The sequence below is a fragment of the Nisaea nitritireducens genome (assembly GCF_014904795.1).
Classification (GTDB): Bacteria; Pseudomonadota; Alphaproteobacteria; order Thalassobaculales; family Thalassobaculaceae; genus Nisaea; species Nisaea nitritireducens.
In genome coordinates, this window is sequence record NZ_JACZFS010000031.1 from 1 (window position 1) to 57,671 (window position 57,671).

50 protein-coding genes, 1 tRNA gene and 1 riboswitch are annotated in these 57,671 nt (G+C 60.3%); of the genes, 28 read left to right on the plus strand and 23 right to left on the minus strand.

Annotated elements, in window-relative coordinates; all coding sequences use genetic code 11:
• Positions 1–60: 60 nt before the first annotated feature.
• From IG629_RS10770 to IG629_RS10795, 6 genes are all read right to left on the minus strand, one after another.
• Positions 61–345, minus strand: coding sequence for a hypothetical protein (locus IG629_RS10770; RefSeq protein ID WP_193171955.1), 285 nt, complete (start codon positions 343–345; stop codon positions 61–63).
• 71 nt (positions 346–416) lie between these two features.
• Entirely contained in the window at positions 417–1,679 is a 1,263-nt protein-coding gene (locus IG629_RS10775) for an HlyD family type I secretion periplasmic adaptor subunit (protein WP_193171956.1), read from the minus strand.
• Between the two features lie 153 nt (positions 1,680–1,832).
• A complete protein-coding gene (locus IG629_RS10780; RefSeq protein WP_193171957.1) occupies positions 1,833–3,542 on the minus strand; it encodes a type I secretion system permease/ATPase in 1,710 nt (569 codons plus the stop codon).
• A gap of 172 nt (positions 3,543–3,714) precedes the next feature.
• Positions 3,715–5,355, minus strand: coding sequence for a hypothetical protein (locus tag IG629_RS10785; RefSeq protein WP_193171958.1), 1,641 nt, complete (start codon positions 5,353–5,355; stop codon positions 3,715–3,717).
• A 39-nt stretch (positions 5,356–5,394) separates the two neighbouring features.
• Complete coding sequence (locus IG629_RS10790) at positions 5,395–5,715, minus strand: helix-turn-helix domain-containing protein (protein ID WP_193171959.1); 321 nt, start codon at positions 5,713–5,715, stop codon at positions 5,395–5,397.
• Positions 5,716–5,913: 198 nt separating this feature from the next.
• A complete protein-coding gene (locus IG629_RS10795) occupies positions 5,914–7,569 on the minus strand; it encodes a sensor domain-containing diguanylate cyclase (protein WP_193171960.1) in 1,656 nt (551 codons plus the stop codon).
• Between the two features lie 229 nt (positions 7,570–7,798).
• On the opposite strand from IG629_RS10795, the gene IG629_RS10800 reads away from it, so the two are divergent.
• Positions 7,799–8,719, plus strand: coding sequence for a pirin family protein (locus tag IG629_RS10800; protein WP_193171961.1), 921 nt, complete (start codon positions 7,799–7,801; stop codon positions 8,717–8,719).
• Positions 8,720–8,845: 126 nt separating this feature from the next.
• Here the strand turns inward: IG629_RS10800 and IG629_RS10805 are convergent, their stop codons facing one another.
• Entirely contained in the window at positions 8,846–9,712 is an 867-nt protein-coding gene (locus IG629_RS10805; RefSeq protein ID WP_028466582.1) for a phytanoyl-CoA dioxygenase family protein, read from the minus strand.
• A 54-nt stretch (positions 9,713–9,766) separates the two neighbouring features.
• Between IG629_RS10805 and IG629_RS10810 the strand changes: the two genes are divergently transcribed.
• Positions 9,767–11,110, plus strand: a complete 1,344-nt coding sequence (locus IG629_RS10810) for a nucleotide sugar dehydrogenase (RefSeq protein ID WP_193171962.1) — start codon at positions 9,767–9,769, stop codon at positions 11,108–11,110.
• 164 nt (positions 11,111–11,274) lie between these two features.
• Positions 11,275–12,291, plus strand: coding sequence for a GDP-mannose 4,6-dehydratase (locus IG629_RS10815; RefSeq protein ID WP_193171963.1), 1,017 nt, complete (start codon positions 11,275–11,277; stop codon positions 12,289–12,291).
• Here IG629_RS10815 and IG629_RS10820 read toward each other — a convergent pair.
• Positions 12,288–13,346, minus strand: a complete 1,059-nt coding sequence (locus IG629_RS10820; RefSeq protein ID WP_193171964.1) for a matrixin family metalloprotease — start codon at positions 13,344–13,346, stop codon at positions 12,288–12,290. The genes IG629_RS10815 and IG629_RS10820 overlap by 4 nt on opposite strands.
• 489 nt (positions 13,347–13,835) lie before the next feature.
• Between IG629_RS10820 and IG629_RS10825 the strand changes: the two genes are divergently transcribed.
• Positions 13,836–14,471 carry a putative 2OG-Fe(II) oxygenase gene (locus IG629_RS10825; protein ID WP_193171965.1) on the plus strand — a complete coding sequence of 212 codons (636 nt, stop codon included), beginning with the start codon at positions 13,836–13,838 and terminating at the stop codon, positions 14,469–14,471.
• Between the two features lie 3 nt (positions 14,472–14,474).
• Here IG629_RS10825 and IG629_RS10830 read toward each other — a convergent pair whose 3' ends face one another.
• Entirely contained in the window at positions 14,475–14,852 is a 378-nt protein-coding gene (locus IG629_RS10830; RefSeq protein ID WP_193171966.1) for a hypothetical protein, read from the minus strand.
• A gap of 117 nt (positions 14,853–14,969) precedes the next feature.
• Positions 14,970–15,198, plus strand: a riboswitch (cobalamin riboswitch).
• A 101-nt stretch (positions 15,199–15,299) separates the two neighbouring features.
• On the opposite strand from IG629_RS10830, the gene cobW reads away from it, so the two are divergent.
• The 3 genes from cobW to cobO are packed head-to-tail and all read left to right on the plus strand — an operon-like array spanning position 15,300 to position 20,818.
• Positions 15,300–16,328 (plus strand): cobalamin biosynthesis protein CobW, encoded by a 1,029-nt coding sequence (gene cobW / locus IG629_RS10835; RefSeq protein ID WP_193171967.1) that lies wholly within the window; start codon positions 15,300–15,302, stop codon positions 16,326–16,328.
• Positions 16,329–16,358: 30 nt separating this feature from the next.
• Complete coding sequence (cobN, locus tag IG629_RS10840) at positions 16,359–20,117, plus strand: cobaltochelatase subunit CobN (RefSeq protein ID WP_193171968.1); 3,759 nt, start codon at positions 16,359–16,361, stop codon at positions 20,115–20,117.
• A 50-nt stretch (positions 20,118–20,167) separates the two neighbouring features.
• Positions 20,168–20,818 carry a cob(I)yrinic acid a,c-diamide adenosyltransferase gene (gene cobO / locus IG629_RS10845; RefSeq protein WP_051284933.1) on the plus strand — a complete coding sequence of 217 codons (651 nt, stop codon included), beginning with the start codon at positions 20,168–20,170 and terminating at the stop codon, positions 20,816–20,818.
• On the opposite strand, the gene IG629_RS10850 is transcribed toward cobO, so the two are convergent.
• The 4 genes from IG629_RS10850 to IG629_RS10865 form a co-directional block, all read right to left on the minus strand.
• Complete coding sequence (locus IG629_RS10850; RefSeq protein WP_193171969.1) at positions 20,815–21,651, minus strand: hypothetical protein; 837 nt, start codon at positions 21,649–21,651, stop codon at positions 20,815–20,817. The genes cobO and IG629_RS10850 overlap by 4 nt on opposite strands.
• Before the next feature lie 353 nt (positions 21,652–22,004).
• Positions 22,005–23,288, minus strand: a complete 1,284-nt coding sequence (locus IG629_RS10855) for an FAD-dependent oxidoreductase (protein WP_193172118.1) — start codon at positions 23,286–23,288, stop codon at positions 22,005–22,007.
• A 193-nt stretch (positions 23,289–23,481) separates the two neighbouring features.
• Entirely contained in the window at positions 23,482–24,699 is a 1,218-nt protein-coding gene (locus IG629_RS10860) for an adenylate/guanylate cyclase domain-containing protein (RefSeq protein ID WP_193171970.1), read from the minus strand.
• Positions 24,700–24,782: 83 nt separating this feature from the next.
• Positions 24,783–25,676: an SDR family oxidoreductase gene (locus IG629_RS10865; protein ID WP_193171971.1), complete on the minus strand. Its 894-nt coding sequence runs from the start codon at positions 25,674–25,676 to the stop codon at positions 24,783–24,785.
• Positions 25,677–25,881: 205 nt separating this feature from the next.
• Here IG629_RS10865 and IG629_RS10870 point away from each other — a divergent pair, with 205 nt between their 5' ends.
• Both IG629_RS10870 and IG629_RS10875 read left to right on the plus strand, forming a co-directional pair.
• Positions 25,882–26,781 (plus strand): NAD-dependent epimerase/dehydratase family protein, encoded by a 900-nt coding sequence (locus tag IG629_RS10870; RefSeq protein ID WP_193171972.1) that lies wholly within the window; start codon positions 25,882–25,884, stop codon positions 26,779–26,781.
• 124 nt (positions 26,782–26,905) lie between these two features.
• Positions 26,906–27,688, plus strand: coding sequence for a phytanoyl-CoA dioxygenase family protein (locus tag IG629_RS10875; RefSeq protein ID WP_193171973.1), 783 nt, complete (start codon positions 26,906–26,908; stop codon positions 27,686–27,688).
• Between the two features lie 62 nt (positions 27,689–27,750).
• Here IG629_RS10875 and IG629_RS10880 read toward each other — a convergent pair whose 3' ends face one another.
• Positions 27,751–29,382 (minus strand): carbamoyltransferase family protein, encoded by a 1,632-nt coding sequence (locus IG629_RS10880; RefSeq protein ID WP_193171974.1) that lies wholly within the window; start codon positions 29,380–29,382, stop codon positions 27,751–27,753.
• A 217-nt stretch (positions 29,383–29,599) separates the two neighbouring features.
• On the opposite strand from IG629_RS10880, the gene IG629_RS10885 reads away from it, so the two are divergent.
• The 6 genes from IG629_RS10885 to IG629_RS10910 all read left to right on the plus strand — a co-directional run bounded on the left by IG629_RS10885 (position 29,600) and on the right by IG629_RS10910 (position 35,142).
• On the plus strand, positions 29,600–30,184 hold the full coding sequence (locus IG629_RS10885; protein ID WP_193171975.1) for an SIS domain-containing protein: 585 nt from the start codon (positions 29,600–29,602) through the stop codon (positions 30,182–30,184).
• Positions 30,184–30,936, plus strand: a complete 753-nt coding sequence (locus IG629_RS10890) for a transaldolase (protein WP_193171976.1) — start codon at positions 30,184–30,186, stop codon at positions 30,934–30,936. Before IG629_RS10885 ends, IG629_RS10890 begins: the two co-directional genes overlap by 1 nt.
• A gap of 45 nt (positions 30,937–30,981) precedes the next feature.
• Positions 30,982–31,995: an NAD-dependent epimerase/dehydratase family protein gene (locus tag IG629_RS10895; RefSeq protein ID WP_193171977.1), complete on the plus strand. Its 1,014-nt coding sequence runs from the start codon at positions 30,982–30,984 to the stop codon at positions 31,993–31,995.
• 81 nt (positions 31,996–32,076) lie between these two features.
• Positions 32,077–33,069 (plus strand): GDP-mannose 4,6-dehydratase, encoded by a 993-nt coding sequence (locus IG629_RS10900; protein ID WP_193171978.1) that lies wholly within the window; start codon positions 32,077–32,079, stop codon positions 33,067–33,069.
• 2 nt (positions 33,070–33,071) lie between these two features.
• Positions 33,072–34,076, plus strand: coding sequence for a thiamine pyrophosphate-dependent dehydrogenase E1 component subunit alpha (locus IG629_RS10905; protein WP_193171979.1), 1,005 nt, complete (start codon positions 33,072–33,074; stop codon positions 34,074–34,076).
• Between the two features lie 13 nt (positions 34,077–34,089).
• Positions 34,090–35,142 (plus strand): alpha-ketoacid dehydrogenase subunit beta, encoded by a 1,053-nt coding sequence (locus tag IG629_RS10910; RefSeq protein ID WP_193171980.1) that lies wholly within the window; start codon positions 34,090–34,092, stop codon positions 35,140–35,142.
• 3 nt (positions 35,143–35,145) lie between these two features.
• Here the strand turns inward: IG629_RS10910 and IG629_RS10915 are convergent, their stop codons facing one another.
• From IG629_RS10915 to IG629_RS10935, 5 genes are read right to left on the minus strand one after another with little or no spacing between them, the layout of a single operon-like run.
• Entirely contained in the window at positions 35,146–35,802 is a 657-nt protein-coding gene (locus IG629_RS10915; RefSeq protein WP_193171981.1) for a class I SAM-dependent methyltransferase, read from the minus strand.
• The gene (locus IG629_RS10920) at positions 35,795–36,682 is read right to left on the minus strand and encodes an NAD-dependent epimerase/dehydratase family protein (RefSeq protein ID WP_193171982.1); all 888 of its coding nucleotides are present in this window, start codon (positions 36,680–36,682) and stop codon (positions 35,795–35,797) included. The genes IG629_RS10915 and IG629_RS10920 overlap by 8 nt, the downstream gene beginning before the upstream one ends.
• 1 nt (position 36,683) lies before the next feature.
• Positions 36,684–37,976 (minus strand): UDP-glucose/GDP-mannose dehydrogenase family protein, encoded by a 1,293-nt coding sequence (locus tag IG629_RS10925; protein ID WP_193171983.1) that lies wholly within the window; start codon positions 37,974–37,976, stop codon positions 36,684–36,686.
• Positions 37,977–37,980: 4 nt separating this feature from the next.
• Positions 37,981–38,907: a Gfo/Idh/MocA family protein gene (locus IG629_RS10930; RefSeq protein WP_193171984.1), complete on the minus strand. Its 927-nt coding sequence runs from the start codon at positions 38,905–38,907 to the stop codon at positions 37,981–37,983.
• Positions 38,908–38,922: 15 nt separating this feature from the next.
• Positions 38,923–40,476 (minus strand): PfkB family carbohydrate kinase, encoded by a 1,554-nt coding sequence (locus tag IG629_RS10935; protein ID WP_193171985.1) that lies wholly within the window; start codon positions 40,474–40,476, stop codon positions 38,923–38,925.
• A 321-nt stretch (positions 40,477–40,797) separates the two neighbouring features.
• Between IG629_RS10935 and IG629_RS10940 the strand changes: the two genes are divergently transcribed.
• The 7 genes from IG629_RS10940 to IG629_RS10970 are packed head-to-tail and all read left to right on the plus strand — an operon-like array spanning position 40,798 to position 48,072.
• Positions 40,798–41,892, plus strand: coding sequence for a sirohydrochlorin chelatase (locus IG629_RS10940; protein WP_193171986.1), 1,095 nt, complete (start codon positions 40,798–40,800; stop codon positions 41,890–41,892).
• 14 nt (positions 41,893–41,906) lie between these two features.
• Positions 41,907–42,560, plus strand: coding sequence for a precorrin-8X methylmutase (locus tag IG629_RS10945; protein WP_193171987.1), 654 nt, complete (start codon positions 41,907–41,909; stop codon positions 42,558–42,560).
• Positions 42,557–43,789, plus strand: a complete 1,233-nt coding sequence (gene cbiE, locus IG629_RS10950; protein WP_193171988.1) for a precorrin-6y C5,15-methyltransferase (decarboxylating) subunit CbiE — start codon at positions 42,557–42,559, stop codon at positions 43,787–43,789. The genes IG629_RS10945 and cbiE overlap by 4 nt, the downstream gene beginning before the upstream one ends.
• Positions 43,790–43,793: 4 nt before the next feature.
• Positions 43,794–44,513 carry a precorrin-2 C(20)-methyltransferase gene (gene cobI, locus IG629_RS10955; RefSeq protein ID WP_193171989.1) on the plus strand — a complete coding sequence of 240 codons (720 nt, stop codon included), beginning with the start codon at positions 43,794–43,796 and terminating at the stop codon, positions 44,511–44,513.
• Entirely contained in the window at positions 44,510–46,306 is a 1,797-nt protein-coding gene (gene cobJ / locus IG629_RS10960) for a precorrin-3B C(17)-methyltransferase (RefSeq protein WP_193171990.1), read from the plus strand. The genes cobI and cobJ overlap by 4 nt, the downstream gene beginning before the upstream one ends.
• Positions 46,303–47,067 (plus strand): precorrin-4 C(11)-methyltransferase, encoded by a 765-nt coding sequence (gene cobM / locus IG629_RS10965; protein WP_193171991.1) that lies wholly within the window; start codon positions 46,303–46,305, stop codon positions 47,065–47,067. Before cobJ ends, cobM begins: the two co-directional genes overlap by 4 nt.
• Positions 47,068–47,106: 39 nt before the next feature.
• On the plus strand, positions 47,107–48,072 hold the full coding sequence (locus tag IG629_RS10970) for a DMT family transporter (protein WP_193171992.1): 966 nt from the start codon (positions 47,107–47,109) through the stop codon (positions 48,070–48,072).
• 52 nt (positions 48,073–48,124) lie between these two features.
• Here IG629_RS10970 and IG629_RS10975 read toward each other — a convergent pair whose 3' ends face one another.
• Both IG629_RS10975 and IG629_RS10980 read right to left on the minus strand, forming a co-directional pair.
• Positions 48,125–48,880: a cobalt-precorrin-6A reductase gene (locus tag IG629_RS10975; RefSeq protein WP_193171993.1), complete on the minus strand. Its 756-nt coding sequence runs from the start codon at positions 48,878–48,880 to the stop codon at positions 48,125–48,127.
• A gap of 3 nt (positions 48,881–48,883) precedes the next feature.
• A complete protein-coding gene (locus tag IG629_RS10980) occupies positions 48,884–49,975 on the minus strand; it encodes a cobalt-precorrin-5B (C(1))-methyltransferase (protein WP_193171994.1) in 1,092 nt (363 codons plus the stop codon).
• A gap of 162 nt (positions 49,976–50,137) precedes the next feature.
• Between IG629_RS10980 and cobA the strand changes: the two genes are divergently transcribed.
• Positions 50,138–50,980 carry a uroporphyrinogen-III C-methyltransferase gene (gene cobA / locus IG629_RS10985; protein WP_193171995.1) on the plus strand — a complete coding sequence of 281 codons (843 nt, stop codon included), beginning with the start codon at positions 50,138–50,140 and terminating at the stop codon, positions 50,978–50,980.
• A gap of 4 nt (positions 50,981–50,984) precedes the next feature.
• Positions 50,985–52,310, plus strand: coding sequence for a cobyrinate a,c-diamide synthase (locus IG629_RS10990; RefSeq protein WP_193171996.1), 1,326 nt, complete (start codon positions 50,985–50,987; stop codon positions 52,308–52,310).
• A gap of 59 nt (positions 52,311–52,369) precedes the next feature.
• On the opposite strand, the gene IG629_RS10995 is transcribed toward IG629_RS10990, so the two are convergent.
• A complete protein-coding gene (locus IG629_RS10995; protein ID WP_193172119.1) occupies positions 52,370–52,858 on the minus strand; it encodes a Fur family transcriptional regulator in 489 nt (162 codons plus the stop codon).
• Positions 52,859–53,092: 234 nt separating this feature from the next.
• Here IG629_RS10995 and IG629_RS11000 point away from each other — a divergent pair, with 234 nt between their 5' ends.
• From IG629_RS11000 to IG629_RS11015, 4 genes are all read left to right on the plus strand, one after another.
• On the plus strand, positions 53,093–53,626 hold the full coding sequence (locus IG629_RS11000) for a PAS domain-containing protein (RefSeq protein WP_193171997.1): 534 nt from the start codon (positions 53,093–53,095) through the stop codon (positions 53,624–53,626).
• Positions 53,627–53,808: 182 nt separating this feature from the next.
• Positions 53,809–54,876 (plus strand): hypothetical protein, encoded by a 1,068-nt coding sequence (locus IG629_RS11005; protein WP_193171998.1) that lies wholly within the window; start codon positions 53,809–53,811, stop codon positions 54,874–54,876.
• A gap of 233 nt (positions 54,877–55,109) precedes the next feature.
• On the plus strand, positions 55,110–56,555 hold the full coding sequence (locus tag IG629_RS11010; protein ID WP_193171999.1) for a methyl-accepting chemotaxis protein: 1,446 nt from the start codon (positions 55,110–55,112) through the stop codon (positions 56,553–56,555).
• A gap of 118 nt (positions 56,556–56,673) precedes the next feature.
• Positions 56,674–56,749 (plus strand) — tRNA-Thr (locus tag IG629_RS11015).
• 37 nt (positions 56,750–56,786) lie between these two features.
• On the opposite strand, the gene IG629_RS11020 is transcribed toward IG629_RS11015, so the two are convergent.
• Positions 56,787–57,641, minus strand: coding sequence for a hypothetical protein (locus IG629_RS11020; RefSeq protein ID WP_193172000.1), 855 nt, complete (start codon positions 57,639–57,641; stop codon positions 56,787–56,789).
• Positions 57,642–57,671 lie beyond the last annotated feature (30 nt).

Below are 57,671 nucleotides of genomic sequence, written 5' to 3' on the forward strand. Positions count from 1 at the left end.
CAGTAATTACTATACCGGGTGGAGCGGTGCAAGAGCGTAAATTCCGGAATAGGAAAATATTTAGGCTTTTCCGGCCGTTGCCAATTTCTCTTCAAGCGACTCGATATGATCCGCATGCGCCCGCATGAAGCCGGACGCGGCTTTTGCGCCCATTGTTTCGATCAGGAGAGCGGCATAGGCATTCGCGACCGCGCTGATGACTTCCATATCGGGCGCTTCGGTCATGGCTTCCGCGACCGCTTTTCGAAATGCCGGTTCCATGATGTCCGCTGTGATCCGGCTGACCCGCTCCTTGTCCTCGGGTGGCAAGGTGCCGGGATTGGACGAATTTTCAGAATCGCTCATTTTATCTTCCTTGAATGATTTCAGGGCACAGATTGCCCTGGGATTGTTTCAGGACACAGACTGCCCGTGCCTCATTCCTCGTTCAGGCCGCGCGCATAAGCGTCGATCAGGGGTTTCATCAGGTATTCCAGCGCCGTGCGTTCGCCCGCCTGGATCAGGACCTCGGCGGGCATCCCCGCCGACAGTTTGACGGCCCCCAGCTTCCGGAGCTCGTCCTCCGGAATTTCCACACGGGCGCGAAAATACTGTTCCCCGGTTTCCCTGACGGTCAGCGCATCACCGGATATTGTTTTCACAATACCGAAAATGGTGGGTGTGTTACGCAGATTGAGGGCGGTAAGCCGGACTTCCGCGTCTTGACCGATGCTCACACTGTCGACATCCGTCGGCGATACCCTTGCGTCGACGACAAGACTTTTGTCCTGGGGCGCGATTTCCATCAATGCCTGGCCGGGATTTACCACGCCGCCGATTGTATGGACCTGCAGGTTCTGGATGATTCCGGACTGGGGCGCGCGGATTTCGATCCGCTTGTAGATATCGTTGGCGACAACGACTCGCTCTTTCAAGTCCGCGATTTCAGCCTGCACCTCGTGCAATTCGGCGACAACCTGTTCCCGGAAGCGCTGTTTCATATTGATGATCTGGCTTTTCGATTCGCCGGCCCCGCTCTGGGCGCGGGCGATGTCGGCATCGTCGCTGCCAACCGCCCCCTTGAGCTGCACCAGGGCACGCTCCATCGCAAGGACCTGTGAGCGCGGATAGAATCCCTTTTTGTAAAGGTCGCGCAGACCAACGATTTCGTCTTCGAAGATGGCGATCTGATCGAGTCGCGATTGCCGCTGGATATTCAGCCCGGAAATCTGCGCGTTATACTGCTCGATCCGTTGCTCCAGGATTGTGATGTTGCCGTTGAAACTCTCCCGGCGCGCGTCAAGCTGATCCTGCTCGTCCGCCACCATTTCCGTGATCGCCGGGACGGCGGATACGCGCTGCTGAATTTCCCCGCTCACCGTTATGGAGTCGTCGCCCCTCAGTTCGGCCTCCAGCCGGGCCGCACGGATCAGGGCCTGATCAAGCTGGTACCGGTATCGGGAAACGGTGGCGCCGGCCTGTATCGGGTTCAAGCGAACAAGCAGCTGATCTTTTGTGACGTGCTCGCCTTCTTCGACATAGACCTCGGCAACAATCCCGCCTTCCAGATGCTGAACGACCTTAAGCTCGCCCTTTACCGAGAGGACCGCCGGCGCCAGAACGGCACGCGCCAAGGGCGCGACGGCAGACCATACGCCGATCCCGCCAAAAATGGCCAGGACGACAATCATACCGAACATAACCACCCCGGAAATGCTCGAGGATGGTCGCTGCATGGAGGGCTTTATGGCTAGGAATTCCGGGGCGGCTCGGGGCGTCGCTTCCTGAATGGACATCACGATATTCCTCTGGTCTTCAGCAACTGTGTCTAGAGCAGCTGGGTCTGGCGGTAATCACGAGCGGGTCCCGTCAGCGGTGGCCAATGCCTTGACTTGCGTTGGCGCGCTCAGCTCATTCATGATCCGGTCTCTTGGCCCGTATTTCACCAGCACGCCGTCCTTCAAGACGGCGATCTGGTCCACGTTGGCCAGCAGTGAGGGGCGATGGCTGATCACGACAACTGTGCAGCCGGCTGCCTTGGCCTGCTGCAAGGCAGCTGACAAAGCCTGCTCGCCGTCCGTATCCAGGTTTGCGTTCGGCTCGTCGAGGATGAGAATGCGCGGCTCGCCATAGAGCGCGCGCGCCAGGGCGACGCGCTGGCGCTGGCCGCCGGAAAGCGCCTGTCCGCCGGCCCCGATGCTCGTATCGTAGCCATCGGGCAACTCGAGAATCATGGTGTGAACGCCCGCCTTCTGGGCAGCCATGACCACGTCGCTCGGCTCAAAGTCCTGGAAGCGCGCAATATTCTCGGCGACCGTGCCATCGAACAATTCGACATCTTGCGGCATATATCCAAGGTGCGGGCCGAGAATTTCCGGATCCCACTGGGCCAGCTCGGCCCCGTCATACCGGATTGATCCAGCCACGACGGGCCAGACCCCGACGAGCGCACGGGCCAGGGAGGATTTTCCGGAGCCGCTGGGCCCGACAAGCCCGACCGAAGTTCCCGGAGCCAGATCCAGTGTCAGCCCCTTTACGACGGGGACACGCCCGCCTGGAGGCACCACCGTGATACCCTGGACGCTGATATGGCCTTTGGGGGCAGGCAGCTCCATCGGAGCCGCCGTTTCAGGCATAGCTTCGAACATTCCGTTCAGGCGTTGGTAGGCGCTTCGGCTGTTCGAGAAATTCTTCCACTGGCCAACGGCCATTTCAACCGGTGCCAGAGCACGCCCCATGATAATTGACGCGGCTATCATCACACCGGGAGATATTTCGTTCTCGATAGCGAGGAAGGCACCGGTCCCAAGGATGGCGACCTGAAGCCCCATGCGGATAAACCGTGAGGCCGCCATGATGCCGCCGGCTCGGTCACTCGCGCGCGACTGATGTGTCAGCGTGTCACCGTGACTGCGCGCCCAGCGGTCCTTGATTGCCGAGATCATCCCCATTGCATGCACAACTTCGGAATTTCTCAGGCTGGCCGTCGCTGTATTCGTCGCCTGTATGCTGACAGCGCCGCCCTTCGACAAAAGATCCTTGGTCATCAACTCGTTGGCCAGGGCCAGGGCAAAAATTATGATCGCCCCCCCAAGGGAGATGAAACCCAGCACCGGATGCAGCAGAAAACCGGCGGCGATGAAAATCGGAACCCAGGGCGCGTCACAAAGCGCAATGATGGCCCCACCGGAAATGAACTCCCGAACCATATCCATATCGCGCAGAGACTGGCCGGACCCCATAGCGGGGTTTCGCACCGAACCGCGGAAAACGGTTCTGAACAGCCGGTCATTCAGGATTTCATCGAATTTCAGACCCGTCCGGACCAGAATGCGTGAGCGAACACCTTCCAGAAGGCCGTAAATCGCAAGCAGCCCCAACGCCAACACCGTCAGCACCAGCAGCGTTACCTCACTGCGGCTCACCAAAACACGATCGTAGATCTGCAGCATGTGCAACGGCGCAACAAACATCAGTAGATTGATGAAAAAGCTGAATAATATCGTAACGCCCAGATTTGCCTTGCAGGCTCCTACAGCCTCTTGAAGGGCGGTCGTGCTCATTTTTTTCATAATCTACAGGAACCGTGATTAGCGTTACGTCATGCCATTTCAGAGACAGCCCGGGCGGAAAACCGGGGCGATAATATACTCCGCCCCTCCATAAGCCCTCGACACTCGATAAGCAATGACTCTATCGCACCGCGGACGGCCATTCTGGGGTCAAGACCAGCCATCAAATCAGCTCTGCAGCCGCAGACCCGCTGAGCACATCAACGAACGTCAACGTTCCCACGCCCCCGAAGGAGATCATCAGATCGTCCCCATTGACGATCTCACTCTGCGAGGCCGAAATCTGATCCGGCGTCAGGAAGAACCACAACAGATCCTTACCGAGCTCAAACCCACTGACAGTGAAGTCTCCGCCGTCATAGAACAGAACGTCAATGGCACTGGAGAGAGACACCCCCTCTCTTCCCAGATAATGCCCTACAATCGGATCAGCCGGGGGTTCCTGGACGACAATCTTCTCTTCCCGATATGAAGGAGGCGAAGCGGCCTCTTTCTCGACATCGCCCGGCACCGCTGTTTCTGATGCGTCGCCATCGTCCATTGAGATTTCCGTCGCGCTGCGAAGGATCGTCCCAACGACAACGTCCCCCGACAACACACCTACCGTGAACAGTTCGCCTCGGCTGTCCATGGAGATCCCGATGTTGCCCAGGCCAAGGCTGCCAGAATCCTCTTTCCACAGCGATACCACCTCGAAAGCTTCACGGGCTATCGCCGAGAGCGACGTAAGATCGCCACCCTCGGGATGAACGGTCTCGACGGCATCTGCGCTCGGCTCTTTGTCAAACCCCTCTTGCGGGATGTCTTGAAGCCTGTCTTCCGCAGCTTCCCCTCTGAGGACAATGAAGTCGGCAAGCTTCTCTTGAAGAGTAGCTGTTTTCTCCACCGCTACCGGGCCCTCATCGGCGTGTTGCATAAAAGCAGGCCAATGATTTGTGGCCAGAACCGTGTTCTCTTGGTGAGCGTTTTCCGCTCCGCTCTCGCCTGCCGTATCGGCGACAATGGCTCCAGCAGGTTTGTTTCTGATAAAGGACTCCGCCGGGGCATCATCGCCGTGGAACGTGTTTTCATCGGCGACAAAGACTGGATCGAGATTCGGCACCAGCTCATGCCCATCCACCGTCACTGCAGACCGATCATCCCACACATTATTCAGATTAAGGCTTTCCACCTCTTGGGACATGAGGCTGTAAGCCATCATCACCGCGCCAAGCAGTGCCGCCTGATTATATCCAGTGGTATCTTCACCAACAGCTTCCATTCGCGCCCCAAGGATCTCTACCTGGGGGGCATCCTCAACACTTTTATCTGAGGCGCCGAAAGGAGACGCGTCCCCGTCAGAGGGGGTTACGGCTTTGGCTAGAACATCTTCGAGAGTTTGCGCCCGCGCTTCGTCAATCGCCATCACAAAAGCGGCTGCGACAAACGCCGTAAGCACGACACTTGGATGCAAGAAAAGCTTTCCGCCCTCCTCCGAGCGAGGCACCATAAGCGGATGGCGTTCCAGCATCTGATTGATGACACTACGTACGTCGCGCCCTCGATAGATGTCTTGGGTCAGAGAGCTAACCGAAACGAAAAAACCGTCGATCCGCGCGAAATGCGCAACCACGTCATCGGTCTCGGGACGCACAAAGACGAGCCAAGGATCACCTTCGTCGGTTTCACCCTGGTCGATTTCAACACGGAGACCAGCACGCGCCATGATATCCGCGATCCGGTAGAACTCCGCGGTCTCTTGAGTAGACCATCCTTGAGGCTGCCGTTCACGGCCAGAGCCCCAATGAAATTGGACAATCGACATACCGACTCCCCTAATGCCCGCCGTCGAAGAAACGAAGATCTATAGAGTTTCTTCTTCCGAAGCTGGAAAAATCAATCGGTACATGTATGGATCGTAATATTGCATGAGGGTTTTCGCTAAATTACGAGGCTCAAGCTCCAAGGCTTCAGCCCAGTCTTCCAATCGCTCGGCCGGGACGCGCCCCCGACCACCCTCAATCTGAGAGATGAAAGTATAGTATTCCATATTGACCCGTCGCGCCAACTCGCGCTGAGACAAGCCCAGATCTTCACGGCGCGCCCGAAGCCAAAGCCCTGCTTCTTTGCGCAATTCCCCCGTAGCAGCGGAGCCTCGCGTCTTTGCCGACAATTGAATGGACATCTCAGCCCTTTCTGGCCAGGTCGACCGTAGATTAATGGGTTAACAACTTACTGTACATCGCGGGCAATGTCCAGCCTTTCCCGTCGCGAAAAAAGCGGAGCTACGTCATCGACTGGCAAGGCAATAGCCTTCAGCGCGCGCTGGGACATTATTTGATCATGGCAACGCGATCGGCGTGCGCCGACAGCAGGTACTCGCTTACACTTCTTCTGGGCTTTGCGTGAAAGAGACGATCCGGTTTCGACCGGCTCTTTTTGCCTCGTAGAGAGCGAGATCGGCGTTTTTCAGAAGCTTGTCGGCGTCAGGAGAGGCGTCGCTCAGCTCAGCGAGGCCGAAGCTGCATGTTACGTTGAACGCGACGGCGTCGGCCTCGAATGCAATCTCTGAAATACCGATGCGCACTCTGTCGAGAAAAGCCACCGCTGCATCCTCCGGAGTCTCCGGCAGGATCCAGCAGAATTCCTCTCCGCCGATCCGCGCGACGATATCCGATGTCCGCAGAGTGCTCTTGAGAAACTCGGAGATCCGTTGCAGCACCAGGTCGCCAACTCCGTGGCCGTGCGCGTCGTTGACCGCTTTAAAGTGGTCGATGTCCATAATCACTATCGCCAGCGCGTTGCCGTAGCGGCGGGCCCTACCGATCTCGTGGTCCAGACAGACTTCAAGATGGCGCCGATTGTAGAGCCCCGTCAGCGGGTCTCTTGTCGCCAGCTCGGTCAGTTTCCGGTTGGCTTCGCCGAGGTCGTGCGTTCGTTCGTCGATTTTGCTTTGCAGCGTTTCGTTGAACTCCTTGAGAGTGACAATCATGACCGAAAAATGTTCGGTCAGTTCCCTGACCTCGCGCCACCCGCCGCCCTCTGGCGGTTTCGCAAGTTCGCCCCTCGTGACTTTCGCAGTGTGAGCCCGTAATTTTTCGATCGGCTTGGCGATAAAGAATGACAGTCCTACACCGGCAAAGATCGCCAGCACGATGATGGAGAGCTCGGCGATGTAGATCAGTTTCGTGTTCCGGTTTACCAGAGCTGCGACTTCCTCTTCGTTGATCTTGGCGACGAGCCCCCAATCGAGTTCGGAGAGGTAGCGCGTTGACGCCAGGACGGGCCTTTCCAGATAGTCCGGAGCGAAGCTCATGACGATCTCGTTGCCCAGCATGGCCTGCGTGATCGGGACGTCGAGCCGGTCCATCGCAACACGCCGCCGGAATGCTGCCTTCTGGTCGTATTTGAGAGGAACAGCGAACAAGGCGTCGCCGCTCTCGTGGCGCACGGCGAACAGCCATTCACCGGTCTCGCCAAGTCCGGTGCGTTGCTGGACCAGTTCGGTAATAAAGGTGGTCTTGAATGCGAGGCGGATATAGCCCGAGACTTTGTGGTCGAACACCAGCGGGGCGACGCTGGTGGCAACAACGTCTTCGCCGTCCTGTGTCAGGTAGATGCTCTCCTTGAAGACCTGATCGGGTTCGAGCCGCCAAGGTGCCGGTTCGGACGATGTCGAGGCGACAAGATTGCTTTGCCGATCATAGACGGAGATTTCTTTCAGAAGGGTCAGCCCTTGTCTCGCATCGAGGATGATGCGGGCGATGTCTTCTGCATAAGCCGCGTCGTGCGTGCGATTCCACTCCGCCATATCGCGCCGAAGCTGTGTTCGGCTGGCGACCAGCGACGTGGTGTCCCGGATCCTGTCGACAGCCCCCAGAAGGCGCTGTTTGGCGATAAGGGACAGGGCCGAGAGATTCTCGGAGAACAGTTGACGCGTATACTGGCCGAATTGACCATTCAGATATTGCAGGCCGAGGAACATGGGGACTGCCGACACGACGACGAACGCAATAATCAAGAGATGCTTGAGACGCATCGTTGTCGATCTCCTAATCGAGGCGCTTTATTGCGGCCAGCGCCCTTCCCCAACACAGACAGAGCGTTTTTGATCGAAAGTGGTGAAAATTTCGCTAATGGCTTCAGCTGACGGAGAGCAACAGAGTGTCCCCATTCGCGAACAATCACCCCCTCCCAATCTGTTATCTTCAACCCATCTCTCATGAAGCGTAGCAGTTCCGCCGCGCTCTGAGCTTTGGAGATCCGCCATGTCGATCCGCGCCGTGAAATCCGAGTCCCATGCCCAGCCGACGATGGAAGGGGCGGGCGTGCATCTGCACCGGGTGTTCGGGTTCGGGGATACGTCCGAGACCGACCCGTTCCTGATGATGGACGATTTCCGCAACGACGATCCGGCGAAATACGCCGCCGGGTTCCCCTGGCATCCGCATCGCGGTATCGAGACCATCACCTACGTGCTAGCGGGCGAGGTCGAGCACGGGGACTCCCTCGGCAATCACGGGGTGCTCGGCGCGGGCTCGGTACAATGGATGACGGCGGGCTCCGGCATCATGCATCAGGAGATGCCGCGCGGAAACGCCAGCGGCCAGATGCATGGCTTCCAGCTCTGGGCCAACCTGCCCTCGGCGCACAAGATGACCACGCCGCGCTACCAGGACATTTCCGGGGGCGACATTCCGGAGATCACGGACGATGACGGCACGAAGGTGAAGATCATCACCGGCAATTTCTGGGGCAAGCGCGGCCCTGTCGACGGCATCGCGGCCGATCCGCTCTATCTCGATATCTCCGTGCCGCCAAACACGACTCGGCGGCTCCCGGTGGACACCAGAGCGAATGCCTTCGCCTATATCTTCGCCGGCGCCGGACGGTTCCGGGACGCGTCCAACCCGGTGGGTGTGCTGGTGGAGAAGGAATTCGCCGGTGAGGAGCTGACGGCCCGCGACATGTCCGGCAACCGCACGCTGGTGAAATTCGACAGCGGCGACGAAATCAGCGTCACCACCGGCCCCGAAGGTATCCGCTTCCTGCTCGTCGCCGGAAAGCCGATCAAAGAGCCGGTCGCCTGGCACGGCCCGATCGTGATGAACACGAAAGAGGAACTGCGGCAGGCAATCCACGACCTCAATAACGGCACCTTCATCCGCGAAGGCGCGACAGGGATCTGAGGGCGTTCTCCTGCCCCCTCGTCGGTATCCCGACACAGGTCAGGATCCACCGTTCATAGAGCGGAGACCGTCATCATGGATCCCGATTTTCATCGGGATGACGGTTTTGGGCGGTAGGAGCGGGACTCACTCCTTATGCTTCGCCTGCTGGTCAAAGAAGGATGCGGTCGAGGGTAGTTGCGGCAGGGTGATCTCGTAAGGGATCGCCCGCACCCGGCCGGTCCGGACGCCGCGCACCACGGTGCCTTCGAACTTGTTCGGCATGGGGCTGGGGGAGACCGGCACGGAATCTTCCGCCGAATAGACCGAGATGAACAGCGTGCGCGGGTTTGCCGAGCGATTCGGGGCGGAGCCGTGCAGCAGGCGGGTGTGCATCAGGCAGACCGAGCCTGCGGGTCCGATACTGCGGACGGCCTTTCTCTGGCACTCCTCCGCGATGGCGTCATCGATGGCGCCGGTGAACACACCGTCATGCCAGAGGCCGTGGATCTCTCCCTTGTGAGAGCCGGGGAGCACTTCCAGCGGGCCGTTCTCTTCCGTTACCTCGTCCACCATGAGCAGCGCCGTGATCACGTCGTCATTGGTGTGCGGGGTGAAGGGGAAATCCTGGTGCCATTTTACCTGGGTGGCGCCGCCGGGCAGCTTGGAATTGATCTTCGAGTGATGGAATTTCAGATTCGGGCCGATCAGGTCGGCGACGCAATCGGTCATGTGGCTGGAGGCCATCGCCTCGTAATAGGCCTCGGACACCTCGACCGGCGCATTGACCCGGCGCAGGCCCGGTTTCTCTGACGTGTGGCCCGGCTCCACGTCGAAACGCGGCTTGTTGTTGATGGTCTCGCCATAGGGGGCGGCATGGCCCCGGCTTTCCTCGACCCAGCCGCTGAAAGTATCGCGCAACCGCCCGAGCAGGTCCGGCGAGACCGCGTTTTCGATGGTGAGATAGCCGTCGCGCCAGAAGGCATCCCTTTGCGCGTCGCTGAGACCGGCCATCGCATTTTCTCCCGTGCTTGCGTGTGAACCTGCTTCAGGCTACGGACAGATCCCATGACGGTGCAAGCATTCCTCGACCAGGCATTTCTGGACAAAGTCTCCAACAAGAGCGCGCGGATAGGCGTGATCGGGCTCGGCTATGTCGGCCTGCCCCTGGCGCTGGCCTGCCTGAAGGCCGGGTTCCGGGTGATCGGCTACGATATCGACGGTGCCAAGATAGCGGCGCTGACGGCGGAGCGGTCCTATCTGCCGCATATCCCGGTGGACGGGCTTGGCGCGCAGATTGCGGCGGGGGATTTTCTGGCGACGGCAGAGATCGCTGACCTCGGCGATGCGGATGCGGTGCTGATCTGTGTGCCGACGCCGCTGACCCCTGAGCGCGATCCGGACCTGCGCTATGTCCGCGATACCGCCGCCGCGCTGGCGCCGGTGCTGAAACCGGGCGCGCTGGTGGTGCTGGAATCGACGACCTATCCCGGCACCACCGACGAGGTGCTGCGGCCAATTCTGGAAGCCACCGGGCGCCGGGTTGGTGAGGACCTGTTCCTCGCCTTCGCGCCGGAGCGGGAAGATCCCGGCAACGCGCATTATTCCATCGGCCGTATTCCGAAAGTGGTCGGCGGTGTCGACGAGGCTTCCGGAACGCTCGCCGTGGCGCTCTACAGCGCCGTGCTGGAAAAGGTCGTGCCGGTCTCGAGCGCCGCGACGGCGGAGGCGGTGAAGATCACCGAGAATGTATTCCGGGCGGTGAATATCGCGCTGGTGAACGAGTTGAAGGTAATTTACGGCGCCATGGATATCGATGTCTGGGAAGTCATCGAGGCGGCCTCGACCAAGCCCTTCGGCTACATGCCGTTCTATCCGGGCCCGGGCCTCGGCGGGCACTGCATTCCGATCGACCCGTTCTATCTTGCCTGGAAGGCCCGCAGCGTTGGCCAGTCGACCCGCTTTATCGAGCTTGCGGGCGAGATCAACCGGGCGATGCCGGATTATGTCATCGACCGGCTGCGCGAGGCGGTGGACCGGCAGTCGGGCAAGGGCCTGAACGGCGCCGACATCCTACTGATCGGCATGGCCTACAAGAAGAACGTGGCGGACCAGCGCGAAAGCCCGGCCCTGACCATTCTGGAGAAGCTCCGGGCGGCGGGAGCGCAGGTAGGCTTCCACGATCCATGGATTCCGGAAATCCTGCCATCACGGGAGTTCGGCATGCTTGCGGGGGGCAAGAGCGAGGCTCTGACGGCTGAGCGCCTTGCTGCGGTGGATGCCGTGCTGATCGTCACCGATCACGACGATGTGGATTACGGGCTGCTGGCGGAGCATGCCAGGCTGGTTGTGGACACGCGCAACGCGATGAGGGCACGCGGTCTGACCGGCGACTATATCGTTTCGGCCTGACGGGTATGCCTTGCCAAATCGATATAATTGCATGGTTTCGCACCACAAGCTGCGCGGCACGCTCTAGTAATACGAGATCGGTTTCGAGCCACCACTCGTCCATCTTGTGATATGCGGCGAGTTATGTTGAAGATGATGTTGAAATTCAACGGAGATCAAAATCAATGGTGAAAAACAGCGCGCCTGGGATCGCGGTGGTCACCGGTGGCGGCGGTTTCATTGGTAGCCACATGGTCGACCTCCTGCTGGCTCAAGGCTTCCGGGTGCATGTGGTCGATAATTTCTCCGGCGGGCACCGCTCGAATTTGAAGCATCATGCGGACAATCCGGAGCTCAAGATATTCGAGGCCGACATCCGGGACATCGGGTCCATCAAACCGGCCTTTGAGGGTGCGCGGTTCGTATATCACTTCGCTGGCATAGGGGACGTCGTGCCATCGATCGAGCAACCGATTGAGTATATGGCGACAAACGTGCAGGGCACGGTTCATGTCCTCGAATGCGCGCGGGCGGCAAATGTCGAGAAGTTCGTTTATGCAGCCTCGTCATCCTGCTACGGGCTCGCGGACACGCCGACAATCGAATCTCACCCGGCACGGCCTGAATATCCATACGCTTTGAGCAAGTACCAGGGTGAGCAGGCGGTGATGCACTGGCATCAGGTTTACGGACTGCCGGCCAATTCGGTCAGGATCTTCAACGCCTACGGGACGAGGGTCCGAACCACGGGAGCCTATGGCGCGGTTTTCGGGGTCTTTCTTCGGCAAAAACTCGCGGGGAAGCCCTTTACCGTTGTCGGTGACGGCACGCAACGGCGGGATTTCATATACGCATCCGATCTGGCGCGGGCATTTCATGCGGCGGCTCTGACAGAGGCAAGTGGCGAGATCTACAATGCCGGCGGAGGCAACCCACAATCGATTAACCGGCTTGTCGAGCTGATCGGCGGCGAGGTGGTTTACGTCCCAAAACGTCCTGGAGAGCCGGACGTTACATGGGCCGACAACTCCAAGATTCAGGAGGAGCTTGGGTGGACACCGCAAGTGTCCTTCGAAGATGGTGTGGCCCGCATGCTCGCCGATATCGAACACTGGAAAGACGCCCCGCTCTGGGATCCGAGTTCGATCGCGGATGCGACAAAGTCATGGTTCGCCTATCTGGGTGATGGCGCCAAAGCCTAGGCAATGTCCGTATTCAGGTAAGCGTAGAAACCAATGCCTTCGAAACGAAAGCCATCAAGGTTCATAACGGCAGTTTTCTCATCACTATCGGCCGTAAAGAAATGCCCGCCTGTAACGGTATTAAAAAATCTATAGATGGGTTCCGTTGACGCCGTGTCTTCGTCAAAAGCACGAAACCCAACCCCCTCAAAACCGAACTCCTCCATCAACATAACTTGTGATTTTTCTTCTTCATTTGCCGTAAAGAAATGACTTCCAAGAGTTTTGTTGAAAAATCGATAAATAGGAACAGACAGCTCAACGTCCGTCGCGGCCTGGGACAGGGCCTCAAACCCAACCCCTTCCGACTGGAAAACAGAAGCCGCCACAACACTGTCTTTTTCTGTTACTTCCGCAGTAAAGAAATGCCCGCCAACTGAGTCATTCAGAAATCGATAGACATCTATTTTTTCAATATTTGACGCTCCATAAATTGCTTCAGCCGCAGCGATATCATCAGCTTGAAGGCCGGATACGTCGCTATTGTAAAATTCATTCATCAACGCGTCGGTAATGGACGTGTGACCGATGCCTATCGCATGGCCAATTTCATGGGTGGTTACATACACGAAGTCGGTTTGTGAGGACGGTGAATTGCCCCCTGTGGACCAGTTTTCATCTCGGTCAAGCCTGATGACAACCCGATCAAGTGGGCCGCTTGAAGGAACGATCGCAGCGCCAAGCGTACCGCCTTCCCCATCGATATTCGCCCAACCTATTCGAATGTCTACATCGGATGAATCGGAAACCAATTTAAACTGAACATTCGCTACATCTTCCCATGCAGAAAAAGCTGATGTGACATCGGTTTGAAAGGCTTCTTCGGTAATGAAGGAATCAAAATCAGCAAACTGATTGCCAAAATTGGATTCTGCAAAACTATAGGTAACTGTCCCGCCTGTGGTTTGGGCAACCTGGCTGCCGCCCCATTTCTGACCATAAATTCTGAACGATTCGGTAAAGAAATTCACAATGTTGGATCCATTTGTGAAAGGCGGCGATGTCGTGTCATCCAAGGATGATCCAGAAAGAGTAAATAGCGAGAAAACATTATTTTATTCAAGAACTCTCAGGTGCTTGTTCGTTTTTCTTGTTCTCCTCTCCTGAATCATTCGCACACTCGAACCAAACGTCGCCCGCTTGAAGGTTCCCAATCTCGCGAGCAATGATTTCACAATTATGGGCTTTCGCACGCTGGAGAGCAGATCAATCATCATCGATTTTGTGTGACTGCAGATGAAAAACAAGCCTAGGTCACATATCCCTATCCTGGATTCCCGCCATCTAGGGTCCTGTAACCCGCTTCATCTGAGCACATTCTATGATGATGGTGCACCTAGACCAGACGGGTTTCGAGCGGTCGATGCACAAAGAAGCGGGCAGACCACTGGTGACGCCTTTCCTCGTTTTCATAAAATCGCCACACGGCGCGGTTTGACCGGCGCCCCCGCCGACATGCTATGGGAGAGGGGTCGAGCAGAATTAAGATCGCCCGGAGCCGCACCATGGAACTGAAATTCGATTCCCGCACGGATATTCTCGAGGTCTTCCCGACCCGGTTGTTCATGTTTGCCATCGACGGCTGCGCGCCGCTCAATGACGCCCTGAAAGCCGCCGTCCTGACCCGTGAGGTATCAGGCGAGACGAATGCCGGTGGCGTCGTCGGCGGCTGGCGCTCCAGCGGGGATCTGTTTGAGTGGCCGGACAAGGGCGTCGACACCATCCGGCAGACCGCTCTCGGCGCCGTCCAGGCCGTGGTGCCGCAGATCGCTGGCAGGGACTGCACATTCGATGTCCGGCTCTCCGGTTCGGCAACGGTTCTGCGTTACGGCGCTTACGAGAAAAGTCATCTGAAACCGGGGCATCATCTGACGATGATTTATACGGTCGAAGCGGGCGATGCGCCCAATGCCGACGCGCCGGAGAGCGGCACCATCGAGATCGACGATCCGCGCGGCGCCGCCTGTCTTGCAGGACTGCCGATAGACCCTGTTGGTAGCCCCATGCTGGTGGCAGCCAAGAATGGCCAGCTCACGGTCTTCCCGAGTTGGCTCACCTTCCGCACAAACCCGTATTACGGGGATGGCGAGCGGATCACGCTGACACTCGCGGCGGAAATCCTGAACCTGAAGCGATCCTGATTTTCAGACGGAAATATTGACCAGAGAGCCGCGCTGCAGATCTTCGGCGAGGGCAACCCGCTCAGCTCCCTCTGCCTCGGACAAAGCACGGCGGCGCTGGTCGGCACGATCGGAGGCGGCGGAAGCAGCGCTCTGCGCATCGCTCAAATCGGCCTCGCGCCGGGCGACGGCATCCTCTGCGGAACGCAGCGCGGACTGGGCTTGCGTCACGGCGGCACTTTGCTGACCGGATGAGCCGAGAACCGCGGTTGCGGCAACCGCCGCACTGTTTTCCGCCGCAACAGGTGCGCCGGATTCCGTGGGCGAGCTTATCTGCCCCGTTCCATTGCGGTTCAGGGTACTGAGTTGAGGCGCTATCGAAGCCGTCGCAGTGATGGCCATTTCTGGATGTCCGGTTCCGGCCCGCCGGGGCGGGGCTTCCCTTCGATATAGGCATGAATGTAGCCGATTTCAGCCTCTCCGTCGACGCGCTCCCTTGACACTGCCCCCACACCGTCCGACAAGGGTTTTGCTGACGGTTCCCGCCCTTTCATTCGGAGGGGGGGATCAAAAGGGAACGCGGTCGGTTCGGCGTGTCTGCCGGATCAAGCCGCGGCTGCCCCCGCAACTGTAGCCGGCGAGCGGTCTGTCCCGAAGCCACTGGACGCAGGATTTCCTGCATCCGGGAAGGCGGACAGAACGTTATGACCCGGCGAGCCAGGAGACCTGCCGTCAGCATCGTCGCCCGCCTTGATCCGGGGTGTGATCAGGGCACGGTCTTCCGTTCGGTGACGAGAGCGCAACGCACCGGTCCAAGGCATAATGCCGTGGAAGGCCCAGGAGACAGACATGACAGAGAAGATCCCCGCCACCGTTATCACCGGCTTTCTTGGCGCCGGCAAAACCAGCCTGATCCGGCATTTGGTCGAGCATAACGGCGCCCGCCGCTTCGCCTTCATCATCAACGAATTCGGCGATCTCGGCGTCGACCGGGAGCTGCTGACCGGCTGCGGCATCGAAGGCTGCAGTGACGATGACGTAGTGGAACTTGCCAACGGTTGCATCTGCTGCACCGTAGCGGACGATTTCCTGCCCGCCATCGAAGCCATCCTGGCCCGTCCGGAGCGCCCCGATCACATCATCATTGAGACCTCCGGCCTCGCCCTGCCAAAGCCGCTGGTGAAAGCCTTCGCCTGGCCGGAGGTGCGTACCCGCATCACCGTCGACGGTGTGGTCACCGTGATCGACGCAGCCGCCGTTTCCGAAGGCCGTTTCGCCGACGACCACGACGCGGTGCAGGACCAGCGCACGGCGGACGAGTCCCTCGACCATGAAAGCCCGCTGGAAGAGCTGTTCGAGGAACAACTTCAATGCGCCGACATGGTCGTCCTGAACAAGACCGACCTGCTGGACGAGGCGGGCCTCGCGAAAGTGCACGAAATCGTTGCGCCCTACCTCAGGAGCGCGGTGAAGACCGTCACCAGCGCCCATGGCCAACTCGGCGCGGATGTACTGCTCGGCCTTGGCGCGGCAGCGGAAGACGATCTCGACAGCCGCCCCTCGCACCATGACGACGGACACGAGCACGACCACGAGGATTTCGACAGTTTCGTGCTGCCGCTCGGCGTGGTCGATGACGCGGAAGCTCTTGAGGAACGCATCATCGCCGCCGTCGAGAGCCACGACATTCTGCGCGTAAAAGGCTTTCTCGATATTCCGGGCAAGCCGATGCGGCAGGTTATCCAGGGCGTCGGCCCGCGCATCCAGCGCTATTTCGACCGCGACTGGCAGGCCGGTGAAACACGCGCTTCAAGGCTCGTGGTAATCGGTCATCACGGGCTCGACCGGGACGCCATCGCCAGCGCCATCTCCGGATAATTCCACCGAACCGCACAAGGCGGAGGCTCCATGCATCTCCTCGCGGCAACTCCCGGCTCGGTCACGGACGGCAGCGAAGCTGTCGATCTCGGCCAGACGCCGGGCGACATCCTGTTCCTGAGCGCGGCGGACACCGAACTCGCCTGCCTCGCGCAAGGCTATGCTCAGGTCACGGCGGACCACGATGGACCGTTCCCCAGCCTGCGGCTGGCGAACCTGATGCAGCTCGGGCACAATCTCTCCGTTGACCTCTATGTCGAAGAGATGGCCGTCCACGCCAAGATGATCGTGGTCCGGGTGATCGGCGGCACCGGGTACTGGCCCTATGGCGTCGAGCAGCTCGCAGCGATCTGCCGGAAGAAAAAGATCCCGCTCGCCTTCCTGCCCGGTGACGATCAGCCGGACCCGGAGCTGACCGGGTATGGCAGCCTCGATACCGCTGCAACACAGCGGCTCTGGCGCTACATGATCGAGGGCGGGATCGGCAATGCCGCCGAGGTCATCCGTTTCGCCGCCAGCCTGATCGGAACGGAAACCGAGTGGCGTGAGCCGGCACCTCTGCCAAAGGCGGGATATTACCTGCCCGGCATGGCTCATCCGTCTCTGGAAGAGGTACTGGCCGCGTCTGAACCCGGCGCGCATCCGGCGCCTATCGTCTTTTATCGGGCACTCGTACAGGCCGGCAACACGGCTCCGGTGGATGCATTGATCGAGGCGATGCGGTCTGAGGGTCTGGCCCCGGTACCAATCTTTGCCTCCAGCCTGAAGGACCCGGTCTCCGCCGGTCTTGTGCGTGGTGCCATCGAACAGGCACCGCCGGGCGTGATCCTGAACGCCACCGGATTTGCGGTCTCCAAACCGGGCGCACCAGGGACCGAAACCCCATTCGATGGTGGCGATTGCACGGTGCTGCAGGTGATCTTTTCCGGCGGCAACCGGGAGAATTGGGAAACCTCGACCAACGGCCTTTCCGCCCGCGATATCGCCATGAACGTGGCCCTGCCGGAGGTCGACGGCCGGGTGCTGGCCCGCGCCGTCTCCTTCAAGGCGGAAGCCCGCCGGGATGAAGCGACTGAATGCTCCCTCGTCACCTATGAGCCAGTGCCGGATCGTATCACCTTCACGGCGAAGCTCGCGGCGGCGTGGGCCCGCCTGCGCGCTACCGATGCGAAAAAGCGCAAGCTGGCGATCGTGCTGGCCAATTACCCGAACAAGGACGGGCGGCTCGGCAACGGCGTCGGGCTGGACACCCCGGCCGGGACCGTCACCGTGCTGCGGGCGCTGGCCGAGGCCGGGTACGGCGTGCGCGATATCCCGATCAACGGCGATGCCCTGATCGGCCGGCTCTCCGTCGGGCCGACAAACGATCTCTCCGACCGGGCCTCCCGCAAGGGCGGCGCGCTGCTGTCACTTGCCGATTACAAGCTGGCCTACGCAAGGCTCCCGGAGACTGTCCGCACCGAGATCGAGGAACGCTGGGGGCCACCCGAAAGCGATCCTTTCGTCTCCGGCGATGCCTTCCGGCTTTCGGTCCTCTCCCTCGGCAACGTGCTCGTCGGCATCCAGCCCGCGCGTGGGTACAATATCGACCCGACGGCGAGCTATCACGACCCGGACCTGGTCCCGCCACACGGATATCTCGCCTTCTATATCTGGCTGCGCGAGCAGTTCGGCGCCCATGGCGTCGTCCATATGGGCAAGCACGGCAACATGGAATGGCTGCCGGGCAAATCGCTGGCCCTGTCCGAGAGCTGCTATCCCGAGGCCGTGTTCGGTGCGATGCCGCATCTCTATCCCTTCATCGTCAACGATCCGGGCGAGGGAACGCAGGCGAAACGCCGCTCCGCCGCCGTCATCATCGACCATCTGACACCGCCGCTGACCCGGGCCGAGAGCTACGGCCCGCTGAAGGAACTGGAAGCGCTGGTAGACGAATATTATCAGGCCGCCGGGGTCGATCCGCGCCGCCTGAAACTCCTGTCGGAGCAGATCCTGGAGAAGATGGCCTCCATCGGTCTCGACAAGGATCTCGGCCTCTCCGACCGGGACGGCGAGGCGGAGAAACTGAACCGGCTGGACGGTTATCTGTGCGAGTTGAAGGAACTGCAGATCCGGGACGGGCTGCACATCTTCGGTGCCGCACCGGAAGGCCGCCTGCTGGACGATCTGCTGACCGCGCTGGTCCGCGTGCCGCGTGGCCAGGGCGAGGGCGGAGACGCTTCCCTGCAACGGGCGCTGGCACGTGACCTCGGGCTTGAGCTGGATGGTGAGCCTTTCGACCCTCTGGCCGCCGATATGGGCGCGCCCTGGGAAGGAGCACGCCCGGACGCGCTTGCCGCTGTTGATGACCAGTTCTGGCGAACCCATGGTGACACCGTGGAGCGGCTGGAACTGCTGGCGCACGATCTCATCGCCGGGCGCCGGGAAGCCGCGCCCGAATGGGAGCGCACCGGCGCCGTGCTGGAAGCGGTCGACACTCATCTCCGCCCGACCGTCACAAGTTGCGGCGATACGGAACGCGCGGGCCTGCTGACCGGCCTCGCCGGGCGCTTCGTTGCTCCCGGCTCCTCCGGCGCGCCGACACGCGGACGGCCGGATGTGCTGCCGACGGGCCGGAATTTCTATTCCGTCGATACCCGCGCGGTGCCAACCCCGGCCGCCTGGCAACTCGGCTGGAAATCGGCCTCCCTGCTGCTCGAACGCTACCGGCAGGAGAACGGCGCCTGGCCCGAGCGGCTGGCGATCTCCGCCTGGGGCACCGCCAACATGCGGACCGGCGGCGACGATATCGCCCAGGCCCTCGCCCTGATGGGTGTGAAGCCGGAATGGGACGTCGCCAGTGGCCGCGTCACCGGTTTCGAGATCCTGCCCACCTCCGTGCTCGACCGGCCACGTATCGATGTCACCTTCCGGGTCTCCGGCTTCTTCCGCGACGCTTTCCCGTTCCAGATCGACCTCTTGGACAGCGCCGCCCGTGCGGTCGCAAAGCTGGACGAACCGGCAGCACAGAACCCGCTCGCGGCACGCTACAAGGCCGACGCGGACGCCTTCGTGAACGCAGGCGCCAGTCGGGAGGCGGCGGAGAAGCAGGCGGGTTATCGCGTTTTCGGCTCAAAGCCCGGAGCCTATGGCGCCGGCCTGCAGGCAATGATCGACGAGCAGCTCTGGGAAAACGAGGAAGACCTCGCAAACGCCTATGTTGCCTGGGGCGGCTATGCCTATGGGCAGGGCGCCGAGGGCGAGGCCGCGCACGCGCTTTTCGAGTCGCGTCTGAAAGATGTGGAGCTGGTGCTGCACAATCAGGACAACCGCGAGCACGACCTGCTCGACAGTGACGATTACTACCAGTTCGAGGGCGGCATCACCGCCGCCATCCGGCATCTTTCGGGTGCCCAACCGACGGTCTATCACAACGACCATTCCCGGCCCGAACAACCTCGTATCCGCTCACTCGAGGAAGAGGTCGCGCGTGTCGTCCGCGCCCGTGTGGTCAATCCGAAATGGATCGCGGGCGTGATGCGGCACGGCTACAAGGGCGCCTTCGAAATGGCCGCCACCGTCGATTACATGTTCGCCTTCGCCGCCACCGCGCGCTGCGTCGGTGATCATCATTTCGATGCCGTGTTCGACGCCTATCTCGGCGATGACGAGGTCCGCACCTTCCTGGAGCGGCACAATCCGGCCGCGCTGAAGGAGATGGCGGCGAAGCTCAGGGAAGCACTGGATCGCGGGTTATGGCGTCCGCGCCGGAACGCGGCGCATGAGGAATTGACGGCATTGGCTGGTTGACCCACGTGGGTTGCCGGGTGCCATGATGGACGGCAAGAGGGAGCGAGAACATGAGCGACGAAAATATCGAGGCAGGCAGCGAGCCGGAAGCTGGAATAGATCCGGAAAAGGCCGCACGTCACGCCGAGAAGATGGCGAAGAAAAAGGCCGCCCGGAACAAGATCATGGCCACCAAGACCGAAACCGGCGGCCTGCTGATCGTCCATACCGGCAAAGGCAAAGGCAAGAGCACAGCCGCCTTCGGCATGGTCTGCCGGGCCCTCGGCCATGGCATGAATGTCGGCGTCGTGCAGTTCGTCAAAGGCAAGTGGGAGACCGGTGAGCGCAAGGTGCTGGAAGCCTTCGCCGATCAGATTTCCATCCGCACCATGGGGGAAGGCTTCACCTGGGACACCCAGGACCTGAATCGCGACATTGCCGCCGCCCGTGCCGCCTGGGAGCAGGCGAAGGAACTGATGGCGGACCCGGACATCGACATGGTGCTGATGGATGAGCTGAACATCGTCCTGCGCTACGATTACCTGCCGCTTGAGGAAGTCGTCGAAACCCTGAAGAACAAGCGCCCGGACCTGCATGTCATCGTCACCGGCCGGAACGCCAAGGAAGAGTTGATCGAGGCGGCCCATCTGGTCACCGAGATGACCCAGATCAAGCACCCCTTCCGCCAGGGCTTCAAGGCGCAGGCCGGGATCGAGTTCTAGGAAGGCCGATTCTTTTCGATCCACTGGGAAGACAAAGAAAGTGTGTCATCGTCATTCGTGTGTTGAAATATTTCAACCTCGGGATCGTAGAAAAATCGACTAAAAATTTTATTATCCGAATTTAGTATTTCAAGTGCAGCACCGCGCAATCGCCACGTGGCCTCATTTTGGTTTGCACCAACTCCTATTTTTCCGTTTGGCTCAAAGCTTATTTCTTTTTCTCCCGCCGCACTAATAGGGTTGAAATGAAGAATCCACTTTTCGCTTATAAGTAAATTATTTAACGATTCATGCTCCCAGATTTGAAGACTTTTATTTCTTTGGATATATTGAATAATATATCGCGCAGTAATTATAGCCGTCACTGGAGCGGCGGCACCAATTACAATGGCCGTAAAATCGCTCGATAGAATTTGTCGCGCAACGTCATAGAAATACGAATCAAACTCAAGCAAAAAACCTCTCAGAAAATCAAACACATACAAAATGACTTTCACAAAATATATAAAAAATGCAACACACGATACTGAAACAGAAAGATAAAAATCGTACCTATACTGATTTGAATTCCTTACAAAATACCCTTGCGCAGCCCAATATATAATTGTCTGTAGAAAAAAATACGCTGTTATTGCACATAAAATTTCATCAATAAATTTCCAATCCTCAAGAACTATTGGAAAAATAGTAACCTTTCCATCCGAGCTAGATTTTATCCCAATAATTATACTTATAATTAAAAGAGATGAACTTAAAACAACATTCCTTTTTGCTCGAAAATATGACGGCGTCGGCTCAATACTTTCTACCCCCTCTTCTTCTCTCTCTTCCAAAATTTGCCACCAAAACTAAAATTTTTAGAAAATTGTTGAGTTATAGTTGTATCAAAACATCAACAAGAGAACAAGTTACCGCCGAGTCGATAAGCCACTAGCAAACTGTAAACATTAGACATTTCGATAAACATGCAAATCGGGTGATTACGCGACGATTTTTAACATTAGGGTCGGCCTGTGCAGGCTACAGCACTTGGCGCTGAGCCGTGAGACCAGCTTCACATCCTTGTTGATAGTGGTGAAGCAAAGCCGCTTGCCAGAGCCAACATTGCCGAAGGCGATCCCACCGAGATGACCCAGATCAAGCCCCCCTTCCGCCAGAGATTCACGGCGCAGGCCGGGATCGAGTTCTAGGAAGGCAGCAGAGGCAGTCGTGCCCGCAGGGTCGATACGATCCGATTGATCTTCGGATCGCGGGCGTAGCTCTCCCACGCACCGTCGACGAAATTAACATAGCGCGTCGTGCAGAGCTCCCGGAATGCATCGAACCGCGCTCCGTCCTCCGGTGAGAAGAAGATATGCCGGCGTTGCGGCTGCTGGACCACGATCTCGATCCGGACGTCGCCATAGAAGGATTTGCAGATCTCCTGCACATGCGTCTGCAAATCCGGCAGGCTCCGCCCATCCGGCATATGCTCCACCGTGACGCAGTGCCCGCCCTCGCGCGGATAGCTGAAAATCCGCGTGACCGGGCTGCCGGTGCTGTAGACCTGCATATAGTGGGGATCGGCCGGAAGCCCGGGGCCGGAGATGCTGCCCGCACTTACAGTGATATCGATAAAGGGGTCGTCAAGACGCCCCAATCCGGCGGCGGCGATCACCGGGGTCGGGTTAGCTGCCCAGACGATCAGATCCGGCCGCAGGGTCTCGCCCCGCAGCTTCAAAATTGCGGCGTCATCTTCGAACCGCGGCACGACCGGCTGGCCTGTGCGAATAACGACGCCTGCCTCGGTCAGAATGCTTTCGAACACATCAAAGAATGCATTGTAGCCATCGATTGGCAGACTGCCGATAGGCCTTCCCTCGCCCCGGACAGTCCGCGGCAAGCCAAGCAGATCGTCTGCAACGGGCGAGCTGGCCTTGAGAACATCGATCTTTTTGTCGTCGCCGCGCAGGTAAAGACGGCTCACCTGAACGTAATAGGAATTCCCCGCATCGATCGCTTCCGGGGCGGCTCCGAGATGTCTGAGCCATCCAAGCACGGCCTCTCCGATCGCCGGTGGATAGCAGCGCATCCGGTCCGCCAGACTGGAGCATGCTCGGTAGGTCTCAAGATCTGCAAGACCATCCGGCGGAGCATCGAAAACCGGCGATTCGAAATCCTCATGCGAGACGGGACCGAAACCGAGATCGGTGTAGGAGCCCTGATAATGTGCGAACCTGTAGAGACTGCCTTGCAAAGCGTCCGGCAAAGCCTTGTGCCACGCCTGTTCCGTGCGCAGATACTGGCAGCCGTTGAAATACCAGCGCCCGTCACTCTCAAGGTCACGCAAAATACCGCCAAGCAGCGGTTTGGCCTCATAAAGCGTGACCTGGAAACCGAGACGGGTCAGCTCGAGAGCGGTCGCACATCCGGTGATTCCGCCGCCGACGACGATGGCCGTTCTGGCGCTTTGCCCCGTATCGTCACACATCGTCACTATACAGCCGGCTCCGCAGGCATCACCGGTGCGGTTTTGATATCAGGTGTCGAGAAAACTGGGCTCGGAGACAATTGGGCGATCCTCTTCACGCGCCAGCGGTCCCTTGCCGGGACCAGCCATCCCCGCAAGTCTATAGGAAGAGAGCACACAAGGGGCAACCCCGTGTCTTTACCGTTCGAGGCACTTACGCCGGCACGTAGACATCCTGCGTGCCGGGCAGACCGCGCAGACTGAAATCGCCAAGTTTGCGGACAGGAACCGGCAGGCAGTCGGCAAAGGTCTTCGACATCAGGATCGGCTCGTGCAGGGTGCGGCACTTGGCGCCGAGCCGGGCGGCAAGGTTCACGTCCTTGCCGATCACCGTGAAATCCAGTCTCTCGCCGGAGCCAACATTGCCGAAGGCTACCTTGCCATGATGCAGGGCAACGCCCGCCTTGACCTCGACATCCTCACCCCATTGCGATGTGTCGAGCGCATCGAGGCAGGCCTGCCCTTCTATCGCGGCCTCAAGAGCGCCACCGCGGCAGAGCTGGCATTCCCCGACCCCCGACGCATCCTGGAAGATCGCCAAAATCCCGTCGCCAGTGAATTTCAGTACCTCGCCGCCATGTTTCAGGATCGGCGGGATGATGCAGTCGTAATAGGCATCCAGCAGCTCCACCGTCTGCTTGTCCCCGAGCCGGTCGGACAACAGCGTGAAGTCCCGCATGTCCGCAACGAGGATCGCCGCCTCCATCTTGTTGACCACGCCGCGCCGGACCTCTCCGGCGAGAATGCGGCCGCCGGGCTCGCGGCCGACATACATGGCAAGCACATCGTCCATGCTGCGATAGACGGACATCAGTTCCAGCACGATTTTCGCCGTCGGCATGATCTGCTGAAGCAAGGCGATGTCCCGCTCGGAAAAACCTTTCGGCTCGCGGCTGGCGAAAGTCAGGGCATTCCGCATGCCGTTGGCGAAGATGATCGGCACGCAGAGATAATCCGTGTAACCCAGCGCCTTGAGATCGGCGAGGATCGGAAACTCGGCCGCGCTGTCATCGTCGATGAACCGATGCAGCCAGCTCCCGGTCTCGTGCACCAGACGAAGCGGGCTTTCCTGATAGATCTGCGCGTTGCCCGGAGCATAGTGCCAGGGCTTGACCTCAGCTCCCTGCCCCATGCGCCACTCGCAATGCACGCCTTCCTTGACCGCATGCAGCACCATCAGGATCGCCGTGCCGCGTTCCACTGGCACACCGGCCAGCGCCAGACGATGGCAGAACTCGTCCCAGAGCCGGCCAAGATCGCGGCCCTCGCGGGAGACCTGCAGCAACCAGTCCGAAATTTCGCGCGCGGTCAGCATATCCTCGGCGCTGAGGATCGACGGCGGAGCCGCCGGGCGGTCGGTGATTGTTTTCATGCGCGGGTAAATGGGGCGGAAGTGGCTCCGCGGCAAGGCACTTTTGCGTCAGCCTTGTTTAAAGCCGGCTCTATAATCGGACGCTACATCCCAACCCGAAGGATCGATTGTAATCCCTCCCGGTAGGTGGGGTATGCCAGCTCAACGCCGAGTTCGGATTTGATCCGCGTGGTATCGAGCCTCTTGCACTCGGAATAGAACGACCGCGCCATCGGAGACAGCTCCGCGCTATCGAACGGGATCGGCTCCGGCGGATCCATCCCCAGAAGCGTCGCCGCATAGCGGATGACATCCCCGCTGGGGCAGGCTTCATCATCCGCCACATTGTAAATCCGGCCATGGTTCGGCTGCTGCATCGAGGCCATCAATATGGTTCCGATATCGTCGACATGTATGCGGTTGAAGACCTGTCCCGGCTTGTCGATGATCCGCGCCTTGCCGCTGCGCATCTGGTCTATAGCACTCCGGCCGGGCCCGTAGATCCCGGAGAGCCGGAACACCTGAATGGAGACGTCTGTCTTCTCGAACGCAGAGACCCATGCACGCTCCGCCGCAAGGCGTCTTTCTCCGCGCCCGGAGCCGGGATTAGGGTCGTCATCCTCATGCACAAAAGCGCCGCCACGGTCACCATAGACAGCAGGCGTAGAGAGATAGCCAACCCAACGAAGCGACGGTGCATGCGAAATCCAGTCAGGCTGCCAAACTAAAGCAGGATCTCCTTCTGCCCCCGGAGGAATGGAAGCGACGACATGCGTCACATCCGCAAAAGCCGTCTTGTCGAGCGTATCCCCCGCACTGCCGTTAAAGACCCAGGCTTCAATACCGTCTTGCCTTAGGGTATCGGCACCCTGCCCGGACCGGGTGGTTCCCGAAACGCGCCATCCCTGTTTCAGAAGTCGTAGCGCCAGACGGCGGCAGGTATAGCCAAGGCCGAAACAGAACAGGTGTCCCGGGGCAAGATCGGATGGAGTAGGCATGTCGGAAAATTCCTTGGCTCACGTCCAGCAGGCACCCTCACCCGAGTGGCGAGAGTGCGGTTTATCTTGATCAGGATAACGTACTGACCCAAATTATGATTCTAAACAATCAGCTCAATTCCGTACCGGTGTCTGAAGTCTCAGCCTTCATGCCTCTCGCTATCGAGTCCGCCACGACAACGGACATTATTCCGGGACCACAATAGTGACCACACCCGTTATCCTGACCGGTGCCGGATCGTTTCTGGGCGAATATGTGCTCAAGGCCCTTGATGCGGAAGGGATAGACACTTTCGCCCTTTCCCGATGGGCGACAGCCACATGCAGACGGTACGGACTATCCGCGAGGATTAAACCAGTCGAGATCGATCTGTCCGCGCCCGGACAGGAGTGGTCCCCGCCGTCGAACAGCGCGCACACAATCATTCACCTTGCTTTCGACCGCATGACGTCGGGAGACGGCGCGCACGGCGCTGAAATCAACAGCCGGATCACGCAAAACGTCCTTGCCATTTGCCGCGCCTCGAACGTCTTTTCGATCGTGAATGCCTCAAGTACCTCAGTGTATGGAAAACCGGATGGTGGACTGATTTCCGCAGAGACGGCGCCAGTATCTCCATCAGAATATGGAGCAGCCAAGCTGCTGGCGGAGCAGCTCCTCGCCGACGCGCCGCAAGTCGCTTCTGTTATTTCAGTCAGGCTTCCTGCAGTTCTGGGACGCCGTGCCCACCCGGAAAACTGGCTTGTCCGCGTGGCGCAGCGCCTGATACAGAATGAAGATCTGACCTACTCCTCGCCGGACTTCAGATTCAACAACGCCGTCCTGGCATCAGACGTAGCGCAGTTCTTCGTCGAACTTGCCGCGATGGACAGTTTGCCAGCAGACGTTAGAGCACCAATCGGATCCACCCCCGGTCCGGACCTCACAGAAATGCTGCATCAGATGCGGAGCGATCTCAGTTCAAGGTCCAGGCTGAAAATTTCGCCCTGCGACCAACCGCCGTTCGGAATTGACAATTCCGCCGCTACACAATTGGGCTACCGGCCCCGCAGTATAATAGAAACAATCAGGCAATTTACGCGGGACTTCGCTCAAGACGCTTAGAATGCGCCCCTCTGCCGAGATCGATTAATGTGCTCCGGGCGTCATCACCGTGTTATTGAAAACGGCATCAGCAGGCCATTCGGGCGTCATTAAAAGATCCCTTCAAATTAATGTGGCATCAGACATGCTTGAACTCAGTCAGGAACAGATCGCCGAGTACAAGAGATCCGGGATTTTTTCTTTTCGGATGCATGAGGCAAGCAGTCGCTTGCTTTCAGATATTCGCACACGGGTAAATCGCTGTTTTCCTGAACCGGCGAAATACTACACGTCGATGGACGATGAGACCTACCGGTCGATCGTTGCCGAAGCGCAAGATGAAATAAACGCTCTCTCTTTTACGACTGAATTTTGTCGCCTTGAAAAACAGAGGATCGAAAATATTCTTCAAAATAGCGATTTTTCAGTCACCAGAATTTCATATCTTCGAGCGACGCGCCCAAATAAAAAAAGCATTCAGGAAAATGTTGGATTTCACAGAGAATCATTCTGGAATGAAAACATGAAATATGGGGTCAACATTTGGATTCCATTACTAAATGTAACACCTTCCAATAGTTTACAGTACGTCCCTGAAAGCCAGAACATTCCGGACGCGAATATAGAAACTATAAATGAAGGCGAAAAGAGCAACACGGTTGCAAAACATTCGTCAGGCCACAAAATCGGACTGCTTTATGATGTAAAAACCATCACGGGAGGCGTTGATTTTTCGAACATCAAGCGAATCTCTCTGCCCGAAGATCACTATGTGATCTTTGATACCAATCTGATTCACGGCGCAGCAAGCAACGAGAGCACAGACATCCGCTTCAGTCTCGACTTTCGCGTGCTGCCGTACGGCAAGATCGACGAGGATCTTGGTAACTTCGCGTCCCAAGGTAAAATGTGGACCCGGCTCGGATAGCTTCCCGGTATGACAAAGCAAGATAGGCTGCTCATTCTTTGAACCGGATACGATGAAGAGCCCTAGGTTCGCGGTGCGCGCGCTTTCTCGACAATGAAATTGCCCATCACCAGCGCATCCAGGCCGGTCGAGGCAAAGGTAGAAATCGCTTCCAGCGGCGTCTCGACAATCGGCTGCCCCTTGATGTTAAAGCTTGTGTTCATCACGGACGGGACGCCTGTTTCATTCGCAAAAGTCTTGATGACGGCATGGAACCTCGGATTGCTCTCGGCAGAGACTGTTTGCACACGCGCCGTCCCGTTCAGATGGGTGACGCCTCCCAGAACGGCTTTCTTCTCTTCCAGAACCGGGAATGCCTTTGTCATGTATGGCGAAGGCTTGGACATCTCGAAAAGAGTGGATGCCTCTTCCTCAAGCGTCGCCGGAGCGAACGGGCGGAATTCCTCACGGAACTTCACACGGGCATTGACCTCATCCTTCATCTCCACGCTGCGCGGATCCGCCAGGATAGAACGATTTCCCAGCGCCCGCGGGCCGAACTCGGAGCGCCCCTGGAACCAGCCGACAATCTTTCCTTCGGCGAGCCAGCGCGCCACCTCTTCTTCCGGCGCATCGCTCTCACGGAATGCCGTGCCGGTCAGATCAAGAGCAGCCTTGATCGTATCGTCCGCAGCAGAGGAAGACGGGCCGAGATAAACGTCCGAAAGAGGCTGCGGACGATCACCGGCGGCAAAAGCGCCATGGTAAGCGCATCCAAGCGCCAGACCACGGTCGGATGAAGCGGGCTGAACAAAGAGATCACTGAGAGACAGCAACTGGTCGAGTTTCAGATTTGCCGAGCAATTCAGACCGACGCCGCCAGCCAAAGCCAGCCGGGACCGGCCGGTTTTTTTCTGTATCATCTCGACGACCGAAATCGCGCAGGCTTCAAGCGCCTGTTGCGTGGCAAAGGCGACATCCATCAAGCGCTCGTCGATCGGGTCACCAAGACGCCGCGGCTCACCCAGAAAGTCGACGAGCTTCTGGCTGTAATAGGGCTCCAGACGAGATTTCGGCGCGGGATCGCTGCGGATAAAGTCAGGATCGATCAGATAGCCGTCCGCAGTCGGCTTGGCGAAAACCGTCAGGTCGTATTTCTCTTTGCCGTAGGCCGCCAACCCCATGACCTTGAACTCGTCCTCGCCCGGCATGAATCCGAGATAGGACGTCATCGTTGCGTAGAACATGCCGAGAGAATTCGAATTCGGGAACGAGCCCAGCATCTCGATGCCCTTCTCGGAATCCGCAATTCCGTATGCGCCGCTGAGACGGTCGCCATAGGCGTCGTAGGACAGCACGAAGGTGTCGTCGGCCGGTGCGTGGTAGTAGGCGGAAGCGAGATGCGCCATCTGGTGATTGATCATCTCCACCGGAGGGCAATGGCCGAAATAATAAGTGATATAATCGCGAATGCGCCCGGGCATATCGTCATAGGTTTCGCCCGGATGAACGATCCCATCGATGTCCTGCATCGTGAGCCCGGCATGCTTGAGGCACGCGGAGATGGCGCGGATCGGTATCTGGCCGTATGCCCCCTTCATGCGAAGAATGCGCTCTTCCTCAATGGCGGCCACGACCTTGCCGTCGCAAATCAGCGCAGCGCCGGCATCATGCTGATTGAGCGTGACGCCTCCATGTATCCCCAGGATATTCACTTAGCGCTGCTTCCGCTTCGAACGTTTGACATGCCGGATTCTGCATTCAGGAACACAGAAACACCACTCTGATCTTGTCGTCGATGCCTGAGCCGATCTCCGAGACTTATTATAGAGGGCTTGCGGCTTGAAACTTGCATTGCCTTTCCGGGTCTGGGAAAACGCATGCGGTCTCGCTTTCCCACTTTGGATACGAAACGGCTGCTTGGAGATAGGTTTGCCGCATATTCAGCGTTTCCTTGAACTGGCGGGCGAGGTTTGCCGATCGCTTGATCCGGCAGCGATTGAGGACATGGCACTGACGCTGAAGCGCGTTCGTGACGGCGGCGGACGCCTGTTCATTCTTGGCGTCGGCGGCAGCGCCGGAAATGCAAGTCATGCGGTGAACGATTTCCGCAAACTCTGCGGCATCGAAGCCTACGCCCCGACCGATAATGTTTCCGAACTCACCGCCCGCACCAACGACGAAGGATGGGAAACCGTTTTTCGCGAGTGGCTCAAGACCAGCCGGGCACGGGCCGAGGATGCGCTGCTGATATTCTCCGTCGGTGGCGGCGATGCGGAACGAGGCGTTTCGATGAATCTGGTGCATGCGATCGATCTGGCACGCCAGCGCGGCATGGCGATCTGTTCAATTGTCGGGCGCGATGAGGGCCACGCGGCACAGCACAGCACCCACGCAATCATTGTTCCGCAGGTTGACCCGAACCTGGTCACTCCGATTTCAGAGGCGTTTCAGTCTGTGATTTGGCACGCCCTTGTAAGTCACCCGGAATTGCAAATCGCCGAGACCACATGGTGATGTCAGAGCGCAAATCCTTCCTCGCCCCGGTTTCCGTTTCCGGCCTTTCCGTCGCGGTCTATGCAGACGGGGCCGACCTTGCGACCATCGCGGCGCGCGCCAAGGATCCTTTGATCAAAGGTTTCACGACGAATCCAACCCTCATGCGCAAGAGTGGTATCCAGAACTATGAGCGCTTCGCCAAGGACGCCCTCGCTCTGGTCGATGGCCGGCCGATCAGCTTTGAGGTATTCGCTGACGATTTCGCGACAATGGAGAAACAGGCCCGACGGATTGCATCCTGGGGAAGCAATGTTTCGGTCAAGATCCCGGTTACCAACACCAAAGGCGAGTCCGCAGCGTCGCTGATCCGTTTGCTGTCCGCCGAGGGAATTTCGGTAAATGTAACAGCCATCATGACTGCGGCGCAGGTCCAGGCTGTCAGTGCGGCTTTACATGCCGACACACCCGCCATCGTCTCCGTCTTCGCCGGACGTATCGCCGATACCGGCTGCGACCCGGTGCCCGTCATGCAGCACTGCAAGAGCATTCTCGGTGACAAACCGGCGGCGAAACTGCTCTGGGCAAGCCCGCGCGAAGTACTCAACCTGTTCCAAGCCGATACAGCCGGCTGTGACATCATCACGGTTACGGATGATCTACTGACGAAGCTGGTTAATATCGGCAAGGATCTGGATGCATTCTCACTTGAGACGGTGAAGATGTTCTTCGATGACGCAACGTCGGCTGGATACAGTATTGTCACCGACTAGAATTTTAATCGGTCTGAAGCAGACAAATTCAGGGGAGTGAACCCGTTGGCAAATCGATTCAAGAAGGTCCTGGTTACGGGTGGGGCCGGATATGTGGGAAGCCTGCTGATCCCCCAACTGCTGGATCAGGGCTACGAAGTCGTCTCCTACGACATTCAATTCTTCGGTGATGACTTTCTGCCGAAGAACGATCCCAAGCTGACCTCCGTCAAAGGCGACATCCGCGACACGGCGGCTTTGTCAGCAGCCCTCAAGGGCTGCGATGCGGTGATCAACCTTGCCTGCATCTCCAACGATGCCAGCTTCGAGCTCAATGAATCGCTGAGCGAGACCATCAATTTCGATGCCTTCGAGCCGATGGTGATCGCCGCCAAGGCGGCTGGCGTGAAGCGTTTCGTCTATGCCTCCTCCAGTTCCGTCTATGGCGTCTCCGACCAGCCTGACGTGAAAGAGGATCACCCCCTGCTACCGCTGACCCTCTACAACAAGTTCAAGGGCATGTGCGAGCCGCTGCTGTTCAAGCACCAGAGCCCGGACTTCGTCTGCGTGACCATCCGCCCGGCCACGGTCTGCGGTTATGGCCCGCGTCAGCGTCTGGACCTCTCGGTCAATATCCTGACCAACCATGCCATCAATAACGGCAAGATCACCGTGTTCGGCGGCGACCAGCTGCGCCCGAACCTGCACATTCAGGACATGTGCAATCTCTACAAGATGCTGCTTGAGGTCGAGGACGAGAAAATCGCCGGCGAGACCTTCAATGCCGGCTACCAGAACCAGTCGATCATGGATATCGCCAGGATCGTCAAGAAGGTGGTCGAGCAGGAAATGCCGGAGCTTGGGGATATCGAGCTCGTTACCACGCCGAGCGACGACAACCGCTCCTATCACATCAATTCCGACAAGATCGCGGACAAGCTCGGCTTCCGCCCGGAACACTCCATCGAGGATGCCGTCCGCGATCTCGTCAAAGCGTTCAAGGCGGACAAGCTGCCCGAGCCGATGACCGATGATTTCTACTACAATGTCAAAAGGCTCAAGGCGATCAACGCGTCCTGATCCTGACCTGCTGATATTCCGGAGCTGCCGCAGGGTAGCTCCGGGTCAGGTGATTCTCGGCAAACAAAGAGCAGCGAGATAATGACGAAGACATATGCAATTCTCGGCGGCGGCGGCAGCTTCGGCATCCATGCCGCGAAATACCTGCTCGACAATGCCGACCCGAAGAAAGTGATCGGCATCGGCCGCAACCCGTTGCGCCCGGAGCCTTTCTCGCTCGATATCGAAAGCCACCCGAAATACGAATACCACGCGCGCCATATCACCTATGAGCTCGACCTTCTGCTCGAGCTGCTGGACGAGAAAAAGCCGGACGTCATCGTCTGCTTCGCCGCGCAAGGCGAAGGCGCGGTCTCCTGGAAACATTCGTGGCGCTTCTTCGAGACCAACTGCGTCGGCCTTTCGCACCTGACCGAGGAACTGGCCAAACGCGACTACCTTGAGCGCTTCATCCAGATCGGCACGTCCGAGCTTTACGGCTCGGTCGAGCATGCGGCCAAGGAGGACGACCCGATCCGTCCGTCCAGCCCCTATTCGGCGTCGAAAGCCGCTTTCGACCTGCATCTGATGGCCGTCTCGAAGCATCTGTCCTTCCCGATGAACATCATCCGGCCCTGCAATGCCTATTGTCCCGGCCAGCTTTTGCACCGGGTCATCCCGCGGACAATCGTGATGGCCAAGAAAGGGGAGAAACTTCCCCTGCATGGCGGCGGCAAGGCCGAGAAATCCTACATCCATGCCCGCGATCTCGGTCGCGCCATCCATCTGGTTGCAGAAAAGGCGCCGCTCGGCACCGTCTATAATGCGGGTTCCGCCGAGCCGACATCAATCCGCCGCGTCGTCGAGCTCTGTGCCGATGCGCTTGGCAAACCGTTCGAGGAGATCTGCGAGGTTGCCGGTGAGCGTCTCGGACAGGATTCCCGCTACTGGCTCGACAGCAGCGCCATCAAGCGCGATGTCGGCTGGGAAGCGGAGATTGGCTGGGAACAGGGCCTCGCCGAAATGGTCGCGTGGGCCGACACCTACTGGGACCAGATCAAGGACTGGCCGACCGGCTACACGCTGCGAGGATGAGCATGACGCCGAAAGCTGCAATCGGCGGAAACACCCGTCCGGAGATTGATGTCCGGCGGGAGCTCTATCGCTCCATGCTGCGAACGCGCCGTGTCGAAGAAGCCATCGTCGACCGCTATACCGAGCAGGAAATGCGTTGCCCGGTGCATATCTGTATCGGGCAGGAAGCGCCGCCAACCGGCATCTCCGCGCATCTGCAAAAGCAGGATCACGTCTATAGCGCCCATCGCAGCCACGGCCATTACCTGGCCAAAGGCGGCGACATGCCGGCGATGATCGCGGAGATCTACGGCAAGTCCGACGGCTGCGCGGTCGGCAAAGGCGGCAGCCAGCATCTGATCGACCTCGATGCCGGCTTTATCTGCTCCGCGCCGATCCTCGCCAGCACGATTTCGGTCGGTGTGGGGGATGCCTGGGCCGCGCGGCGGCGCGGTGAGGACCGCGTCATCGTGATCTATTTCGGCGACGGCTCCACCGAGGAAGGCGCCTTTCACGAAGCCCTGAACTTCGCCGGTGTGAACAAGCTGCCGATCGTCTTCGTCTGCGAGAACAATCTCTATTCCGTACACACGTCGCTGGAGACCCGCCAGCCGGAGAACCAGACCGTGCGCCGCCTTGGGCCTCCCAATGGAATGGAGAGCTTCGATGGTGACGGGAACGACGTGGAAGCGGTCTGGCGGCTTGCGGACTATGCCGTGAACAAGGCCCGGAACGGAGGCGGCCCGACGCTGCTTGAATTCCACACCTATCGCTGGATGGAACATTGCGGCCCGCTCGATGATACCCATCTCGGCTACCGTAGCGCCGAGGAGCTGGAAAGCTGGAAGGCCCGCTGCCCGGTCGACACGTATCGCGACCGGTTGATCCAGGATGGCTCTGTCGATCAGGCCTGGCTGGAGAGCGAGGAAGAGACGCTTCACAAAGAGATCGAAGCCGCCTTCACTGCCGCCCAGAACAGCCCCTTCCCAGAGGCGGAAGAACTCTTCCGCCACGTATATCCGGAATGACGGGCGCCGCGCGATGACCAGGGAAATCAAATATTTCGAAGCCCTGCGCGAAGCCCAGGCGCAATGCCTGGAAAGCGACCGGGATGTTGTCGTCATGGGGCTGGGCGTGCCCGGCCCGACCGGAGTCTTCGGCACCACCAAGAATCTGATCGACGATTACGGCCCGGACCGAGTGCTCGACATGCCCTCCTCCGAAAACGCCATGACCGGCATGCTTCTGGGCGCCAGCAGCAACGGCATGCGGCCGATCATGGTGCATATGCGGGTCGATTTCGCGGTGCTCTCCATGGAGCCGCTCGTCAATCAGGCAGCCAAATGGCACTACATGTATGGCGGCAAGATGCGGGCGCCGCTGACGGTGCGGATGATCATCGGCCAGGGCTGGGGCCAGGGCCCTCAGCACTCGCAGGCCCTGCAGGCCTGGTTCGCGCATATTCCCGGCCTGAAAGTCATCATGCCGACGACGGCGCATGACGCGAAAGGCATGCTGATCTCGGCCGTGCGTGACGACGCGCCGGTCATTTCGATAGAGCATCGCTGGCTCTACGGTGTCAGCGGCGCCGTACCGGAAGAAATGTACGAGACCCCGATCGGCAAGGCCCGCATCATGCGGCCGGGCAAGGACGTCACCATCGTGGCCGCATCCTATGCCAGCCTGCTTGCCCTGCGGGCCGCGGAAATGCTGGCCGATGCCGGGATCGATGCCGAGGTTCTGGACCTGCGCACCATCACGCCGCTGGACCGGGAAAGCATTGTCGCGAGTGTCCGCAAAACCGGTCGGCTGGTTGTTGCCGACACAGGTACGGCCGAATTTGGCATCAGCGCAGAGATCGTCTGCGCCGCTGTCGAGGGCGCATCAGAGAGCCTGAAATCCGCACCGCGCCGGGTCGGCCTGCCCTCCGTGCCGACGCCGACATCACCGGCCCTGAGCGAGCATTTCTACCCACGTGCCATCCATATCGCGGAAGCGGCGGCGGCAACCCTCGGAGCTAAACTCCAGTTCACGGAACCTGAGACCGGCAAATGGCACGACGTGCCGGACCCGAGCTTCACCGGACCTTACTGACATTCACGAGATAATCGTCCAGGCCCAATCGCCCTGGTAGCCGGCTTTCTTGAAAAGCGCGAGCCAGCCATCCGGGTAGTCATGGAACTCGGCCGTCAACACCCAGTCCTCGAACACGGCTTTCTGCTCTGGCGTGTGGTAGGAATCCACACGGACAAAGGCTTTCCCCTTGCCGACCCGGCCGATCTCGCGGAGCGCCCGGATCACACCGTCCCGCTTCTGGTTGTGAATCACGTCCAGCGCCAGCACAAGATCGAAGCTCCCGTCAGGGAATGGCAAAGCCTCGCAATTCCCCAGATGCAGCCGCCCGACCACCTCCGGCGGGCAATGCTTCAGGGCATATTCCGAGATATCGAGGCCGTAAACCTCAAGTCCGGGACAGGCATCGAGCAGATCCTTGACCAGAAAACCCTTGGCGCAGCCGATATCGAGTACCCGCATGCCCGGCTTCAATCCGTAATGCGCGACGATATCCCGGGCGACCGGCTGCCACCGTCCGTCATATCGGTATCCGCCATACCCGCACTCTCGCGGCCCGTCGAAATAATGCTCTCCAAACTGCTTGGAGAGCCGAATCACTTCTGGGTCTTTGCCGACAGTGCGTTGCTGCAGGTTCCGCTTGGTCTTCGGCAATGCGCGCAGGAGATCGATCTCAGGCATCGCGCATCCCGCTCGTCAGCGTCTTTTTCAGACCGTCTTCAAGCGGCGTGAATCGGAAGTCCGGAAAAGCACGGGCCACATTGGCCGGATCGAATGCCCGGTAGCCATTATGCGGCATGGCGCCCTGCCGCGGCTGACCGATCACCGCGCTCTTTGAGCCTGACAGCCGGACCACGGTTTCTGCGATCTCCCTGAACGCGTGAACGTCGCCGGTCGCGGCATTGATCACACTGGTGCTGCGGCGAAGCACCATCCGCCGGATCAGGTCTGCAACGTCATCGACAAGGACATGATCCCGCCGCTCCTCGCCCTCTCCGAAAAGCCTGATTTCCTCATTAGCTGTCGCAAGCCGCATGAAGCGGTTCGGGCCATAGCCATTATGCGGATCGGACGCCCCGTAAATCAGGGTCGGCCGGATGATGCCGAGCGGCACATCGAGTTCCGCCGCAAGCGCAACCTCCCGGGCCAGATGCATGGCCCCATGCAGGCTGGCGGGCTCGGCGGCGGCACTTTCTGACATCGGGTAGAGCACATCGCGATAGACCGCGTCGGAGCTGACATTGATCAGGTGCGCTGGCACCTTCGCGCGGAGCGCCTCGATGACGTTGGCAACAATCGTCATGTTGTCGCGCAACATGGCGGTATTCCGCACCGGAGCCATCGCGGAAACGAAGACAACCGTATCGCCCGGCTCAAGCAATCCGGCCAGTTTATTCGCTGCATCAGTGGCAAGAAGATCGACATCGGACCGGCCTATGGAAGCGACCGCAACGCCCTCCTTCTCCAGCGCCCCGACCACCGCTCCACCGACGAAACCAGCCCCGCCGATAACCGCAACACGTCCCGGAAGTACATCGGTCTCGTTCAGATGTTTCAGCATGTCAGTCAGTCCCCAATGATCGGCCGAGTACGAAATGTGCGAAACCGGCCTCGCGCATTGCTGCGCTGTCGAGCAGACCGTATGGATCGACCACAGCACGCCCCCGCATCACCTCCGCAAGGCGGCTGACATCCAGCTCCCGGAGTTCCGGCCACGGCGTCGTCAGGAACAGCACATCGGCATCCCGGCAAGCCTCCAGAGCATTTTCGCAATGGTTCAGATCGGGGAGCACACCAGCTTTCACCACCGGGTCATACACGACGATCCCGGCATCGCCGCCGAGATTTTCGAGCAGCACCAAGGACGGTGCATTCTTCAGGGAGTGGGTGTTTTCCTTGTAGGCGAGCCCCAGAACCGCGAGCCGTGGATTGTCGCCCAGCATCGGCCGGATAAGATCCCGGTACGTTCTGTATGGCCAGTCCTTGCGCCACTTGCTGTTCGATACCCAGGCCTCGACCACGCCAGCATCTGTCTGCTTGGCTTCGGCAAAGCGTATAACGGTCGCGAGATCCCGCTCCAGATTGCCGCCGGATAGGCCGAGGCCCGGCGTGAGATAGGAGTATTGGCCGATCCGCCGGTCGAGCTTCAGTGCCGGGACAATCTCGGACCAGTCCGCACCGATCCGCTCGCACAACTCCGCCAGCGTGTTCGCCGTCGAGACCGAGGCGACAAGGCAGCAGTTGATCGAGATCTTCGCCAGCTCCGCACTCTCGTAGCGCATCGGCAGGATCGGGCACTCAAATGCGCCGAGCAGTGCCGTATAGGCTTCCGGCAGCGGCACAGCCGCATCGGCACAGCCGACGATATACCGCTCGGGATACCGTGCCCGCTCGATGGCCCGGCCGAAGACCAGTGTCTCGACCTGGTAGAACAGACGATCCTTCGGGAAATCCAGCGCGCGTGTGAAACCCGGCGGCACCTGGCACAGAATGACCAGTAAGGCATCGGGCCCAAGCGCGGGGATGATCTGGTCCAATAGTGCCTGTACCCGGCTCAGATCGGATTGCCCCCCGTCATCCGTCGGCACATCGACCGAGATATAGACAATATCGGCCCGACCGAGATCCGCAGTCTGAGCGGTGAAGGTCAGCCGCTCCCTATTCGCGGACAGCATCTCCGGCAGATCAGGTTCCACCACAGGAAGTTCTTCCCGATCGAGCCGAGTTACCTCTTCCTCAGTTTCAGCGAACCCGATTACCTCAAAGCCAAGATCAGCCACGGCGACAGCCGAGTTCAGGCCCAGATGAGTCATCCCGGCAAATCCGATCACGGGCTTTCTCACACCATTCGGCATTTACTCACGCAACTCCCTGAATTGTCGCGGACAGGCGCCCCAGCGCACGATAGAGCCAGCGGTCATTTTCGAGATTGGATACTCCTTCGCCCGAGCAAAGCGCTTTGAAGTGGGCATATTCGGCTTCCCAGGTCGGATCGTCCTGAACCAGCGTCACGGCCTCTTCCGGTGGCCTGCCACTTGGCAGCACGCGGCGGCGATGCACGAATCGGGATGGCCCCCATTTGCAGAGCGATTCGATATGGGCCGTGCCGTGTTCGGCAAATACATCGCAGGTAAAGTGGTTCCGCCAGGACAGCAGGGACATCTCAAGCTCGATCCGGGGGCCGGCCCCGTCCGAGGCGACGACCACATGATCCGGCGCCGCATTCTCGAAACAATCGGCCGAGACGATCCGAAAATCGTCGACGATATCGCCGAACCAGAACCGCACCGTGTCGAGCAGGTGGCTACCCAGATCGGGCAACACGCCCGCGCCCGTGTCCCGCCAGGCAGAGTCGCGCACAAGCCGTGCCGTGCCGTTTCCGTAAAACATCCGGCAGCGATAAATTTGACCCAGAGTGCCGGACGAGATCAGCTCGCGCATACGGACAAAATGCGGCTCGAAACGATGATTATAGGCAGTGTAGCAAACCGCACCTGAAGAAGCGGCCAGCCCTCCAAGTACATCCATCTCGGCTTCATCGGAAAACCAGAGCGGCTTTTCCACCAGCACATGCTTGCCGTTACCGAGCAAGTATTTCAGCAACTCGAACTTGGGCTCGTCCGGCGTGCAGACCAGCGCTGCATCGTAATTGTCCAGCGGGACGCTTTCGAGGGTCCGGAACCCGGCTTCGTCATGAAAAGGATCCACGGTCCCGACGCAATCGGCTCCCGCAACACGGCGTCTCTTATGGCCCTGAACACCGAGGCCAACGACAAGGGCACGCATGGACAAAACTCCGTCCTAACTCTCGAATCTGGCGCGTCGCTCGACGGCGGATATTTTCTTCAACACATCCGCAGGGGTGACCGGAATGTTGCCGTCCTGCTCGCACTCTATGGCTGCCGCAAATGACCCTAGGATCGTTGCGATCGGCGCGCTACCCCGCGTCATCATGGCAAGGGTCGCATAGGCGAGCAGAGCATCGCCCGCCCCGACAGCGTCTTCCACCCGATCAGCGAAACTGTCGACGACAAAGAAGGAATCGAGCGCTTCATGATCCGCGTTCCGGCAAGTCAGAACGCCTCGATCCCCCAGCTTCAGAATCAATGTTTGGCATTCCGCCTCATCGTAAATCCGGGAGGCAAGCGGGCGAATACCCGAATCCTGATCCGCGATACTGAACCGTGCTTCCCGTTCGTTCGGGGTGATCAGATCGAAGCCCTTGAACTCGGTGATATTACCCCAGCGGCTTGCGACCTGGCTGTCAGCAACCTTGAACAGGCCGGGCTGTATCGCCTCGGTCAAAGACGGGATGGTGCGGCGGTTGAAAATGCCGTGACGGAAATCGCCGAACACGACCGCGCCTTCTTTCGTCGCCCTGATCTGCTTGATCAGCCGGACGCGGATGTCATCGGAGATGCTGGAATTGTCGAGCGTGTCGATTTTCAGCAGCCGGTATCCACCGGCCACGATGGCGTTCTTGTTGGTTGTCGGTCGCGTCGGGTCGATGATCGGCTTCAGTCTGATCCCTGCAGCTTCCAGATCCGCGATGACAAAATCCTTGTATTCGTCATCCCCAAGAACAGTGGAGAAAGTCACCTCGGCACCGGCAGCAGCCAGATGCTTCGCAACGATCGCCGCACCGCCGATATAATCGCGCCTGCCCTGGTACGACACGCTGATCGTCGGCGTCTTGGTCTGGCCGCCGATCAGCGATGTTTCCGTATAACTGTCGACGATCGTATCGCCGATCACATGGACCTTTTGCCCGGCCATCGAGCTTAGAGTGGAAGAGAGATCTTCAAACCCGAAATCTTCCTGGCCCATCAGGGTCAGAAGCTTTTCCATCGGGATCTGCGGTGCTTCGAGGTCGATCAGTCTGGACGACGAATAGACGATATCTCCAGGCGTGAAGATCACCTCGCCACCGTAGGATTGAACGGTGTCCAGCTCTTCCTGCGTCTTTGGCGGCAGACCTTGCGCCGTATATTCATAACCCTTGGCGAAAAAATCCGGCTGGATTGCGAGCAAATTGTCGAGCGGTTTGGCGTTCTGGTCGATCACGACATAGTCGACCATTTCAAACGCCGCGAGATTAAGTGCTCGAAGCTGTTCCGGTACGTGCGGGCGATAAACGCCCTTCGCGATATGCCGGTCAGCGGTCAGGCTCGCGATCAGAATCTTGGCTTTGCTCTTTGCAAACCCCAGGTGACGCAGATGCCCCGGATGCACCACATCGAACACCCCGTGGCACATGATCACCTTCTTACGGCGCGGGAAGCTGCCGACAATCTCGGCAATCTCGGCAGCTGTCTTGATCTTGTGCTTGTAGCGGTCGGTGAATTCGGCACTCATTAAAAAGCTTTCCTGATCATCCGAGCCGCCCCGCCTCCGGGAAAGAAGCTCTTGTAATCGCCCACGATACCCTCATCGGGATCAGGGGGCAAAGCGATGACATCACGGAAGCAGAGGTCGCAGTGGCGACGCAATTGGTCCGATCCGGACTTGCCCCGGTCCGCCCTACCCTCTATCCAGAACACTTCGGCTCGGGACACTGACGTGACGGGCGCCCCGGAGCGTCCGGGGCCGGATAGATCCAGCAAGGATATCCGCGGCGGCTCGTGGCCGGGATGGCAGTATTCCCGCGCCCCCGTGCACGCGGCGGTGGGGGATGAGATGAGCATTTCAGATAAAAAAATCACCGGAAAACTGGGCGTGATGGTCTGCGGGCATGGCAGCCGCGATCAGGCCGCCGTGGACGAGTTCGCGAAACTCGCCGTCCGGATCAAGGAACAGATGCCGGACATGCCGGTGGATTACGGCTATCTGGAATTCGCCACGCCGATCATCCGCACCGGGCTTGATGCTTTGAAAGAACAGGGTGTGACGGACGTACTGGCGGTGCCGGGCATGCTGTTCGCCGCTGGTCACGCCAAGAACGATATCCCGTCCGTGCTGAATACCTATCAGGCCCAGTCGGACGGCATGAATATCCATTACGGCCGCGAGCTCGGCATCGATGTGAAGATGATCAGAGCCGCCTCGGCCCGCGTCGAGGAAGCCCTGCAAGCGGCAGGCGATAACATCTCAAGGCACGAGACCATGCTGGTCGTGGTCGGCCGTGGCGCGTCGGATCCCGACGCCAATTCGAACGTGTCCAAGGTGATGCGGCTGCTCTGGGAAGGCATGGGCTTCGGCTGGGGTGAGACAGCTTACTCCGGCGTCACCTTCCCGCTGGTCGAACCGGCCCTCGAGCATGCCGCCAAGCTCGGCTACAAGCGTATCGTTGTGTTCCCCTATTTTCTCTTCACCGGCATTCTGATCACCCGGATCTACGATTACGTCGACAAGGTCGCGGCCCGGCATCCCGAGATCGAGTTCGTCAAGGCCCCGTATCTGAACGACCACCCGCTGGTGATCGAGACCTTCCTCGACCGAGTCCGGGAGATCACTGACGGTACCGGCAACATGAACTGCCAGATGTGCAAATACCGCCAGCAGGTGCTCGGCTTCGAGGACGAGGTCGGCCTGCCGCAGGAAAGCCATCACCACCATGTCGAGGGCATCAACGACAGCGATGGCCATAGCCACGATCATGATCATGGACATGGTCATCACCACCATGATCACGATCACAAGCACGGACAATCCCATGACCACGGGCACGATCACAGCCATGGACATGATCACGGACACGGGCATGACCATCATCATCACCCCTATCCCCATGCGGACCATCCGCTTGGCCCGCGCACGCTGACCGATTCCTGATCCGGCCAGCCGTCATGACCGCGCCAACTTTCGAATATGAGAAAGATCCCGCCGCCATCTACCGGCGATCCTTCGAGATTGTCCGGACGGAGACCGATCTTTCCCGGTTCGACGCCGACGAGGCCGAGGTCGCGGTGCGCCTTGTGCATGCCTGCGGTATGCCGGAGATCGCGCCCGATCTGGTTTTCTCGACCGGTGCGGTCGCGGCTGGGCGGACGGCACTTGCCTCGGGAGCGCCGATCATCTGCGACGCGGCCATGGTCGCTCATGGCGTGACACCGAAATTGCTGCCGGCCGGGAACGAGGTGATCAGCCTGATCCGCGATCCGCGCCTGTCCGATCTGACGAAGGCCGAAGGAACGACACTCTCCGCCGCCCAGGTAACACTCTGGCAGGAGCACCTTGACGGTGCGGTGGTCTCCATCGGCAATGCACCGACGGCGCTGTTCCGGCTGATGGAGAGCATTCTTGCGGGAGGCCCGCGCCCGGCCGTCATTCTCGGCTTTCCGGTCGGCTTTGTCGGCGCAGCGGAATCGAAACAGGCACTGGCGGCAACCGCCGGTCTGCCGCCCTTCCTCACCCTGCCGGACAGACGCGGCGGCAGTGCCATGGCGGCGGCGGCGGTGAATGCACTGGCGATCCTCGCCGGGAAGGGCCTCGCCCGATGATGTCTGAGACCCCCTGGCTACGTGTGATCGGCATCGGCGAAGACGGGCTGGACGGCCTCACCCCCACCGCGCACGCACTGGTCGACAGTGCCGAGGTGCTGATCGGCGGCGCCCGGCATCTCGCAATGGTGCCCGACGACAGACGCGAACGGCATGAATGGCCCTCCCCGCTCAGCAAACTGGTCGAAGCGATCCTCACCATGCGCGGCCGCCCGGTCGCGGTGCTGGCGACCGGCGACCCGATGCAATTCGGCATCGGCGCCACCCTCGCCAAGCATCTCCCGGCCAGTGAAATGGCGATCCATCCGGGACCGTCCGCGTTCTCCCTCGTCGCCGCGCGCCTTGCCTGGCCGCTCTCCGAAGTGCGCACGCTGACCCTGCATGGGCGCCCGCTTGCCCTGCTCGCCGCAGCCCTGCAGCCGGGCCTGAAACTGATGCTGCTGAGCGACAGCCGGGAAACACCGGGGCAGGTTGCGGCCTATCTCAACGGTGCCGGGTTCGGCGCCAGCACCATGAGTGTGTTCGAGCATATGGGCGGTGATGCGGAACGTCGGCTCGACGGCACGGCGGCCGATTGGCCGCACCCGCCCGGTGCAGACTTCAACACCATTGCCGTGGCGCTCTGCCATCCGGACAGACCGGCCGCGCTGGGCTCCACACCGGGCCTCGATGACGATCTCTACGAAAACGACGGTCAGCTCACCAAGCGCGAGGTCCGCGCAGCGACACTCTCCGCCCTGAGGCCAGGACCGGGCCAGTTGCTCTGGGATGTCGGCGCGGGCTCCGGCTCCGTTGCCATCGAATGGATGCGCATGGACCCGCTGGCGAAAGCCGTCGCCATCGAGAGCAATCCGGAACGTATTGAAACCATCCGGCTCAATGCAGACGCCCTCGGGGTGCCGTTTCTCAGGATCGTGGAAGGCCGCGCGCCGGAGGCACTGGCAGGGCTTAAAGCGCCGGATGCGATCTTCATCGGCGGCGGGATCACTGGCGAGAATGTGCTGGATAGCTGCTGGTCCGCACTGAAGCCGGGCGGAAAACTGGTCGCGAATGTGGTGACTCTGGAAGGCGAAGCCGTGCTCTTCGCGGCGCAAGCGCGCCTCGGCGGGCAGCTTTCCCGTATCGCTGTCTCCCGGGCGGAGCCAGTCGGCCCCTATCAGGGCTGGCGGCCATTGATGAGTGTCACCCAATGGGCCGTCACCAAGCCTACAACGGATAAGGCGGAATAGCGGCATGACCGGTTTGCTCACAGGCATCGGCGTCGGGCCAGGCGACCCGGACCTGATCACGCTGAAGGCGCTGAAACGGCTGCAGGCGGCGGATCTGATCTGCTATCCGGCGCCGGAGGATGGCGACAGTCTGGCGCGCGAGATCGCCGCGCCGCACATCCCGGAAGGCCACGCGGAATACGCCATCCGCATGCCGATGGTGACCTCCCGGTTCCCGGCGGCGCAGGTCTATGACACAGCCAGCCTGCACATAGGCGCAGCGCTCGACGCGGGCCAGAATGTCGTCGTGCTGTGCGAGGGCGATCCGTTCTTCTACGGCTCCTTCATGTATCTCTACGAGCGGCTGGCGCCGAAACACCGGGCCGAGGTGGTGCCTGGCATCTCCTCCCTAATGGCCTCCGCCGCCGTGCTCGGCGCCCCGCTGGTCTCCCGCAATGACGTGCTGACGGTTTTGCCCGCCCCACTGCCGGACGATATCCTGCGCGCCCGTCTGGAGAACACGGACGGCGCCGTGATCATGAAAGTCGGCCGGCATCTTGAGCGCGTCCGGACCCTGCTGGCAGATCTCGGCCTGCTCGACGATGCCCGCTATATCGAACATGCGACAATGGACAGCCAGCGCTGCCTGCCGCTTGCCGAGGTGGATGCCACTGCCGCCCCCTATTTCTCCATGATCCTCCTGCATAAACGCGGTGAGGCCTTCCTCGAGGGAAGCCGCCTATGACAATCGTCGTTCTGTCCCCCTCCGGCCGCGAGGTCGGTGAAAAGCTCGCCAAGGCGCTGGAGATGGAGCTGCATGCCCGCAGCGCGCCCGCCGACCGGGTTTTCACCGAAGTCGCGGAGCACTTGCGCGATCTGTTCACCATCGGCTCGCCTATTCTGTTCGTCGGGGCCGCCGGAGCATTGATCCGCATCCTGGCGCCGCTGCTGGCCGACAAGGAAGCGGAACCGCCAGTGCTGGCCATCGCCGAGGACGGCTCCGCTGTCGTGCCATTGCTGGGCGGACACCATGGCGCCAACGATCTGGCGCGCACAGCGGCAGCCGCACTCGGTATCGCCCCATCGATCACCACAGCGAGCGACCTCAGTCTGGGCGTCGCGCTCGACAATCCACCCGCCGGATGGCACCTCGCCCCCGGCGCCGATTACAAGAGTGTCGCCGCAGCCCTGCTCGCCGGAGAGAGCGCCGCCATCGATCCGGCGCTGGACTGGCTGGCTGACGCGGACATTAAGCGGAACGATACCGCCGATTACCGGATCACTGCCTCCATCGAAATCGCCGATGCCGCACAAAAGAGCCTGACCTATCACCCGGAGCGCCTCGCCCTCGGCGTCGGCTGCGAGCGGGATGCGGAGCCGGACGAGCTGATCCGTCTGGTCGAAGAGACGTTGGCCGAAAACAATCTCGCACCCGAGGCGGTTGCAAGCGTCTATTCCATCGACGTCAAGATGGACGAGGCGGCGGTGCATGCTCTTGGCACCCATCTTGGCCGCCCTGTTCGGTTCTTTGACGCAGCCCGATTGGAAGAAGAAACACCGCGCCTCGCCACACCGTCGGACGTGGTGTTCCGGGAAGTTGGCTGTCATGGCGTCAGCGAAGGTGCGGCCCTTACCGCCGCCGGGCCGGACGCGGCGCTGATCGTACCGAAGCGGAAATCGAAACGGGCCACCTGCGCCATCGCCGAAGCACCCGCGCTGATCGACACGGCCTCCACCGGCATCGCGCGCGGGCAACTCGCCCTGGTCGGGATCGGCCCCGGTGCGGATTTCTGGCGCACCCCGGAAGCAGATGCGGCCATCCGCGATGCCGAAGTGATCGTAGGCTACGGCCTCTATATCGACCTGCTCGGCCCGCTCGCGGCAGGCAAGGAGCGGCATGATTTTGCCCTCGGTGAGGAAGAGAAACGTGCCGCCTATGCGCTCGATCTCGCAGCGAAAGGCAAGTCGGTCGTGCTGGTGTCTTCCGGCGATATCGGCATCTACGCCATGGCGACGCTGGTTTATGAGCTGCTGGATAAGGCCGGACGGAAGGACTGGGAGCGGCTGCATGTCTGGGTCACGCCCGGCATCTCCGCCCTGCAGGCCTGCGCCGCCCGGATCGGCGCGCCGCTCGGCCATGATTTCTGCACCATCTCCCTTTCCGACCTGCTGACCCCGTGGGAAGCAATCCAGCAGAGGGTGAAGGCGGCTGCCGAAGGGGATTTCGTGATCTCTTTCTACAACCCGGTCTCGATGCGCCGCCGGACCCAACTTGCCTATGCCCGCGAGGTGCTCTTGCAGCACCGGCCGCCGGAGACTCCGGTCATCCTTGGCCGTTCGCTCGGCCGCGAGGAAGAGAAGATCACCGTGACGACCCTCAAGGATCTCTCGGTCGATCAGGTCGACATGCTGACGCTGGTCATGGTCGGGTCCAGCGAGACCCGGTATGACGGCAAACACGTCTATACCCCGCGCGGCTATGCCGGTAAGGCCGGCACCTCTATCCGCGCGGACAAAAACTCAGAGGCTGCACAATGACCGTCTATTTCATCGGCGCTGGACCCGGCGATCCGGACCTGCTGACCATCAAGGGCCGAGATCTGATCGCCCGCTGCCCGGTCTGCCTCTATGCCGGATCGCTTGTCCCCGAAGCCGTCGTCGCGCATGCGCCGGAAGGTGCCAAGGTGATCGACACGGCATCGATGACTCTGGACGAGATCCTGAGCGATATCGAGGCTGCCCATGCGGCGGGCCACGATGTCGCCCGGGTGCATTCCGGCGATCCGTCGCTCTATGGCGCCATCGCGGAACAGATCCGCCGCCTGCGCGCCCTGAATATCCCGTTCGAAATCATCCCCGGTGTGCCCGCCTATACGGCGGCGGCGGCCGCGCTGGAAACCGAGCTGACCCTGCCGGAAATCAGCCAGACGCTGATCCTGACCCGGACGACCATGCAATCCAGCGCCATGCCGGAAGGCGAGGAGCTGGAAGAGCTCGGCCGCTCGAAAGCCACCCTCGCCATCCATCTCTCGATCCGCAATCTGCGCCATATAGAACGCGCGCTGACACCGCATTACGGTGCGGACTGCCCGGTCGCCGTGATCTACCGTGCCAGCTGGCCGGACCAGCAGATCATCCGCGGCACTCTGTCGGATATCCGCGGCAAGGTCCGCGCGGCCAAGATCACCCGCACCGCGCTGATCATGGTCGGCCGCGTCTTGAGTGAGGAGAATTTCCGGGACAGTGCGCTCTATGACGCAGAGCACACGCATATTTTGCGGCCGGAGGTTAAGGCCTAGACCGCGAGACGACGGCGCGGGGACGGGGACCAGAAGGACATGGAGCAGGGCGACGATACGCGGCCGGACCAGATCGCTTTTGGCATCGCGTGCATTCTCGTCTCGGTGCTGTTTATGGCCTTCGCCGATGCGGTGGTGAAGCTGGTCAGTGCCGAGCTCACTCTGTGGCAGGTTTTTGCCGCACGCGCACTCATGGCGCTTCCTATTCTGGTGCCCCTGATGCTTGTGAGGAAAGCCGGATTCCGGCCGCGTACGCCGCGCTGGACCTGGCTGCGCAGCGCCTTGCTGGTGCTCACCTGGATCGCGTTTTACGCCTCGCTCCCGGAACTCAAACTCTCCGTCGCCGCCGTCGCCGTCTACACAAACCCGATCATCACCGCCCTGCTCTCCGCCGCATTGATCGGCGAAAGAGTCTCCCCGCGCCGCTGGGGCGGTGTCCTGCTTGGTTTTCTCGGTGTCGTCGCCATTCTCCGGCCGGGCACTGATGCCTTTTCCTGGTACGCGCTCCTGCCCCTGCTGGCCGCCCTGCTCTATTCCCTCTCGATGATTCTGACACGGAGCAAGTGCCGCGATGAAACACCTCTGACACTCTCCTTCACTCTCAACAGCGCGTTCCTCATCACCGGGCTGATCCTCACGATACTGCTCGCCCTCGCGAACATCGACGAAGGGACACAAGGAAGCGCGCCGTTCCTGCTTGGCGACTGGGGAGCCATGGGAGTCCGGGAATGGGGTGTAATGGCGCTTCTCGGCGCGCTCATGGCGCTCTATTCCGCCGGTACAGCCAAGGCCTACCAGATCGCACCGCCATCGATCATCGCGACGTTTGACTATGCCTATCTGGTCTCCGCAGCGCTCTGGGGCTTCGTCTTCTTTGCCGAGGAACCGGACCTTCTAACGGTGTGCGGCATGGTGCTGATCACAGCGGCAGGCCTGCTCGTCGCGGCACCGGGACGGAGTAAAGCCCCAGGCGTCATCCCGGCCAGAGAGCCGGGACCTAGGTGATCGTAGGGCTATACGCTCCATCCCTGGGTCCCTGCGTGCGCAGGGATGACGATTAAAGAATTCTCTCCACCCAGGTGAGCGCGCTTTCCACGTAGCCGACAATCTCCCCCTCCGGCAGGGGCGGGCGCGCAACCATCACCACCGGCATGCGGAGCGACCGGGCGGCGAGGATCTTGCCGTATGTGGCCGTGCCACCGCTGTTCTTTGAGACGATGACATCGATCGCGTTATCCTTCAGGAACGCCATCTCGTGCTCTTCCCTGAACGGTCCGCGCGCCAGCACAACCCGGGCCCCGGGAGGCAGTTCCGCTGCGTCCGGTTGCTCGACCGAGCGGGCGACGTGGGTGCAGTTCATCAGAGAGTGAAACGGCTTCAACTCCTGCCGCCCCACCGTCAGGAAGACCGTCAGCGGATGGGTTTGCGACAGCGCATCCAGATGCCTTGCCGCTTCCTCGTAGTCCTGTGCGTGATGCCAATTATCACCGGATGCCTGCTCCCAGGCTGGGCGTACCAGATGCAAGGAGGGCGTTCCGGTCTCAGACGCCGCTTTCGCGGCATTGGCCGAGATCTGGGCTGCATAGGGATGGGTTGCATCGACCAGCGCTGTGATGCCTTCTTCCCGGAGATAGGCTGCCAGTCCCTCCGTACCGCCAAAGCCGCCGGTGCGAATTACGCAATCCGGCAGTTTCGGGTTGCGGGTCCGCCCCGCCAGCGACAGCACGATTTCAAGGTCCGGATGCGCCACTCGGAGTGCGGTGACGAATGCATTGGCGAGATCCGTTCCGCCGAGCACCAGAATGCGCGCCATTTCTCAGGCCTCTCCCGCCGCACCGATCAGGTTGCCCTTGCGGTCGAACACCTCGACGATGATTTCCACTTCCGTGCCCGCGACCATTGCTGCCGCTTCAGCGCGAGCCAGCTCCCCAATCCGGTCGCCCAGCGGCAACCCGACCTCCAGCGCCATATTCAGAACCTCGAGCGCGGTGTTGCCGCCCTTTGCCCGTGCAACCAAAGCCGCATCACCACCCACCGCTGCAAGCTGTTCCGCCAGCCAGTCCATATCCACCTGGCTGCGGCCGGAATGCAGGTCCATATGGCCCTGCGCCAGTTTCGCCAGCTTGGCGAAACCGCCGCCGATCAGCACTTTCGGCAGCGGATGGCGGCGCAAGTATTTCAGCATGCCGCCGACGAAGTCGCCCATGTCCAGCAAGGCGGTTTCGTCCAGCCCGTGCCGCCTGACCACCGCCGCCTCCGAGGTCGAGCCGGTGCAGGCCGCGACCAGCGGGAATCCGCCGGCGCGAGCGACGTCGATGCCGCGATGAATGGAATGTATCCAGGCAGAGCAGGAGAACGGGATCACCACGCCGGTGGTACCGAGAATCGACAACCCGCCGACAATGCCGAGGCGCGGATTCCAGGTCTTTTTCGCCAGCGCTTCGCCACCCGGCACGGAAATCTCGATTTCCACATCTCCGCTGCCGCCGTGGGCACGGGCAACCTCCGCCACGACGCCGCGCATCAGCTCGCGCGGCACCGGGTTGATCGCGGGCTCGCCCGGCGGGATCGGCAGCCCCTCGCGGGTCACCATGCCGACGCCCTCGCCCGCCTTGAACACCACACCGCTGCCGGGGGCGCCAATCCGCACCGTGGAGAGGATGGTCGCGAGGTGCGTCACGTCCGGATCGTCGCCTGCATCCTTGACGATGGCGGCACTGGCCACTTCATCGCCCAGCGCTTCGCGGGCCAATGCAAAGTTCGGCTGCTCCCCTTTCGGCAAGGTGATGGAAACTGGATCAGGGAACTCACCCGTCAAGAGCGCCGTGTAGGCGGCCTTGGTCGCCGCCGTCGCGCATGCGCCCGTGGTCCAGCCTCGTCTCAGCGGTCCGTCCGGTTTTCTTGCCATGAAATCTCTTAACCGGTCCGGCGCCGCGCATCCATGTCGAATTCACGCGGCTTCTGGACGCAGAGGCAGTAGATCATCGTCTCGCCCGCCGGTATTTTCAGAATGAAACATCATCGTCCGCCGCGCTGGAAAACACCCCGGCGCGGGAGTAGGGTCTGAGCCATGACAAACGTGACAGATTTCGCCGCTGATTTCGCGCCGGGCAGCGTGTGGCTGGTTGGTGCCGGGCCGGGCCATGCCGGGCTTCTGACCCTGCAGGCTCATGCCGCCATGCAGGCCGCCGACGTGATCGTCTATGACGCGCTGGTCAGCGACGATATCCTGGCCCTCGCCCCCGCCGACACGCCGCGCGAATATGCCGGCAAGCGCGGTGGCAAGCCGTCGCCGAAACAGGCCGACATCACCCTCCGGCTGATCCAGCTCGCCAAGCAGGACCTGCGTGTGCTGCGTCTCAAGGGCGGCGATCCGTTTGTGTTCGGGCGCGGCGGCGAGGAGGCCCTGTCTCTCGTCCAGGCCGGTATCCCGTTCCGCATCTGCCCGGGTATCACGGCCGGGATCGGCGGGCTTGCCTTCGCCGGCATTCCGCTGACCCACCGGGACACCAATCACGCCATCACCATGATCACCGGGCACGACGCCACCGGCAATGTCACCGGGGTCGACTGGGATGCGGTCGCCAAGGGCAGCCCGGCGCTGATTCTCTACATGGCGATCAAGCATCTGGGCGCGATTGCGGACAAGCTGATGGCCGCCGGGCGCAGTGCGGACGAGCCGGTCGCACTTGTCACCAATGCCTCCATGCCGGACATGCAGGTGCTGGAAACCACGCTTGGCCGCGCGGCGGAAGATATCCGACTGCATGACGTGAAACCGCCCGCCATTGTCGCCATCGGCGAGATTGTGCGGCTGCGCTCCGGGCTCGACTGGCTCGGTGCCGCCGCCGGCAAGAGGCTCCAGGCTGACCCGCTTGGTCTCGGCAAGAGCGACACGAAGCAGACCGGATAAGCATGTGTCAAAGGGCCTGATCATCGCCGCACCGGCCTCTGGCAGCGGCAAGACCACGGTCACGCTCGGCCTGCTCCGGGCGCTCCGGCGCAAAGGCATTGATGTTGCCAGCGCGAAGGTTGGCCCGGACTATATCGATCCCGCCTTCCATGCCGCCGCCTCGGGCCGCGCTTGCTTCAATCTCGACAGCTGGGCGATGCGGCCGGAAACACTAGCCGCAGCACTTGATCCCGCTCCGGCGCTCACAGTCGTGGAAGGCGTCATGGGCCTGTTCGACGGTGCCCATCTCGGCAGTGATACAGCCCCTCTGGCCGATGGCTCTACGGCCAGCCTCGCGCGCCTCACCGGCTGGCCGGTGCTGCTGGTTGTCGATGCAGGAAAGCAGGCCCAATCGATCGCCGCGCTGACAGACGGTTTCGCCCGGTTCGACCCGGATGTCCGTCTGGCGGGCGTGATCCTGAACAAGGTCGGCAGCGACCGGCACGAAGCGATGCTGCGTCAGGCGCTCACCGCCGCAGGACATGCCGTGCTCGGCGTCGTTCGCTCAGACAAACTGATCGCCCGGCCAAGCCGCCATCTCGGCCTGGTTCAGGCGGGAGAGCACCCCGATCTTGAGGCCTTCCTCGATGCCGCAGCTGACCGGATGCCCGACGGCATTGATCTCGACGCGATCATGGCAGCTGCAACGATCAGCACGGCAACCGGCTCTGCTCCCGTGCCCCCCGCATTGCCGCCGCTCGGCCAGCGAGTCGCCGTTGCGCGGGATGCCGCCTTCGCCTTCTCATATCCGCATGTGCTCGACGGCTGGCGCCACGCCGGTGCGGAGCTATCCTTCTTCTCTCCTCTGGCCGACGAAGCACCTGCCGGCAATGCGGATGCGGTCTATCTGCCGGGCGGCTATCCGGAGCTGCATGCCAGGCGGCTTGCCGGGGCTGCACGCTTCCTCGACGGGCTGAGAGCAGCGGCCACGGGGGGAGCAAAAATCTACGGCGAATGCGGCGGCTACATGACCCTCGGGACTGTCTTGACCGATGCGGACGGCATCTCTCATCGGATGGCCGGATTGCTACCGCACGAGACCAGCTTCGCAGAGCCGAAGCGCCATCTCGGCTACCGAATCGCTTCGATGCTCGCCGACACGCCCCTTGGCACGGCCGGAAGTCTTTGGCGCGGACATGAATTCCATTATGCCGCCACGGTTGGAGCAACGGGCAACACGCCGCTTTTCCGAATTACCGATGCATCGGGATCGGATCTCGGCGAGATCGGTGCGCGAATCGGAACCGTCTTCGGCTCCTTCATGCATCTGATCGACTACGCGAATGCATGACAGGGGCGCCCACGGCTGTAGCCGGTGGGCGTCTCACGCAAAGACTGGTTTCTTGAAAGTCAGGCCGGCGGCTTGCCGCTGATGATTTTCGTCTTGGCCTTGGGCTTGTATTTCGGCGCCGTTTTCGCTTCCGCTTTCTTCAGCGGAACGCCGAACAGTTCGAGATGGTGGTCCACCAACTCGAAGCCCAGTTCCCGGGCAATGTATTCCTTCAGGGCTTCAAGTTCCTCGTTATAGAACTCGATCACATTGCCGGTCGTCACATCGATCATGTGATGGTGATGATCTTCCTCACCATTGATTTCCTCGTAGCGCGCCCGGCCATCGCCGAAATCACGCTTGGTGACGATATTCGCTTCCTCGAACAGCTTCATGGTCCGGTAAACGGTCGCGATCGAGATCGAACGGTCGATCTCGCGCACCCGTTCATGCAGGGATTCCACGTCGGGATGGTCCTCTGCCTCGGACAAGACGCGCGCGATCACCCGGCGCGGCTCCGTCATCTTCAGACCTTTTTCGAGGCACAGGGCCGCGACCCTGGATTCCATACTGGCTTCAGCCATTCCCTGACAACGCTCCGTATCCTGTCGGGACCACAGTCTGCTGGGGAGATTATACCAGCGCTACGGCCATGACAAACCAGCTTTCCGCAGGCCCTTCAGAGCCTCGCGATCCGGGTCCGTTCACGATCTCTCCAGAAACCGGTTTTACCCCCGAATCCAAAAAAATTGAATTTCAATAATATTGTACTAAAATACTTCTCCAAGTTCAGGAGGCAGACTGTGGCGCATGAAAGCACACAATTGCTGGTGAACCGAGACAGCATCAGCAGACTATATAATGTCTGGTCGACGTTACCGGATGGAAAGCCGCGCAACTTACTGGATCCGCTGCAATTCGGTCCCCGCCTGCTTCCCCATCTCGCCTTGCTGAAGGCAATACCGGACGATTATCGCTACGAGCTTGTCGGTGAACGTATCGGTGAATTGTCCCGCAGCCTGAAACCCGGCAGTACTGCCGGAGGGCAACATAAACCCGCAGCCTGCCGCTCCAATATGTTTCGCCTGATGCGCTCCGTTGCGGAATCCCGGAAACCGGCAGCACAAACAGCAGCTTTTGAAGGCAACAGCGGTATTCCAAGACGCTGCTTCAGCATGGTGCTTCCATTGTCGATGGATGGCATGGCGGTAAACGACCTGCTTCTCGGCCTGTGGCCCGTCCCCAGTCCCGCCGGGAGCAGCCTCAGCATCCTGATCGAGCCGGTCCTATCGGTTTCAGAGCTTGTCGAGGAACTGGATCTTCCCCACTCGGCCTAGCGCTTACGCTGCTTGAATGAACTCCAGGCGCACGGAATCTCTTGCCCGCTGCTAGGCAATTACGGCCGTTTTCAGGGAACGGGCATGCGTCGCAAGTTCAGCTTCCATCTCACCACCGCGCGATAAGTGCTTGGAGTCATGATGAGTCCTTCGGCAGGCACTGAAATTGCTCATACAATGGCATGGCAATTTCCCTTTCAGAGGTTGGCGCCACCGAACCCGGTCCCGTCGGCTCGCACATCGACACTGCCGAAATGGACAGCCTGTACCGGCTGCCCCTCGGTCTGCTTCCGCTCAAGACCATGGCTCTGAGGCGCCATTCCCTGATCAAGAACGCGCAACTTCACGCAGTGGTCGAGCTGTTCAAGGACACTGGCTCCGGTAGCGGACAGATCCAGCCAGATCACCTGCCCAACCATTTCAATTCCCAAGCCCCAGAACTGATGAGCGACGTTGCGATCCTGAAGCGCCTCGCCGCCATCGGTAGCTATGACGTCTATACCTTGCGCGTGGCGCTGCGGGAGTTGGATATAGGGTTCGAGAATTTTGACGCACTCCGACTTTCTCCGGAGAAATATCGTGAGCTGACCCAGTTCATGAAGCATTACACGAGGCCGATCGTCCGACGGCTTTTCGCGAAAGACGGCGCCGCGCTCGGCAACTATGGAAACCTGGTCGAATACCTGCGCAATCCAGACCGGGATACCGTCCTCGCCGAGTTGGAAAAACTGGCCGCCGACCTTGAAACCGATGTTTCCGCGATCCCGCGCTTTCTCGAGAATTACGGCGACACATTCCTCGGATTTTCCTATTTCCGCAGCTGTCTGACCGAGTCGGAGAATCGCATCAAGCTTTTCCGCCCCTGGGTTCAGGAGTTCCTCAACTCACCGGTCGCACAGGGAAACCCCTCGCTCCAGAGCAGGACAACGCACGCCATGCAGGCGCTGTACGGAATCGTCGCGTCGGTTAAACAGCGGTTCGACCATTTCGATCAGAGTTCCAGCCACTTTTGGGAAGACCCGACAGCCGAGTCCTTCCACACGCTGCGGGCGCAGATCGTGGAGCAGCATGGCGCCACCGGCAGCGTTCTGTGCGGGCTTGTCGTCAAGCTGAACCTCTGGGAAGAACGGTTCACCTCACGCGGCGGTAATTTCCAGCGGCGGCTTGAATTTCTTGAATCGGAAATCTTCCCCGGACTGAGCGCCCTCGCCGCTACAGAAAAACGCACGGCGAACCGGTATCAGAACTAAGGGACGTACTGTCCATACAGACGCCAGAACGCCCCCTGGTTGCGCAAAAATTAATCATTTCACAATTTAGGTGAATCTCTATCGAGATCGGGTCAAATCCGACCCAGTGAAGATTTATCGATACTTATCAAACAATACCGCCAGAAAACCGATACCAGGTCCAAATCTGGCAACAATGTTGCAGCGCACAAATCCTGCCAAATCCATCCAAAATCGGACCGTTGGGGGAAACCATGCTGCAATCACTGCACAATTCGCATTCCGGCCGGCCTGCCGCTTCGGCTTTTGCCGGCCTGCCCAGCACGCTTTCGATCGGCAACTGCATCAGTCTGTTCAGCGAGGTTGCCGACAGCACGACAGAGGCTGAAAGCCTGCAGCAATGCCTCGCCCCCGCCCTTGAAGCAATCTGCGCGTTCATGAACTGGCAATCCGGTCATGCATATCTTCGCACGCCAGAGGCCGGCACGATGGAGAGCGCCCGAATCTGGTATTGGGCCTCCCGCATTTCCAGCCGTGCACGATCCGAGTTCATCGAGGCAAGCGAAGCGACGGTGTTCTCCTCTGGGCAGGGCATGATCGGGCAGGTGATGGAGAGCGGATCCTGGACCCGGATACCGGATGTGCAGGTCCACCCGGGCTTCGTCAGGGCGAAGGCCGCTCAATCGCTCGGGCTCAAAGGCGCCTTTGCCTTCCCGGTCATCTCAGAGAATGACGTCGTCGCCGTGCTCGAGTTCTTCAGCGAGGAGCCAGCCGAACTCGATGCGGAGCTCGCGGGCCTGATGGCTTTTATCGGGGATCAACTCGCCCGCGTCTGTGAAAGGGAGAAGGCCACCAGGGCGCTCGATGCAATCGCCGCCGACTTCGAAACCGCCGTCCGCGGCGCTGTGGCAAGCGTTATGGACGCTGCCGGACACATGCGTGACCTCTCGGACCAGGTGACGGAGGAAGCGGACAATGCCGTCACACAACAAGAATTGCTGACCGACGAAACCATGACGATGTCGGAGATGCTGACGGGCATGGAGGAAGCATCGGAGCGCCTGGACAGTTCCGTTTCAGTGATCCAGACACATGCTACCGATACCGCGCGCGCTGCGACCGAAAGCCATCAGGTGCTGAAGACCGGTCATTCCGCAGTGAGCGCATTCTCCAGCTCGATCCTGAACATCAAGAGCATCGCGGAGTCGATCGACCGGATCTCGGGTCAAACCCATCTTCTGGCCCTGAATGCCGCCATCGAAGCAGCCCATGCGGGCGAAACCGGTCTGGGGTTCGCGGTCGTTGCCCGGGAAGTGAAGTCTCTCGCCGCGTCCGTCTCCAACCTGTCGCGGCAAATTGGCGACGAGGTGGTGTCCTTCGCTGAAGCAACAGACGTCAGCAGCGACGCCTTCGAAAGCGCGACCGACGCAATGGACCACCTGCTGAATTCGGCCGAAAATATCCGCGCCGCGATCGACCAGCACAATCAGGAGACCCGGAATATATCGTCAATAAGCCAGCAGACGACGGCACGCTCGGAAGCAATGCGGGACAGGCTGTCTGAGGTCGGCGTGGCCGGACGGGCCGCGGCAGACGCGGCGGCAAGAGTGCGCAGCCTCGCCGAGAATGTTGCCGTCGAAGGATCCGGCCTTGGTAGCGCCCTTGACCGGTTCGAGGCAAACCTGGCGCGAATCCGCTGAGCCCGGCCGCTGCGCGCCGGAGCGAAAGCGCCGCCATGGCAAGCATGTCGGCGTGTGCCGATTTTCCCCTTGCACCGACAGCCATGACGGCTTAAGTAGCCGTTCCCGCGCGAAATATGCCGCAGTAGCTCAGGTGGTAGAGCACGTCATTCGTAATGATGGGGTCGGGGGTTCGAGTCCCTCCTGCGGCACCACTTCTCCAAAGAAATGAAGCGCTCCGTTAAATTCGGATCAGGATCCCGGAACGAGGATCTTCGGCTGCGTCGGAACATTCATGTCCTTCGGCATGACCGATGCCCCACCTGACGGGATCGGCATTATCATCGCGTATTCACCCGCAGCCCGGATCTGGTCGCGGACCTCCGCCAACCAGCTCTGGTTCCGCCCGGCCCCGACCATCAGACGAACGAACAGCCCGGCGACAGTATCGACCTCGACAAAAAGCGGGGCTTCGGAAGCGAGCAATCCCGGGAATTCCGTGCGCAGCAATTCCCATCCCGCCAGCGCGGCCCCATGGCTCCGGTAGGAGGACAGATGCAGCCCGCTACCGCCAGTTTTTTCCGGCCAGTTCAGCTCACTGGTATGTAACTCAAGCCGTTCGAATCGGGCATTTGCCCGCGCATCAGCCACCTCTTGGTCCGCATTCAGTTTGCTGACCGCCCTGAGGGCGGCATCGACATCCGCCCGGATCTCGGAAAGTGCTTCCGGGTCCACTGACGCTGCCTGCGCCGGCGCTTGGGATGTGGCCGCACCGACAGACGCACCGGCAGACGCACCGGCGCCAAGTTCGATCCGCTTCTCGACCTTGCGGGCGACGATATTGAGATCGGTCTTCAAGCGCCCGAGTGTCTCTTCCACCTCTGACAGACGCGTGTCACCAGTGTCGGCGGCAGCCACCGTTTCGGAAATCCGCTCGTCGATATACTGACGGCGGCGAGGCCCGCGATCCGCCTCGACCCGGTCGAGTTCATCCCGCACATAGGCGCGGACGCGCAACTCCTCCGTGCCACTGCCAAAAAGGTCGCCGAGACCGCATCCACCGAGCACAAGCAACAGAGACACGGCGCAAATATGGGTAAATTTCATCGGGTTCCTCAACGGACCTACAATATCTTG

What these genes read in the sequence shown, in the direction of transcription:
- IG629_RS10770 (WP_193171955.1), bottom strand. Translation starts at nt 345, where the DNA reads ATGAGCGATTCTGAAAATTCGTCCAATCCCGGCACCTTGCCACCCGAG.
- IG629_RS10775 (WP_193171956.1), bottom strand. Translation starts at nt 1,679, where the DNA reads ATGTTCGGTATGATTGTCGTCCTGGCCATTTTTGGCGGGATCGGCGTA.
- IG629_RS10780 (WP_193171957.1), bottom strand. Translation starts at nt 3,542, where the DNA reads ATGAGCACGACCGCCCTTCAAGAGGCTGTAGGAGCCTGCAAGGCAAAT.
- IG629_RS10785 (WP_193171958.1), bottom strand. Translation starts at nt 5,355, where the DNA reads ATGTCGATTGTCCAATTTCATTGGGGCTCTGGCCGTGAACGGCAGCCT.
- IG629_RS10790 (WP_193171959.1), bottom strand. Translation starts at nt 5,715, where the DNA reads ATGTCCATTCAATTGTCGGCAAAGACGCGAGGCTCCGCTGCTACGGGG.
- IG629_RS10795 (WP_193171960.1), bottom strand. Translation starts at nt 7,569, where the DNA reads ATGCGTCTCAAGCATCTCTTGATTATTGCGTTCGTCGTCGTGTCGGCA.
- IG629_RS10800 (WP_193171961.1), top strand. Translation starts at nt 7,799, where the DNA reads ATGTCGATCCGCGCCGTGAAATCCGAGTCCCATGCCCAGCCGACGATG.
- IG629_RS10805 (WP_028466582.1), bottom strand. Translation starts at nt 9,712, where the DNA reads ATGGCCGGTCTCAGCGACGCGCAAAGGGATGCCTTCTGGCGCGACGGC.
- IG629_RS10810 (WP_193171962.1), top strand. Translation starts at nt 9,767, where the DNA reads ATGACGGTGCAAGCATTCCTCGACCAGGCATTTCTGGACAAAGTCTCC.
- IG629_RS10815 (WP_193171963.1), top strand. Translation starts at nt 11,275, where the DNA reads ATGGTGAAAAACAGCGCGCCTGGGATCGCGGTGGTCACCGGTGGCGGC.
- IG629_RS10825 (WP_193171965.1), top strand. Translation starts at nt 13,836, where the DNA reads ATGGAACTGAAATTCGATTCCCGCACGGATATTCTCGAGGTCTTCCCG.
- IG629_RS10830 (WP_193171966.1), bottom strand. Translation starts at nt 14,852, where the DNA reads ATGGCCATCACTGCGACGGCTTCGATAGCGCCTCAACTCAGTACCCTG.
- cobW (WP_193171967.1), top strand. Translation starts at nt 15,300, where the DNA reads ATGACAGAGAAGATCCCCGCCACCGTTATCACCGGCTTTCTTGGCGCC.
- cobN (WP_193171968.1), top strand. Translation starts at nt 16,359, where the DNA reads ATGCATCTCCTCGCGGCAACTCCCGGCTCGGTCACGGACGGCAGCGAA.
- cobO (WP_051284933.1), top strand. Translation starts at nt 20,168, where the DNA reads ATGAGCGACGAAAATATCGAGGCAGGCAGCGAGCCGGAAGCTGGAATA.
- IG629_RS10855 (WP_193172118.1), bottom strand. Translation starts at nt 23,288, where the DNA reads ATGTGTGACGATACGGGGCAAAGCGCCAGAACGGCCATCGTCGTCGGC.
- IG629_RS10860 (WP_193171970.1), bottom strand. Translation starts at nt 24,699, where the DNA reads ATGAAAACAATCACCGACCGCCCGGCGGCTCCGCCGTCGATCCTCAGC.
- IG629_RS10865 (WP_193171971.1), bottom strand. Translation starts at nt 25,676, where the DNA reads ATGCCTACTCCATCCGATCTTGCCCCGGGACACCTGTTCTGTTTCGGC.
- IG629_RS10875 (WP_193171973.1), top strand. Translation starts at nt 26,906, where the DNA reads ATGCTTGAACTCAGTCAGGAACAGATCGCCGAGTACAAGAGATCCGGG.
- IG629_RS10890 (WP_193171976.1), top strand. Translation starts at nt 30,184, where the DNA reads ATGTCAGAGCGCAAATCCTTCCTCGCCCCGGTTTCCGTTTCCGGCCTT.
- IG629_RS10900 (WP_193171978.1), top strand. Translation starts at nt 32,077, where the DNA reads ATGACGAAGACATATGCAATTCTCGGCGGCGGCGGCAGCTTCGGCATC.
- IG629_RS10905 (WP_193171979.1), top strand. Translation starts at nt 33,072, where the DNA reads ATGACGCCGAAAGCTGCAATCGGCGGAAACACCCGTCCGGAGATTGAT.
- IG629_RS10910 (WP_193171980.1), top strand. Translation starts at nt 34,090, where the DNA reads ATGACCAGGGAAATCAAATATTTCGAAGCCCTGCGCGAAGCCCAGGCG.
- IG629_RS10915 (WP_193171981.1), bottom strand. Translation starts at nt 35,802, where the DNA reads ATGCCTGAGATCGATCTCCTGCGCGCATTGCCGAAGACCAAGCGGAAC.
- IG629_RS10920 (WP_193171982.1), bottom strand. Translation starts at nt 36,682, where the DNA reads ATGCTGAAACATCTGAACGAGACCGATGTACTTCCGGGACGTGTTGCG.
- IG629_RS10925 (WP_193171983.1), bottom strand. Translation starts at nt 37,976, where the DNA reads ATGCCGAATGGTGTGAGAAAGCCCGTGATCGGATTTGCCGGGATGACT.
- IG629_RS10930 (WP_193171984.1), bottom strand. Translation starts at nt 38,907, where the DNA reads ATGCGTGCCCTTGTCGTTGGCCTCGGTGTTCAGGGCCATAAGAGACGC.
- IG629_RS10935 (WP_193171985.1), bottom strand. Translation starts at nt 40,476, where the DNA reads ATGAGTGCCGAATTCACCGACCGCTACAAGCACAAGATCAAGACAGCT.
- IG629_RS10940 (WP_193171986.1), top strand. Translation starts at nt 40,798, where the DNA reads ATGAGCATTTCAGATAAAAAAATCACCGGAAAACTGGGCGTGATGGTC.
- IG629_RS10945 (WP_193171987.1), top strand. Translation starts at nt 41,907, where the DNA reads ATGACCGCGCCAACTTTCGAATATGAGAAAGATCCCGCCGCCATCTAC.
- cbiE (WP_193171988.1), top strand. Translation starts at nt 42,557, where the DNA reads ATGATGTCTGAGACCCCCTGGCTACGTGTGATCGGCATCGGCGAAGAC.
- cobI (WP_193171989.1), top strand. Translation starts at nt 43,794, where the DNA reads ATGACCGGTTTGCTCACAGGCATCGGCGTCGGGCCAGGCGACCCGGAC.
- cobJ (WP_193171990.1), top strand. Translation starts at nt 44,510, where the DNA reads ATGACAATCGTCGTTCTGTCCCCCTCCGGCCGCGAGGTCGGTGAAAAG.
- cobM (WP_193171991.1), top strand. Translation starts at nt 46,303, where the DNA reads ATGACCGTCTATTTCATCGGCGCTGGACCCGGCGATCCGGACCTGCTG.
- IG629_RS10970 (WP_193171992.1), top strand. Translation starts at nt 47,107, where the DNA reads ATGGAGCAGGGCGACGATACGCGGCCGGACCAGATCGCTTTTGGCATC.
- IG629_RS10975 (WP_193171993.1), bottom strand. Translation starts at nt 48,880, where the DNA reads ATGGCGCGCATTCTGGTGCTCGGCGGAACGGATCTCGCCAATGCATTC.
- IG629_RS10980 (WP_193171994.1), bottom strand. Translation starts at nt 49,975, where the DNA reads ATGGCAAGAAAACCGGACGGACCGCTGAGACGAGGCTGGACCACGGGC.
- cobA (WP_193171995.1), top strand. Translation starts at nt 50,138, where the DNA reads ATGACAAACGTGACAGATTTCGCCGCTGATTTCGCGCCGGGCAGCGTG.
- IG629_RS10995 (WP_193172119.1), bottom strand. Translation starts at nt 52,858, where the DNA reads ATGGAATCCAGGGTCGCGGCCCTGTGCCTCGAAAAAGGTCTGAAGATG.
- IG629_RS11005 (WP_193171998.1), top strand. Translation starts at nt 53,809, where the DNA reads ATGGCAATTTCCCTTTCAGAGGTTGGCGCCACCGAACCCGGTCCCGTC.
- IG629_RS11010 (WP_193171999.1), top strand. Translation starts at nt 55,110, where the DNA reads ATGCTGCAATCACTGCACAATTCGCATTCCGGCCGGCCTGCCGCTTCG.
- IG629_RS11020 (WP_193172000.1), bottom strand. Translation starts at nt 57,641, where the DNA reads ATGAAATTTACCCATATTTGCGCCGTGTCTCTGTTGCTTGTGCTCGGT.